55 protein-coding genes (1 of these 55 only partly in view) are annotated in these 57,671 nt (G+C 57.1%); 27 read left to right on the top strand and 28 right to left on the bottom strand.

All coding sequences use genetic code 11. The features are described 5' to 3' along the window. Positions 1-294: 294 nt before the first annotated feature. A complete protein-coding gene (gene uspA, locus SANT_RS01000; RefSeq protein WP_025420467.1) occupies positions 295-756 on the bottom strand; it encodes a universal stress protein UspA in 462 nt (153 codons plus the stop codon). 443 nt (positions 757-1,199) lie between these two features. On the opposite strand from uspA, the gene uspB reads away from it, so the two are divergent. Further along, positions 1,200-1,535, top strand: a complete 336-nt coding sequence (gene uspB, locus SANT_RS01005; RefSeq protein WP_025420468.1) for a universal stress protein UspB — start codon at positions 1,200-1,202, stop codon at positions 1,533-1,535. 54 nt (positions 1,536-1,589) lie between these two features. On the opposite strand, the gene pitA is transcribed toward uspB, so the two are convergent. Further along, positions 1,590-3,203, bottom strand: coding sequence for an inorganic phosphate transporter PitA (gene pitA, locus SANT_RS01010; protein ID WP_025420469.1), 1,614 nt, complete (start codon positions 3,201-3,203; stop codon positions 1,590-1,592). Between the two features lie 273 nt (positions 3,204-3,476). Here pitA and SANT_RS01015 point away from each other — a divergent pair, with 273 nt between their 5' ends. Next, positions 3,477-4,673 carry an NAD(P)/FAD-dependent oxidoreductase gene (locus SANT_RS01015; RefSeq protein ID WP_025420470.1) on the top strand — a complete coding sequence of 399 codons (1,197 nt, stop codon included), beginning with the start codon at positions 3,477-3,479 and terminating at the stop codon, positions 4,671-4,673. Here the strand turns inward: SANT_RS01015 and SANT_RS01020 are convergent. The 8 genes from SANT_RS01020 to SANT_RS01055 all read right to left on the bottom strand — a co-directional run bounded on the left by SANT_RS01020 (position 4,670) and on the right by SANT_RS01055 (position 13,481). Then, complete coding sequence (locus SANT_RS01020) at positions 4,670-5,836, bottom strand: FAD-dependent monooxygenase (RefSeq protein ID WP_025420471.1); 1,167 nt, start codon at positions 5,834-5,836, stop codon at positions 4,670-4,672. The genes SANT_RS01015 and SANT_RS01020 overlap by 4 nt on opposite strands. Positions 5,837-6,053: 217 nt before the next feature. After that, entirely contained in the window at positions 6,054-7,052 is a 999-nt protein-coding gene (locus SANT_RS01025) for a dioxygenase (RefSeq protein ID WP_025420472.1), read from the bottom strand. Positions 7,053-7,231: 179 nt separating this feature from the next. Then, a complete protein-coding gene (locus tag SANT_RS01030; RefSeq protein ID WP_025420473.1) occupies positions 7,232-8,116 on the bottom strand; it encodes a fumarylacetoacetate hydrolase family protein in 885 nt (294 codons plus the stop codon). Between the two features lie 26 nt (positions 8,117-8,142). Beyond that, positions 8,143-8,559: a RidA family protein gene (locus SANT_RS01035; protein WP_025420474.1), complete on the bottom strand. Its 417-nt coding sequence runs from the start codon at positions 8,557-8,559 to the stop codon at positions 8,143-8,145. 160 nt (positions 8,560-8,719) lie between these two features. Beyond that, positions 8,720-9,685: an ABC transporter permease gene (locus SANT_RS01040; protein ID WP_237234638.1), complete on the bottom strand. Its 966-nt coding sequence runs from the start codon at positions 9,683-9,685 to the stop codon at positions 8,720-8,722. Positions 9,686-9,759: 74 nt separating this feature from the next. Continuing rightward, the gene (locus SANT_RS01045) at positions 9,760-11,304 is read right to left on the bottom strand and encodes a sugar ABC transporter ATP-binding protein (RefSeq protein ID WP_025420476.1); all 1,545 of its coding nucleotides are present in this window, start codon (positions 11,302-11,304) and stop codon (positions 9,760-9,762) included. Positions 11,305-11,325: 21 nt separating this feature from the next. Further along, positions 11,326-12,414 (bottom strand): substrate-binding domain-containing protein, encoded by a 1,089-nt coding sequence (locus tag SANT_RS01050; protein ID WP_025420477.1) that lies wholly within the window; start codon positions 12,412-12,414, stop codon positions 11,326-11,328. A 251-nt stretch (positions 12,415-12,665) separates the two neighbouring features. Next, entirely contained in the window at positions 12,666-13,481 is an 816-nt protein-coding gene (locus SANT_RS01055; protein WP_025420478.1) for an alpha/beta fold hydrolase, read from the bottom strand. A 202-nt stretch (positions 13,482-13,683) separates the two neighbouring features. Here SANT_RS01055 and SANT_RS01060 point away from each other — a divergent pair, with 202 nt between their 5' ends. Then, on the top strand, positions 13,684-14,391 hold the full coding sequence (locus SANT_RS01060) for a GntR family transcriptional regulator (RefSeq protein WP_025420479.1): 708 nt from the start codon (positions 13,684-13,686) through the stop codon (positions 14,389-14,391). 190 nt (positions 14,392-14,581) lie between these two features. Here SANT_RS01060 and SANT_RS01065 read toward each other — a convergent pair whose 3' ends face one another. The 9 genes from SANT_RS01065 to SANT_RS01105 all read right to left on the bottom strand — a co-directional run bounded on the left by SANT_RS01065 (position 14,582) and on the right by SANT_RS01105 (position 23,270). After that, positions 14,582-15,064 carry an Lrp/AsnC family transcriptional regulator gene (locus tag SANT_RS01065; RefSeq protein WP_025420480.1) on the bottom strand — a complete coding sequence of 161 codons (483 nt, stop codon included), beginning with the start codon at positions 15,062-15,064 and terminating at the stop codon, positions 14,582-14,584. A 76-nt stretch (positions 15,065-15,140) separates the two neighbouring features. Next, positions 15,141-16,634 carry a class I adenylate-forming enzyme family protein gene (locus SANT_RS01070; protein WP_025420481.1) on the bottom strand — a complete coding sequence of 498 codons (1,494 nt, stop codon included), beginning with the start codon at positions 16,632-16,634 and terminating at the stop codon, positions 15,141-15,143. A 277-nt stretch (positions 16,635-16,911) separates the two neighbouring features. Continuing rightward, a complete protein-coding gene (locus SANT_RS01075) occupies positions 16,912-17,694 on the bottom strand; it encodes an ABC transporter permease (RefSeq protein ID WP_025420482.1) in 783 nt (260 codons plus the stop codon). Between the two features lie 9 nt (positions 17,695-17,703). Further along, a complete protein-coding gene (locus SANT_RS01080; protein WP_025420483.1) occupies positions 17,704-18,477 on the bottom strand; it encodes an ABC transporter ATP-binding protein in 774 nt (257 codons plus the stop codon). Between the two features lie 18 nt (positions 18,478-18,495). Beyond that, a complete protein-coding gene (locus SANT_RS01085; RefSeq protein ID WP_200867264.1) occupies positions 18,496-19,578 on the bottom strand; it encodes an ABC transporter substrate-binding protein in 1,083 nt (360 codons plus the stop codon). Positions 19,579-19,589: 11 nt separating this feature from the next. Then, on the bottom strand, positions 19,590-20,024 hold the full coding sequence (locus SANT_RS01090) for a PaaI family thioesterase (protein WP_025420485.1): 435 nt from the start codon (positions 20,022-20,024) through the stop codon (positions 19,590-19,592). Beyond that, positions 20,021-21,031: a zinc-binding dehydrogenase gene (locus tag SANT_RS01095; protein WP_025420486.1), complete on the bottom strand. Its 1,011-nt coding sequence runs from the start codon at positions 21,029-21,031 to the stop codon at positions 20,021-20,023. Before SANT_RS01095 ends, SANT_RS01090 begins: the two co-directional genes overlap by 4 nt. Before the next feature lie 14 nt (positions 21,032-21,045). Then, a complete protein-coding gene (locus SANT_RS01100) occupies positions 21,046-21,930 on the bottom strand; it encodes a VOC family protein (protein WP_025420487.1) in 885 nt (294 codons plus the stop codon). Positions 21,931-22,628: 698 nt separating this feature from the next. Next, complete coding sequence (locus SANT_RS01105; protein ID WP_025420488.1) at positions 22,629-23,270, bottom strand: glutathione S-transferase family protein; 642 nt, start codon at positions 23,268-23,270, stop codon at positions 22,629-22,631. A gap of 165 nt (positions 23,271-23,435) precedes the next feature. On the opposite strand from SANT_RS01105, the gene SANT_RS01110 reads away from it, so the two are divergent. After that, positions 23,436-24,413, top strand: coding sequence for an alpha/beta hydrolase (locus tag SANT_RS01110; RefSeq protein ID WP_025420489.1), 978 nt, complete (start codon positions 23,436-23,438; stop codon positions 24,411-24,413). A gap of 304 nt (positions 24,414-24,717) precedes the next feature. Beyond that, positions 24,718-25,926, top strand: coding sequence for an MFS transporter (locus SANT_RS01115; RefSeq protein WP_025420490.1), 1,209 nt, complete (start codon positions 24,718-24,720; stop codon positions 25,924-25,926). Between the two features lie 145 nt (positions 25,927-26,071). Here SANT_RS01115 and SANT_RS01120 read toward each other — a convergent pair whose 3' ends face one another. After that, entirely contained in the window at positions 26,072-26,632 is a 561-nt protein-coding gene (locus tag SANT_RS01120; RefSeq protein WP_025420491.1) for a DcrB family lipoprotein, read from the bottom strand. Between the two features lie 392 nt (positions 26,633-27,024). Next, the gene (locus SANT_RS01125; protein ID WP_025420492.1) at positions 27,025-27,690 is read right to left on the bottom strand and encodes a 7-cyano-7-deazaguanine/7-aminomethyl-7-deazaguanine transporter; all 666 of its coding nucleotides are present in this window, start codon (positions 27,688-27,690) and stop codon (positions 27,025-27,027) included. A 195-nt stretch (positions 27,691-27,885) separates the two neighbouring features. Here SANT_RS01125 and tusA point away from each other — a divergent pair, with 195 nt between their 5' ends. Next, the gene (gene tusA / locus SANT_RS01130) at positions 27,886-28,140 is read left to right on the top strand and encodes a sulfurtransferase TusA (protein ID WP_025420493.1); all 255 of its coding nucleotides are present in this window, start codon (positions 27,886-27,888) and stop codon (positions 28,138-28,140) included. A gap of 27 nt (positions 28,141-28,167) precedes the next feature. Here tusA and SANT_RS01135 read toward each other — a convergent pair whose 3' ends face one another. Continuing rightward, entirely contained in the window at positions 28,168-28,794 is a 627-nt protein-coding gene (locus SANT_RS01135; protein ID WP_025420494.1) for a lysoplasmalogenase, read from the bottom strand. 205 nt (positions 28,795-28,999) lie between these two features. Between SANT_RS01135 and SANT_RS01140 the strand changes: the two genes are divergently transcribed. Beyond that, positions 29,000-29,320 carry a DUF1820 family protein gene (locus tag SANT_RS01140; protein WP_025420495.1) on the top strand — a complete coding sequence of 107 codons (321 nt, stop codon included), beginning with the start codon at positions 29,000-29,002 and terminating at the stop codon, positions 29,318-29,320. Between the two features lie 75 nt (positions 29,321-29,395). On the opposite strand, the gene SANT_RS01145 is transcribed toward SANT_RS01140, so the two are convergent. After that, the gene (locus SANT_RS01145) at positions 29,396-29,683 is read right to left on the bottom strand and encodes a DUF1145 family protein (protein WP_025420496.1); all 288 of its coding nucleotides are present in this window, start codon (positions 29,681-29,683) and stop codon (positions 29,396-29,398) included. Next, entirely contained in the window at positions 29,673-30,278 is a 606-nt protein-coding gene (gene rsmD / locus SANT_RS01150; RefSeq protein ID WP_025420497.1) for a 16S rRNA (guanine(966)-N(2))-methyltransferase, read from the bottom strand. The genes SANT_RS01145 and rsmD overlap by 11 nt, the downstream gene beginning before the upstream one ends. A gap of 229 nt (positions 30,279-30,507) precedes the next feature. Here rsmD and ftsY point away from each other — a divergent pair, with 229 nt between their 5' ends. From ftsY to rpoH, 4 genes are all read left to right on the top strand, one after another. Next, complete coding sequence (gene ftsY / locus SANT_RS01155) at positions 30,508-32,130, top strand: signal recognition particle-docking protein FtsY (RefSeq protein ID WP_025420498.1); 1,623 nt, start codon at positions 30,508-30,510, stop codon at positions 32,128-32,130. Positions 32,131-32,136: 6 nt separating this feature from the next. Beyond that, complete coding sequence (ftsE, locus tag SANT_RS01160; protein ID WP_025420499.1) at positions 32,137-32,805, top strand: cell division ATP-binding protein FtsE; 669 nt, start codon at positions 32,137-32,139, stop codon at positions 32,803-32,805. After that, entirely contained in the window at positions 32,795-33,811 is a 1,017-nt protein-coding gene (gene ftsX, locus SANT_RS01165) for a permease-like cell division protein FtsX (protein WP_025420500.1), read from the top strand. Before ftsE ends, ftsX begins: the two co-directional genes overlap by 11 nt. Before the next feature lie 156 nt (positions 33,812-33,967). Further along, on the top strand, positions 33,968-34,825 hold the full coding sequence (gene rpoH, locus SANT_RS01170) for an RNA polymerase sigma factor RpoH (RefSeq protein ID WP_025420501.1): 858 nt from the start codon (positions 33,968-33,970) through the stop codon (positions 34,823-34,825). 343 nt (positions 34,826-35,168) lie between these two features. On the opposite strand, the gene panM is transcribed toward rpoH, so the two are convergent. Further along, complete coding sequence (panM, locus tag SANT_RS01175; protein ID WP_025420502.1) at positions 35,169-35,567, bottom strand: aspartate 1-decarboxylase autocleavage activator PanM; 399 nt, start codon at positions 35,565-35,567, stop codon at positions 35,169-35,171. A gap of 236 nt (positions 35,568-35,803) precedes the next feature. On the opposite strand from panM, the gene ugpB reads away from it, so the two are divergent. From ugpB to ugpQ, 5 genes are read left to right on the top strand one after another with little or no spacing between them, the layout of a single operon-like run. Next, positions 35,804-37,126: a sn-glycerol-3-phosphate ABC transporter substrate-binding protein UgpB gene (gene ugpB / locus SANT_RS01180; protein WP_025420503.1), complete on the top strand. Its 1,323-nt coding sequence runs from the start codon at positions 35,804-35,806 to the stop codon at positions 37,124-37,126. A gap of 57 nt (positions 37,127-37,183) precedes the next feature. After that, positions 37,184-38,071 (top strand): sn-glycerol-3-phosphate ABC transporter permease UgpA, encoded by an 888-nt coding sequence (gene ugpA, locus SANT_RS01185; protein ID WP_025420504.1) that lies wholly within the window; start codon positions 37,184-37,186, stop codon positions 38,069-38,071. After that, on the top strand, positions 38,068-38,913 hold the full coding sequence (ugpE, locus tag SANT_RS01190; protein ID WP_025420505.1) for a sn-glycerol-3-phosphate ABC transporter permease UgpE: 846 nt from the start codon (positions 38,068-38,070) through the stop codon (positions 38,911-38,913). The genes ugpA and ugpE overlap by 4 nt, the downstream gene beginning before the upstream one ends. 6 nt (positions 38,914-38,919) lie before the next feature. Continuing rightward, positions 38,920-40,143, top strand: a complete 1,224-nt coding sequence (locus SANT_RS01195; protein WP_025420506.1) for a sn-glycerol-3-phosphate import ATP-binding protein UgpC — start codon at positions 38,920-38,922, stop codon at positions 40,141-40,143. After that, positions 40,140-40,889 carry a glycerophosphodiester phosphodiesterase gene (ugpQ, locus tag SANT_RS01200; RefSeq protein ID WP_025420507.1) on the top strand — a complete coding sequence of 250 codons (750 nt, stop codon included), beginning with the start codon at positions 40,140-40,142 and terminating at the stop codon, positions 40,887-40,889. The genes SANT_RS01195 and ugpQ overlap by 4 nt, the downstream gene beginning before the upstream one ends. A 193-nt stretch (positions 40,890-41,082) precedes the next feature. Here the strand turns inward: ugpQ and SANT_RS01205 are convergent, their stop codons facing one another. After that, positions 41,083-41,349, bottom strand: a complete 267-nt coding sequence (locus SANT_RS01205) for a DUF2756 domain-containing protein (RefSeq protein WP_025420508.1) — start codon at positions 41,347-41,349, stop codon at positions 41,083-41,085. A gap of 181 nt (positions 41,350-41,530) precedes the next feature. On the opposite strand from SANT_RS01205, the gene ggt reads away from it, so the two are divergent. The 3 genes from ggt to SANT_RS22800 all read left to right on the top strand — a co-directional run bounded on the left by ggt (position 41,531) and on the right by SANT_RS22800 (position 46,415). Continuing rightward, positions 41,531-43,243, top strand: a complete 1,713-nt coding sequence (gene ggt / locus SANT_RS01210; protein ID WP_051440204.1) for a gamma-glutamyltransferase — start codon at positions 41,531-41,533, stop codon at positions 43,241-43,243. A gap of 181 nt (positions 43,244-43,424) precedes the next feature. Continuing rightward, the gene (locus tag SANT_RS01215; protein ID WP_025420510.1) at positions 43,425-44,306 is read left to right on the top strand and encodes a carboxylate/amino acid/amine transporter; all 882 of its coding nucleotides are present in this window, start codon (positions 43,425-43,427) and stop codon (positions 44,304-44,306) included. 1,110 nt (positions 44,307-45,416) lie between these two features. Then, positions 45,417-46,415, top strand: a complete 999-nt coding sequence (locus SANT_RS22800) for a pentapeptide repeat-containing protein (protein ID WP_025420512.1) — start codon at positions 45,417-45,419, stop codon at positions 46,413-46,415. 220 nt (positions 46,416-46,635) lie between these two features. Here the strand turns inward: SANT_RS22800 and metR are convergent, their stop codons facing one another. Further along, complete coding sequence (metR, locus tag SANT_RS01230; RefSeq protein ID WP_025420513.1) at positions 46,636-47,547, bottom strand: HTH-type transcriptional regulator MetR; 912 nt, start codon at positions 47,545-47,547, stop codon at positions 46,636-46,638. Positions 47,548-47,649: 102 nt separating this feature from the next. Between metR and metE the strand changes: the two genes are divergently transcribed. Then, positions 47,650-49,926: a 5-methyltetrahydropteroyltriglutamate--homocysteine S-methyltransferase gene (gene metE, locus SANT_RS01235; RefSeq protein ID WP_025420514.1), complete on the top strand. Its 2,277-nt coding sequence runs from the start codon at positions 47,650-47,652 to the stop codon at positions 49,924-49,926. 363 nt (positions 49,927-50,289) lie between these two features. On the opposite strand, the gene SANT_RS01245 is transcribed toward metE, so the two are convergent. Beyond that, positions 50,290-51,117 (bottom strand): dienelactone hydrolase family protein, encoded by an 828-nt coding sequence (locus SANT_RS01245; protein ID WP_025420516.1) that lies wholly within the window; start codon positions 51,115-51,117, stop codon positions 50,290-50,292. Positions 51,118-51,365: 248 nt separating this feature from the next. On the opposite strand from SANT_RS01245, the gene udp reads away from it, so the two are divergent. From udp to tatE, 7 genes are all read left to right on the top strand, one after another. After that, the gene (gene udp, locus SANT_RS01250; RefSeq protein ID WP_025420517.1) at positions 51,366-52,133 is read left to right on the top strand and encodes a uridine phosphorylase; all 768 of its coding nucleotides are present in this window, start codon (positions 51,366-51,368) and stop codon (positions 52,131-52,133) included. A 197-nt stretch (positions 52,134-52,330) separates the two neighbouring features. Then, positions 52,331-52,858: a DedA family protein gene (locus SANT_RS01255; protein WP_025420518.1), complete on the top strand. Its 528-nt coding sequence runs from the start codon at positions 52,331-52,333 to the stop codon at positions 52,856-52,858. 66 nt (positions 52,859-52,924) lie between these two features. Then, positions 52,925-54,535, top strand: a complete 1,611-nt coding sequence (rmuC, locus tag SANT_RS01260; protein WP_025420519.1) for a DNA recombination protein RmuC — start codon at positions 52,925-52,927, stop codon at positions 54,533-54,535. Positions 54,536-54,606: 71 nt separating this feature from the next. Beyond that, positions 54,607-55,365, top strand: a complete 759-nt coding sequence (gene ubiE, locus SANT_RS01265; RefSeq protein WP_025420520.1) for a bifunctional demethylmenaquinone methyltransferase/2-methoxy-6-polyprenyl-1,4-benzoquinol methylase UbiE — start codon at positions 54,607-54,609, stop codon at positions 55,363-55,365. A 12-nt stretch (positions 55,366-55,377) separates the two neighbouring features. After that, positions 55,378-55,986, top strand: a complete 609-nt coding sequence (gene ubiJ / locus SANT_RS01270; protein WP_025420521.1) for a ubiquinone biosynthesis protein UbiJ — start codon at positions 55,378-55,380, stop codon at positions 55,984-55,986. Continuing rightward, the gene (gene ubiB, locus SANT_RS01275) at positions 55,983-57,617 is read left to right on the top strand and encodes a ubiquinone biosynthesis regulatory protein kinase UbiB (protein ID WP_025420522.1); all 1,635 of its coding nucleotides are present in this window, start codon (positions 55,983-55,985) and stop codon (positions 57,615-57,617) included. Before ubiJ ends, ubiB begins: the two co-directional genes overlap by 4 nt. 50 nt (positions 57,618-57,667) lie before the next feature. Then, positions 57,668-57,671, top strand: the start of a protein-coding gene (gene tatE / locus SANT_RS01280) for a twin-arginine translocase subunit TatE (RefSeq protein ID WP_025420523.1). Its footprint extends 263 nt past the window's final position; the window shows 4 of its 267 coding nt (coding positions 1-4); its start codon is at positions 57,668-57,670; its stop codon lies off the right edge, out of view.

The following is a 57,671-nucleotide window of genomic DNA, read 5'->3' on the forward strand; positions in this document are numbered from 1 at the left end:
GCGGGCAGCGAATGGGCTTGAACGGCTTTGAGGGAGGGCATGATTAACGGGCTAGCGCTGCATCGATCAAACGGTCTGGGGTGTGGCTGTGGCGATAAGATCATGACGCCGATAAGGCGCCGGCAGACAGTAAGGCCTTCGGCCAAGACGCTGACCGAGACCACGGCCTTTAGCCGGCGCTCCGCGGGCCAGCGCTTCGCGCGGCCTTGAGGTAGCGCCGCGCGCGGCATTACGCATTTCACCCTCTGCCTTCAGCGCGTCACCAGGCCGGCGTGGGGTGCCGTTGCGCGCCTATCAGGCGATATCATCCATATCTTCTTCATCGTCGCCGTCATCGCTGAGCGGCACGATTAACATGTCCACATGGACCGTGTTAATAAGCTGGCGCGCCGAGGACATCAATTTACTCCAGAAATCCTGGTGATGTCCGCACAGGACCAGGTCCACGTCGTATTTATTGATGGCGTCCACCAGCACCTGCCCCAAATCGCCGCTGCCGCTCAGCGTTTCGGTAATCGGATAGCCGGCGTTTTGCGACAGCTGGGTCATGGCGTGCTGCGTTTCTTCGGAGATGCGCTTTTGCATATCGCCGAGATTGACATCGATAAGACCGGTGTACAGGTCGGAGTAGTTGACGTCAACGTGAATCAGGGAAACTTTGGCATTATATGGTCTGGCCATCGATACGGCTTTTTCGACAAGCACGTTACTTTCCGGTGAAAGGTCGACGGCTATTAGGATGTGTTTGTAAGCCATAATCAGACTCCTTGCAAAATGTCACTCGTCTATTCTCGTCGCAATTTGCGACCCCGGCGACAGCGGACGCACTATCTCCAGTCTTTATGTCCCTCTTTCAGTATAGCCGCACTCGACCGGGTAACGAAGCGGCTAACCCACGCAACTGCGAGAGGGGTCACGATATCTCCCCCCGATGAGGCCGGCAGCCCTCAGCTGATGCCACGGTAAAACTTTTTTTGCGAAAATGCATAATTTCTATCGCTTCGGTTGGCGGCTTTTGTCAAAATTTTTCTACACTGAACAGTATGCCATCTCACAGTTCTCATCCGCGCCGCTCCCCTGCGCATAGCAACAAACTTCAGATGGTCTGTCAGTCGTAAGCTTACATATATCGGTTATAACCGCTGTCTACCCCGCGGTAGGCGGGCTTCGCTGCGGTTTTGGATGTTGCCGGGAGGATCATAATGAACACTGTTGCGCTGTTCTGGGCTTTATGTGTCGTATGCATTGTTAATATGGCTCGATATTATTCTTCGTTGCGAGCGTTGCTGGTCGTGCTGCGCGGCTGCGATCCGCTGCTGTATCAGTATGTCGACGGCAGTGGTTTTTTTACCGCTCATGGACAGCCCAGCAAGCAGTTGCGTCTGGTGCGCTACATTTTCGCCCAGCGCTATCTGGATCACCACGACCCGGAATTCATTCGCCGCTGTGAGCGCGTGCGGGGGCAGTTTATGTTGACCAGCGCATTGTGCGGTCTCATTGTGGTCAGCCTCATCGCCCTGGCAATCTGGCACTGAATCGCAGGCAAAAAAAAGACGGCCGATTGGCCGTCCTGCCCTATGCGGCGGCGGTTAGATAAGCTTTAGCGCCAGCCAGTAGAGGCTGCCGGCCAAAATGATCGCCACCGGTAGCGTCAGCACCCAGGCCAATAGGATGTTTTTCACGGTCTTGCCCTGCACGCCACCGCCGTCCACCACCATGGTGCCGGTCACCGCGGACGACAGCACGTGGGTGGTCGACACCGGCATGCCGGTATAGCTGGCGACGCCGATGGACACCGCCGCGGTCATTTGCGCCGATAGCCCCTGGGCATAGGTCATGCCTTTTTTACCGATTTTCTCGCCAATGGTCGTAGCGACCCGGCGCCAGCCAACCATGGTGCCCAACGATAACGCCAGCGCCACGGCGATGATGATCCACATCGGCGCGTATTCCACGGTATACAGCAGATCCTGACGCAGGTTCGACAGGAAACGTTTATCCGCGGCGGAGGTTTCCGGCAGCTTCGCCACTTTATCGGCGGTATCGGCGATGCACATCAGCAGGCGCCGTACGTGGGAGCGCTGATCCGCATTGAGCGTTTCGTAGCTGTCCAGATTGCCCAGCAGCAGCGAGGCGCGATTAATGGCGAACAACGCCCGCGACAGGTCGCAATGGAATTCCTGCGTTTGCGGGGCGATGCTTGGATCCAGCATTTGACCATTCGCCATCGGCGCGCCGCTGGCGGCGGGGGGAACGGCGGGGCCGCCAGGAGATGCGGCGCCGGGCAAAGGCGCGGCGGGGGCGGGGATTGCCGCGGCCGGCGGCGGCACAGGCGCCTCGTCCGGGCCGACGACGTGGGTGAACGCGCCGGGGTGCTGCGTATAATACTGCTGCAAATGATTAACCGCATCGCGGGTGCGGCTGATGTCGTAGCCGCTGGCGTTCATATTGACCACAAAACCCGCCGGCGCAACCCCTATCAGCACCAGCATGATAAGCCCGATGCCTTTCTGGCCGTCATTAGCGCCGTGGGAAAAACTCACGCCGGCGGCGGAGAAGATCAAGGCGATACGGGTCCAGAACGGCGGCTTACGCTTACCGTCCTTTTTCTCCCGCTCCGCCGGGGTCAGATGGATCCGGCGGCGTTTTTTGGTGCTGCTCCAGTAGCGGCGCAGAACGAAAACCATCGCGCCCGCCAGCACCAACCCCACCAGTGGAGAGATAATGAGCGACAGGAAGATCTCAATCAGTTTGGGGATATTCAGCGCCTGCACCACCGAACTATCGCTCACCAGAGCGTTGGTCAGACCGATGCCGATAATTGCGCCGATGAGGGTGTGCGAGCTGGAGGCCGGCAGGCCGAAATACCAGGTGCCGAGATTCCACAAAATAGCCGCCAGCAGCATGGAGAACATCATTGCCAGACCGTGGGCGGAACTGACGTTAAGCAAGAGATCGGTCGGCAAGAGATGAACGATAGCATAGGCCACGCTCAACCCGCCCATCAGGACCCCGAGGAAATTAAACACCCCGGACATGGCGACCGCCAGCTGAGAGCGCAGCGCGCGGGTGTAGATAACGGTGGCTACGGCATTGGCCGTATCATGAAAGCCATTGATGGCCTCATAAACCAGAACAAAGATTAATGCGAGCACCAACATTAGACCGGTATGGAATTCCAGGCCGGTGAATAGATGTAGCATAGAGAGTTACGCCATTGTTTGGACATGAACGGGCCGCATTATCTGCGACAAGAGGGCCAGGGGAAAAGGAAAATATGACCTTTTTTTAATAAACTTGCCGCCGACAAGCATGTACTACCCCCTATAAACTATCAAATTCAGCAAGATACGCTTTTTTACCCAATCTAGCATTTTGTTACCATAGCAATGTGCCGCCGGGCCCATTACAATCGGGCCGCAGTCTTGGCGCCTGCGGGTCAGGTCGCCCATTAAGAGTATAGGCAGAGTGAGATAATGGCAGAACAGTTTGAAGTGGTGGTGATCGGCGCCGGCGCGGCGGGCATGTTTTGCGCCGCCCAGGCGGGCCAATTGGGTCGCCGCGTGCTGTTGCTGGATAACGGCAAAAAACCGGGCCGCAAGATCCTGATGTCGGGCGGCGGCCGCTGCAATTTTACCAACCTGTACATCGAACCGGCCGCCTACTTGTCGCAAAATCCCCATTTCTGCAAATCGGCGCTGGCACGCTATACGCAATGGGATTTTATCGATCTGGTGCAGCGCCACGGCATCGCCTGGCATGAAAAGACGCTCGGGCAGCTGTTTTGCGATGACTCGGCGCAGCAGATCGTGGATCTCCTGCTGGCGGAGTGCCGGCTTGGGCAGGTCACGCTACGTTTGCGCAGCGAAGTGCTGTCGGTCACCCGGCACAACGGCGGTTTTCTGCTGACGCTGCCCCAGGGGGACATTTTCACCCCCGCGCTGGTGGTCGCCACAGGCGGGCTGTCGATGCCCGGTCTGGGCGCGACGCCGTTTGGCTACCGTCTTGCCCAACAGTTTGGTCTGGACGTCATACCGACGCGGGCGGCGCTGGTGCCGGTTACACTGCATAAACCGCTGCTGGACCCGCTGGCGGCGCTGGCGGGCGTCGCGGTGCCGGCGATCGTCAGCGCCGAGGAGGGTACCCGGTTTCGCGAAAATGTCCTCTTCACCCACCGCGGTCTGTCTGGACCGGCCATCTTGCAGATTTCCAGCTTCTGGCAAACGGGCGAGTTTTTGACGATTGATTTACTGCCGGATGTGGCGCTGCCGGACGTGCTGCGCGAGGAAACCGCCGCCCATCCCAACCAGAGTCTGAAAAATACCCTGGCGAAACTGCTGCCGCGCCGGCTGGTTGAATGCTGGTACCAGTTGCACGACATCCCGGATATCAGCCTGAAACAGCTGACCCCGCGCCATATCGCGCAGTGGGTATCGCCGCTGCAGCAGTGGCGAGTTCAGCCCAACGGCACCGAAGGCTACCGCACCGCCGAAGTGACTCAGGGCGGTGTGGATACTCGTGGGCTGTCCTCCAAAACGCTGGCGTGCAACGCTGTGCCGGGGCTGTATTTTATCGGCGAAGTGGTCGATGTTATCGGTTGGCTGGGCGGCTATAACTTTCAGTGGGCCTGGAGCTCCGCCTGGGCCTGCGCGCAGGCGCTGGCCCGAGGTTAAACGCCGATTTTGTAGCTATGAAGCCATGAAAAATGCTTGCCGAGCGCATTCAGTATCAGGTTACGTTCCATGCGCGCGGCCCCCTCAGGCAGATGCAGGCAATCATTGACGCTGCGCGATGATTTTTGAATGCGCTCAGCGCGAGCTTTACGCTCCAGCTCAAAGGCGTCAAGCTTCGCGTGCACGGATGAGAGTGCGTCGTTGTTGATAACATGAGCGAGGGCGACGGCGTCTTCAAACGAAGAAATCGCCCCCTGACCGTGATGCGGCATCATACCGTGTGCGGCATCACCGATTAACACCGCGCGCCCGCGATGCCATGAGGTCATGGGACTGACCTGGAACATGCCCCAGCGTTCAGCCAGGTTGACGTGCTCAAGCAGTTGCCCGACCGCGGGGTGCCAATGGGCAAACTTTTTGCCGATGGCCGCGGCGTCGGCAGGGACCCGCCAGGCGTCATGCTCCCATTTTTCCGGGCCATCCATGAACACCACGATCGTCTGATAGGCGAAGTCTTTCCCTACGGGAAAATTGAGCACGTGCATCCCGTCGCCCATCCAGTCCGTAAAGGAATGCGGCTCGGGAAGGCGGTCCAGGACGGCGGTCTTGGCCAGGCCGCGAAACGCGCTATTCCCGGTAAATACCGGCCGACCGTCATCGCTTACCGTTTGTCGCACTACGGATCGGATGCCGTCAGCCCCCACCACCAAATCGGCGCTAGCCAGGGTACCGTCAGCCCAGTACAGCGTGACTTCATCACCGGTATCATCCAGTCGGGTCAGCTGTTTACCGAGCCGGATAGTCTCGCGGCCGACGACATCCAGCAGCGCGGACTGAAGATCGGTTCTGAAAGCGCCATAATAGGGATAGCCGTACTCATTTCGGTACCAGTTATCACGCGCCAGCCGCTGGCAGGCCGCCACGCTGCCGTCTTCATTGCGAAAATAGGCCGCTTCCGTTTCGCATGACCGTTCGGCCATTGGGAAGGCAATGCCCATTTCGTCGAACAGACGTGTCCCGTTCGCCCAAAGAGAAATGCCTGCGCCTAGCTCGGTCAGCTCATTTGCCTGTTCATAGACGGACACCTCATGCCTACTGTTTCTCATCGCGGCGGCAAAGGCCAATCCGCCCATACCCGCTCCGATTACTGCGATTCGTGCCATCGGGAGTATTCTCCAGTCATGTTCAACAAACGTGGGGCGCCGCGTCATTCGGCGCAAGAAAGCGACATAAGGATCCGAGGGAAAATGATCGCCAGGCGTACGCCAGTAACTATCGGCAACGTCCCGGATCAAGGCGCCCAGGGCAGGGAGCCTTATTGATCAGACGGTATTTGCTTGCATTTTTCCCTGGAGATAAATGTCTCTCAGACGATAAACATCAGCTTTGCCCGGGATAGGTTAAATAGCTCATACCTGTAATCCATTCCGGCACGGATTCATAAGCAACATAATCAGGACGGGCCCCTTTCATTGCGCCCATCAGCGCTACCCAGTTCAGCGCCTCATGCCCACCGTGGCCGCCACGCTCCTCTACTTCCTCATAGGTAAGGGCGCGCATGTAGTCGATATCGCCAGCCTCGAAACGCTCCAGCATTTCGCGATCCCACTCTTCGTTGACCAGCGGATGGCTGTGGCCCAGGGGCCATTCCATCCTGCTCATCATGTCAATTTCATATTGGGCAAAATCGGAGTAAAGCGTAGGATCGTCGATAAGGGCGCTCTTGCCGACGGTCTGATAGACTTTCATGCGCTGCAGCAATTCGTCATTTTCCGGCGCGCCCTCGACCCAGACCGGCGGCCAATGAGAAAGCCCCCCCGTTGCCAGGAAGTGAACGCGATAATCATCCGGCAGTGAATCGATAATCTCCCGTACTTTTAAGCCCAAATCGTACGCTCGGGAATACGGCATAAGAGGGGGGGAGAAGACGTTGATATAAACGGGTACCACGGGAATAGTGAACTCGGGATTAATAAAGAAAAGCGGCATCATCAGGTTATTACCATATTCGATAGCCCCCATTCGCGTCGCATCAAAACCGCCGTGGACCAATTTCTCCAGCAGCATCTGCGCAATTTCCGCGTTACTGGCAATGCTGTGCTGTTTATCAAACTTCAGCGCTTTCATCATATATTCCGCCGGTCCGATATTCGCATCGCTCACCGGTACGCCTAACGTCGGCATCAAATTGCGAAAGTTGTTTTCAAAATGGTCATCTAAAAAGGCAATAATGAGATTGGGTTTTGTCTCATCAATACACCGCTTGAGTTTGGCATGGATCATCGCCAGGCGCTCACGCTGCTGTGCCGAAGGCGCATCGGCCCAGCCCAGGGCGCCGGGAACATGGGACATACTGATTGCACTTACAATCTTGGCCATAATAGTACCTCATTAAATCATTAATTTCTGATTATTGAAAAGATAACAGCGCTGTAATTGCCCCTGGTCTTTCGATTAATATTAAAGACAAAATACAGGGCAGAGCTAATCCGTATCGATACAGCTAGGTTATCCGATGTAATACCGAGCCCGATGGGCAAAAGCATGACTTGCGATGGTCAGATAATGCTATTGGTTAATTCACCTATTTCAGCCATGGCTACCACCACCTTGTCGCCCCGGCGTAAATATTTTGGCGGAGAGAAACCTAACCCAACGCCGGCAGGCGTACCGGTGGCGATAATATCTCCAGGCAGTAACGTGATATTTTGACCTATGGTTTTAATCAGAGTAGGAATATCAAAGATCAAATCACGAATGGCGGCTTGTTGTCTTGTTTCACCGTTGACGGTGCAGGAAAGGATTTGCGAACCGAGCGTCCCAAATTCATCCGCGGTGACCAGCAGGGGCCCCATGGGGCAAAATCCATCGCAGCCTTTACCCAATAGCCATTGGCTATGCTGTTTCTGCAGGTGACGTGAAGTCAGGTCGTTTACCAAGGTGAAACCAAAAATATACGACAGGGGATCGTCACTTTCCGCGACGCGCCCTTTTTTACCCAGGACCACCGCCAGCTCGGCTTCGTAATCGAGGGTGTCATAGGGGTCGAGCGTGCTGTCAACCCCATCATCCGGGCCGCTTACGGACGTACAAGGCTTGCTGAAAATTATCGGGTGGGTCGGTATGTTGCCCGCGGCGGCGCTGGAGTCATAGCCACTGTTACCGAACTCGTGCGCATGCGCATAATAGTTCTTGCCGACGCAGAAGATATTTCGGCGGGGAGAGGGGATGGGCGCCAGCAAACGAACGTGCCCGAGCGGGATCCCACCCTCATCAGGGCCGTCACTACACATTTTTAGCGAACCCTCATAGCATGCATAATTCTCGATAAGCACATTCATATCGTTGGTATTGACAATATCAGTCACATCGACAATGTTTCCAGATGTGCTAATCACACCGATTTTTTTCTCGCCAGAGAGCAGATACGTAACCAGCTTCATATTAACACCTACAGTCTAAAGAATTATTAATCACGCGCACGGGCAACGGCTTCAACTTCAATGAGAAAATCTTCTTTTACCAGTCTGTCCACCACCAGGAGCGTATTTGGTGCATAATCAGACGTGGAAAACAGTGCGGGAAACAGCGCTTGCCGGTTTTTCATGAAGTTATCAATATGCTGAGAGGCCACCAGATAGGTATTGAATTTCACCACGTCGTTATAATCGCAGCCGACCGCGGCCAGGACATCCCCCAAATTTTTAAACACCTGTGAAAACTGCGCATCAAAATCTCCCTTTCCCACCACTGCGCCGTCAGCGCCTACCGACAGCTGCCCGGAAATATAATAAAGATCGCCAGCTTTCACTTTCGTCAGGTTGGAATAAAGCCCCTGCGCCGGACTGGCGTTATCGGGGTTAATATATTGAACGTTGTCAGACACGCTAATTCTCCTGTATGGCTAAATGTGAAATTAATAATCATCTGCTGCATTTGACCGCATTCGCGATACGCGTAGCGAATGAATAAGCGGCTGCCGGTGTGCTGTAACGCGTCCCGCGATGCCATATCACCCCGCTGGTCGGCGAAACGCAACCAGGTAATTAATGTGATTCGCGACGACGAAAGCGGTCGAGAATAACGGCTAAAATAATTACAATACCTACCGCGAGCGTTTGGTAATAGGCGGAGACACCGACCATGTTCATGACATTGGACAATAGCGTTAAAACGACCACGCCCGTAATGACCTGCCGGAGATTGCCAGCGCCGCCCGTCAGCGCCACGCCGCCGAGAACGACCGCGGCAAGAGATTGCAGCGTCAAATTCGCCGCGGCGATAGGTTGGGCCGAGCTCGTCCACGCGGTTAATATGATAGCTCCCGTGCCGGCGCAAAAACCGCTTACCATATACACCAGAACCGTGTTGAACTTTACGTTAATGCCTGACTTTGACGCAGCAGACACATTCGAGCCCATCGCATAGACATAACGACCGAATAGGGTGTATTTAAGCAATACCCCGATAAAAAGAGTCAATGCGACGGCAATCCATACCATCACGGGTAAACCGAGCCAGGTGCCGTAGCCCACCGTGTCAATATAGCGGGCCGGCACATCATAAATAGGCACGCCGCCTGAAAGAATAAGTGCCACCGCCTGGGCGACAGAGAGCATCCCTAAAGTAATCACCAGCGGTGAGGTATTAAATATGGCAATCAGTATCCCGGACGCCGCGCCGGTTAACGTGCCAACGAGAAGCATAGCAATCAGCCCCGCTGGGATACCCAATTGATTCATTACCATCACACCCGCAACGCCCGCCAGGGACATCGAGGATGAGAGAGATAAATCCAGGCCGCCTCGTATTACGGCAACCGCCTGCCCCAACGAGATAATAAGAAGCGGCGCCAACTGGCAGGCGAGGTTAATACCGTTACTGACCGAGAGGAATCTGGGCTGAACAATGCCCGCGCCGATTGCGGTTAATACAATCAGCAGAGGAAGCATCCAATCTGACAGTGAATGCTTTCTATTTTTTGCGCCTTTTCCCGAGGGAAATATCCCCATTTCTCTGCTTGTACTCATGATACAAACTCCTGCTCCGGCATTGCCAGCGTTTAAATAATCTACAGGGACCGGACTTAGCCCACGACGTCTGCGATAATAGAGGCTTTATCGTTCTCATCAGGATTGCGATAAGTGGAAACCATGCGTCCATGAAACATTGTCCAGACCGTATCGCACAGGCTCATCGTTTCCCCCAGGTCGCTGGATAACATAATCACCGCGACGCCGGAGGAAGCCAGAGCGCGAATTCTCTGATGTATTTCATGTTTCGCATCAATATCGACCCCTGCGGTGGGCTCCTCCAGAACCAGTAGTTTGCGGGCGCTGGCCATGGCGCGGGCGAGCACGACTTTTTGTTGATTACCGCCGCTCAGACTCGTCAGAAGATCATGTTTATCGCCAAATTTTACGCCGCACGCCCGCAATAATTTATCCGCCACCGCATCCATTCGTCGGGTACTGATAAATCCGATGCGGCTGACGCTTGTTAACTGTGTCATCATCAGGTTTTCAGCGATGGTCAAGGTCGGATAAACGCAATGGCTCGCTCTTCCCGCCGGTAGCCACGCCACGCCTTTTCTCAGCGCCTCGGTGACGTTCTTTGGCCGCCATTCATGGCCTTCTAAACGGAATCGGGTGGAGGCCCCGCTGGGGGTGGGCAAAAAGCCCACCAAATTGCGCAGCAGATCTTCACCGCCACACCCGACGACCCCGTAAATGCCTACCACTTCGCCGCGCCCAACGGTAAAGACGCGGTAGCCCCCGCTGCTCACCGGCAGGTGCTCAAAGTCGAGCAGTGGCGCAAACTTTTGCTTTCCTTTATCGTTAATGCTGTGGCTGCCGGGCGGCTTACCCGTCAGCCGCGCGACGATAAAGTCAGCGTCGACATCGTTAGTGACCGCAAAGGCATCAACCACGGCGCCATTGCGCATAATGGTCACTCTGTCGCTGACGGCAAGGACATCTTCAATATGGTGGGTGACCAGAACCGAGGCCATCCCCGTGGCGCGCAGCCTTCGTAATACGGCGAAGAACCGATCTTTTTCAACCGCGCTGAGCATGGCCGTGGGTTCATCAAAAACGATCACCCTGGGCTGCGACATGAGCGATTTGCCAATCTCGATAAGCTGCTGTACGGCTATCGGAAAGCTCGCTACCGCCTGCTCCATGTCAATATCAACCAGGCCGAGCTGATGCAGAACTTCCCGCACGCGCGTGACCTCTTGCGATTTACGCGTGAGAGACAGCACCGTTTTGCCTTTCTCCGCGCCCAGCCACAGGTTGGCGCGCACGGATAGGCTCGGCGCAAGGGAAAGTTCCTGATACACCATCACCACCCCAGCGTGACGGGCTTCACGGGAACTGCCGAAGGAGACCTGTAAATCGTCATACCAAATGGTGCCTTCATCAGCCTGATATAACCCGCTCACAATTTTTCCAATGGTCGACTTACCCGCGCCGTTCTCACCGAGCACGCAATGGATCTCGCCCGCCTGGAACTGGATCGAAACCTTGTTCAGCGCCTGCGTCGCGCCGAAGCGCTTTGATAAGCCCTCGATCCGCAGCAGCGGCGAGCGCTGAACATCCATCGGCTTTTCCATGACCCGTTCTGATTGCATCGTTATCTCCTCATACCTGACTTACTGCATGGCGGGGACTTTCCAGTCAGCAGGAGCGATTTCATAAGTTTCAAAGGGGTGGGTTGCCACATTGTCCTTATCCAGAACCTTATTTGGCACGTTCAAGTGGGCATAATTAAGCCCATCGGTGCCTGCGGCGGCCAAGTTGGGAAGCGGTTTTCCTTCCATGGAACGAATAGCGTACTGCACAATCAGACGGCCCATAATGATGCCGGGTTCGGATACCACGGCCAGCATTTTCCCTTCTTCGATCATCGGCACGACCCGTTTCACCATGGCCGAGCTCACGACCGAAGCCTGGCGATGTTGCTGGCGTATAGCCTGCACCGCCCCCATGCCCAAGGTGATTTGCGGGGTATAGATAAAGTTTACCTCGGGATTACGTAACATAAGATCGGCGGCTTTAGTGAGCCCTTCCTGCAGATCAATACCGCCGCCGAAGCCCGTTTCAACAACCGAGATCGGGGTGGGGCATTTCTTGGCTTCTTCCTTGAAACCGACATAACGAAGACGCACCCATTCTGCGCCCGCGGGACCAGGGATCATCGCCACGTTCTTAGGCTTAACCGCAGAATGACAAACGGCCTCTGCCATCAATTTACCAATATAGGTATCATCCTGTAGCACGCCAAAATCGATATTATTGCTGTCCACCGGGATCCCGACCGAGGCGACCTTCATGCCGCTCGCCTTCAATGATTTGATGATGGGATCGAAACCGTTATAAGCGGCGGGCGCCAGAACCGCCACATCGGCGCCTATGCTTTTAAACGCTTCCAGTTGCGCAAATTGCTCACGGACATTGCCATAAGCGCCCGCCACGGAGACCTGAACCACATTTACTCCTGAGCGTTTCGCTTCATCGGTAATGCCGTAGATAATCCCTTTATAAAAATCATCATTGAGATGAACAACGGTGACGGCCAGTTTAAAGGGCTTCTCCGCCTTAAGCGGTGCAATTAATCCCGCAAATCGATCTTCCTCTGCGTTCGCGGTGGAGGGAGTTAACATGGATAACGAGATTGCGGCCAGGAAATAGGTTAAAAATAACGATGAAGATTTTCTCTTAACAGCAGATTGCCAATTCATTATCATTTCCTCGATTTGATAAAACCTAAGAGCAGAAAACATCTTTCCGAAAAGGGATGCGTCTAGCGTTAAAATGATGTATTTCAGCACACTCGTTATTTGACAGAATGAACGGCATCCTCTCCTGTTCTACGGTTATAACCTAACGTCATTACGGCAATACGCCCTCAGCCAATATTGACGCCAGCGCTAACGGCAGGCGAAAATGTCCTTGACCTCAACGAAATAAGCGATGAACTTTTCATCCGTTTCTATTTGAACAGCTGATGCGCGGCATTGAGAAAAGCATGACTCCGTTCAAATGCTACCGAGTGTGAGCACTCACTCAATATCTGCAAGTCAGCATGCCGTATCTGTTTTGCAACTATTTCAGAGCTGCTCGCTGGAAATGGAATATCGTTGCGGCCATGCAGCATAATGACCGGACAGTGAATGCGAGAAAGCAATTCCCGACTCAGCGTGGTCTTTTCGACATAGTGTTGAGGCTCTTCTGCAAACATGTCGTTAAAATAGTCCGCATATCCCGGGGCGAAGACTACCGGTTCTCTGGCACTAATATAATCATCATCAATAATCGACTTGTCATATATAAGCGTCCCCAATGTCTCTATTAATTCTTCCCGGTCTCGCGGGCAGCGCCAAATACGTTGAGTGGCCTGAGTGGCGGTAAAAGGCGCGCCTATAGCACCCGTCGTCAATACGCTTGAGATTCGCTGCTCGGTAGCGGCGAGCGACAGGGCAATGACCGCAGAAAGCGAATGTCCAATGACACCTATCGCGGGTGCTGCGATATGATCCAGCATCGCTTTGGCCTGACGGACCCATAAGGGCAAATCAAAGTAAGGTTTTTCAGGCTTGCGCTCGCTGATGCCAAAGCCAATCAGGTCCATAGCAAAAACCTGATAGTGGTCGCTCAGCGGCGCTATCACACGACCCCAGTTGCCTAGGCTTGAGGCGCCAGGACCAGAACCATGGATCAGCAATAATGGCTTTCCGCTCCCTGCGGTGTAATACCCAACCCGCATCCCCTCGAATTCAAATGATGATGTGTTCAACGCTAAGGACATATTGGCTCCCGGCACACGCATACGGCGTTAAAAGTGATAATACGCAACAAAAACCTTTTTTAAAGTAAAAAATCTATTTTTTGTATGATTATAGGTTTTTCATATGAATGTCCTTTTATGCGCCTTCTATGCTATTATGTGATACACCTCCGAGAGATAAGTTTTAAATTACTGATAAATAAGATTTTACTGGAGAAGCACAATGAAAGCTGTTAAAGAGGGCAGATCGTTAAACGAGACGATCTATTCTCGCGTACGGGGATTGATTCTGACGGGGCAGCTTATTCCTGGGCATAAGCTTAAGATCTCAGAGCTCGCACAGCGATTTGGTGTAAGCCTGAATGTGGTTCGCGAAGCGCTTAGCCGGCTGGCGGGAGAGCTCTTGGTTGATGTTGCGCCGCAGCAGGGCTTTAGCGTACGCAGCCTGAATCCTGAAGAGCTGATTGATTTGACCGAGCAGCGCATCACATTTGAAAGCATTGCGGTGCGTAAGTCGATTGAAACTCGCGATGTTGAATGGCAAGCGCGGCTTTTGGCCGCGCATCACCGCCTGGTCCACACCCCGCAGACATTACCTGAATCACCGGACAGGCTTAATCCTGAATGGCATAGCCGCCATGAAGATTTTAACTTCATCATGATGGAAAATTGCGGCAGCAATTGGCTCTATTTGATGGTGAAGCAGCTGGCAGAGGCGTTTTCCATCTATCAACGCGTGCTATTGCCTGTTGCCGCGGAGCAGGGTGAGCACAACAACGATCATAATGAATTGCTTCAGGCGATACTCGATGGTCACGCGGATGTCGCTATCGTTATTCTGTCGGAACATTTGATCCACACGCGGGATGTGATGCTGAAAGCATTGAACAACGTATCGACACCGCATCAGGTGAGCTATTTGGTTAATTGAAAGGCTATTGGGGATAAGCAACCCTTGCGCCGGTCTGACACGTCGTTCGGCTCCAGGGCATAAAGAGAAGGCTGACCCGCCTTATTTATCCTAAATCGCTCTGTCATTATGCCCCGCGCCCCGTCGCCGGGGGAAGGCTCTTAGTCGCAACGCGCAACATAACGAAGGACTAAAAGCGGGTCGGCATCTATCACGTCGCCTCTTTGTCGACGGATAAATCCAGCGGTAATTCGGTAGTGTTTTTAATATTTTCCATGGCGAAGGTTGATGTCACGTCCAGCAGGCCCGGCACCCCCGCGACCAAGCGTTTGTAGAAAAGATCGTAATTTTTCATATCGGAAACCAGCACCTGCAGTAAATAGTCATATTCACCGGCCAAGCGGTAGAAAGACATGACTTCCGGCATCGATTCCACATGGCTGACGAAGCGGCTGTACCATTCCTGGGTATGCTGCTGCGTTTTCACCATCATAAACGCGGTCAGGTTAAGGCCGAGCTTTTCATTATTCAAAAGCGCAACCTTGCTCTTGATAATCCCTTCATCCTCCAATCTTTTTAAACGCTTCCAGCACGGCGTGGACGTTAGATGGATTGCGTCGGCCAAATTCTGTAATGACAGTGTGCAATCTCTCTGTAGTAGAGATAAAATCTTACGATCGGTTTTATCAAGCATTGATGTTGCACCCCTTAATCTGTCGTGCGCCAAAGCGTTTTTGGCTCGGGTGCGCCAACGCACCCGGACTACCCGATTATTTCACGTTGGCTTCCGCTCTCTGTATTAGCTGCTTACGGTCAATTTTATTGGTTGCCGCCAGCGGCAACGCATCCAGAAAGAAAACGCGACGAGGATGTTGATAAGCCGGCGCATGCGCGAGCACAAAGCGTTTAATTTCCTCTTCGGTTATCTGTTTACCCTGATGCCGTACCACAAAAGCAACGGGTTTTTGCCCTTTAACGTCGTCATTAATCGGTACAACACAGGCCTGCATCACCTCGGGAATGTGTTCTATCACCTGTTCAACCTCGCCAGGCCAGATATTTTCGCCCCCGCAATTGAACATATCATCTGCACGGCCAATAAAATAATAACATCCGCTTTCATCGCGGCGGAATAAATCACCGGAAATATACCAGCCGTCGTTGGTGAGCACCTGGGCGGTTTTTTCCGGCAAATTCAAATACCCCAACATATTGGCGGGGGTACGCATCCACAGCACGCCCTCGCTCGCATCGGCCCCGTTTTCATCCACCAGGCGGACTTCCACCTCAGGCAGTGGCCAGCCTAAACCGCCGTCGTTAGGTAATTTGCGCCCGCCGGTCGGTCCAAAAACGATGGGGCCGGCCTCGGTGGTGCCGTAACCGCCCGCCAGCGTGGCATTGGGAAACGCCGCTTGCACCGAGCGGTAGAGCTGCTGCGTTGCGGGGGCCGATCCCATGCGTATAAATTTCACCTGCGCGGTCTTTATTTGCGATAGAGCCTCGGTTTCGCTCACCACCATGGCCATCATCGTCGGGACCGAGGTAATCCAGGTCACCCGGTGGCGATCGATCGCGGCGATAAACTGCCGAGTCTGGAAATTGGGCAGCAGGACGATACAGGCATGGCCCGCCAGCGCAAATTTGCAGTTGCCCAACGCATTCATATGAAACATGGGCGCCGCGATAATCATGCGTTCGCCGCTTAAATCGCGCCGATGCAGGAGCCGCGAGGTCAATGTCCAGATATGCCCCCGATGGGAAAGTTTTACCCCTTTGGGACGTCCCGTTGAACCGGAGGTATACAGAATCATGGCGCAGGTGTCATCGGCCGGGGCAACGGTGTCAAAGGCGCCTGGGTCGAGAAACGCTTTCCATTCAGCCGAATCCAGCCTGACGGACGGCGTAGCCGGGGGCAATTCCTGCTGGCGCGGGCCGTCAACCAAAGCGAATTTGGCGTTACAATCTTGCAGAATGAAATGTAAGGTTTCCGTGGCCAGTTTATAATTGAGCGGCACCGCCACCATTCCGGCGCGCATAATGCCCAAATAGGCAATAAGGTATTCCGCGCGATTAATGCTGAGAATCGCCACGCAGTCGCCTTTCGCTAATCCTCGCTTCACCAGGCCCCGCGCGCAGGCATCGGCTTGATTATCGATATCGCTAAAGGTATAGGTCCGTGGATTATCAAAATCGACGCAGTCAATCAGCGCCGGATCGTTGTTCGATAGGTCTGACCCTATGATTTTACCCAAGTTTTGCCACATTGAAGAACCCTCTAAATCACCTTTCTCATCACTAAAACGTGCGCAAGGCATTCGTTTTACCCCGCCTCGCGGCGGTCGTCTCTCTACATGACGGCTGTTGCCGCTGGCCAGACCCGGCTTCACCGCCGTAAGGGTGGATGGCCGCAGAGAGAGGGTAGCAAATGTGTCCTAAATGCTTTATCGCCAGCCCGGGCCGGCGGGCGGCTCTCGCGCGAGTCCGGCGTTGGGGAGGCCGCCCCGCCGGTGCGCGAGGCGATATGGCTGCGCACCAACGCGTTTATTCCGACAGGGAGGGGTTGCCCGCCTGTTGATCCCAGAACACCAATTTCTTATGTAAAAAACGAATAATCTGGCTGGCGACAATCCCTAAAAAGGCCAGGCTAATGAGCGACGCAAACATGGTGCTGGTGTCAAGCGTCGTTGTCGCCGCGTTAATCAGATAGCCGAGGCCCTGAGACGAGGAGACGAATTCGGCGACCACCGCGCCAATCAGCCCCAAAACCACTGAAATTTGCAAAGCGGCAAAAATATGGCCGGCGGCGGAAGGAATTTTTATACGCAGCAGGATGTGCCAACGGCTAGCGGAAAAGGCACGCATTAAATCGATGAGCGCCGGGTCGGTTGCCTTCAAGCCTATTGCGGTATTAATGAACATCGGGAAAAAGCACACCATGCCGACCATGACCGCTTTCGATCCCAAGCCAAAACCAAACCACACTAATATCAGCGGCGCGAGCGCGACTTTGGGCATGGATTGCAGGCCGAGCACAAAAGGATACAGCAGACGTTCTACCCAGCGCACCTCGGCAAATAGCGCGCCGATGAAAAAAGCCAGGGCGCAGCCTACCGTATAGCCGATTAACATGGACGACAGGGTATAGGTGAAATCGCCCCAATAGGCCCCGTCGATATATCCCCGCTTCAGCGCCGCCAGGACGCCTTCGACCGGCGGCAGAATATAGTTTGGTACGCCGCCATAGGTCACCGCAACATGCCATAATGCTATCAGGACAATCAGCAGTAATAGAGGATACAGCACCGATTTAATACGTTCGCTCATAAGGCACGCCTAGTGTTGCTGTTTAAAAAATAGATGGCGAAGTTCCGTGCACAATTCATTGAACCGTGCGCTGGCCATGGTCTCTTCATTGCGCGGCAGCGGTAAATCGACTTCAATCTCACGAATAATTTTTGCCGGGCGCGGCGACAGGACGATAATTTTGGTGGAAAGAAACACCGCTTCCGGGATGGAGTGGGTAATAAAAATGACGCTTTTCCGGTTCTCCATCCAGATACGCTGGAGTTCTACCATCATATGTTCACGGGATAACGCATCCAGCGCGGCAAAGGGTTCATCCATCAGCAGCAAGCTTGGATCGTGAATCAAACCGCGGGCGATGCCTACGCGCTGTTGCATCCCACCTGAAAGCTCATGGGGATAGTGATGCTCGAATTTTTCCAGCCCCACTAGCCGCAGCAGCGCCCTGGCCCGGATTTCCCCTTGCTTGATATCCATGCCGAGCGTGCGTATCGGCAACATGACATTTTGCAGCACGGTTTGCCACGGCAGCAATGTCGCCTGTTGAAACACAATGCCGACATCACGGCGCGGACCCGTGATGGGCGTACCGTCTAGTTCGGCAATCCCGGCCGAGGGGGTTAACAGACCCGCGGCGACCTTCATCAGGGTGGACTTGCCACAACCCGACGGTCCGAGAATGGATAAAAATTCGCCCTGCGCCAGCGTGGTATTAAAATTATCCAGCGCCGGCGTCGCGCCACGGGACGACTGGTAGGTAACCTGTAAATTTTCAGCGCGAAAAACGGTACGAGACGCAGACATGCAGGGCCCCTAATTCACTTATTCAACTTTGTAGGCTTTCGCCTGGGCGACGATCGCGGCGGCATCGAAATCAGACATCGCCGGCACTAATGCATTGGTATAACAATCGGCGAGGTTAATCTCTTTGCTTTGTAACTGCCCGCCGTCATAAAGCGCATCGACGAAGTTCTGCCAGGTTTTCTCGTCGTATTGCCCCCATTGGCGCGGTTGACCCGCAGGGAAATCCAGCATTTTATTGAAGCGGGAATTAAACACCTGGACATTGTCGGCGAGAACTTTTTGCGCATCGCCGCCAGGACGGGTGTTAGGGTATTTTTTCCAGAACAGCTCGACGCACGCTTCGCGATTGGCTTCACAAAATACCGTCGCCTTGGCCACGGCGCGGCCGAAGCCCGTCAGAACTTGTGGTTTTTCTTTGATCATCTCATCGCTGGCGATAAAACCATTGCTGAACAGATTGGAATAGCGCGGCAGCTGCGGCAGCCGGCGAATTTTGGTGCCCTGAACTTCAAGCGTGGCGTGCTGGGTATCAAACAGGTTCAGCGCGTCGATTTTTTTACTGGTCAACGCAAGGAACGCGGCGCTGCCGATGCCGACCGGCACCATGGTGGCATTAATTCCCAACTCCTTGAATTCCGCTTTGGTAATCGGCACGTTACCGAAACTCATGGCGCCTACGCCCAGGGTTTTGCCGTCCAGATCTTTCAGGGTCTTTATGGGGGAATCCGCGGGAACGATAAACTCCCAGCCGGAGCTGCGGGTAGAGTTGTAGAAGAACTTCAACGGCAGGCGCTTTTGGCCGGGGGCGTTGGAAAGAATAATGGTATCCGGGTTGGGGTAACCGATATCGACCCGTTTCGCCAGCATTTGCGGGATAAGCGTACCGGTTCCTTTAAAGCCCATAACTTCTACGTCCAGCCCTTCGTCTTTAAAATACCCCAGCTCCTGCGCGACAATAACGGGCGCCTGGGAGAGGGTAATGTCGGTGACATTGGCATAGCGGACTTTGGTCAATTCCGCATGGGCCGAAGTCGACATGATTCCCAAAACGACGGCGGCTAATGCCGCGATTTTTGCAGAAGAAAATACGGTTGGCATCATCAACTCCTGAGTTATCCTTTCGCGGGAACATAGGTTCCGCGGCCAATAGCGACTAATTTGCCGGTGGGGGCGGTAATCTCTATATCGATTATGGCGAATGACCGGCCCTGTTTGCGTACGGTCGCGGTGGCATCAACATAAGCGCCTACCGCGGGACGTAAATAATCAATATGCAGGTTGACGGTAGGGACGCCGCCGCCCAGGAGCATGCCGAGCGCAAAATCGCCCGCCACATCAATGAGTGCGGCCAACGCCCCGCCGTGGAACTGAAGCGATCCCACCGCACCACGTTCAATTTCCGGCCGCAGCGGCATGCGCACCGCCAGACGTGACTGGTCGTAGTCCATGTCCAGGATCTCAAGCTGCATGGCATGGATGAAACGTGACTGCTGAAAAATCTGCGCTAGCCCGTCGCGGGTAAGCCTTTGGGGAGTGTCGTTGCTCATGGTTTCACCACCACCTTGCCAAATACCAGACGATCTTCCAACTGACGAAACGCTTCATTGACATCGGCAAGGGCATAGGTGTTATCAATGACGGGGGTCAGTTTGCCGGCGCGCACCAGTTCCAGCAAACTGGATAGGTCATCACGCGCCCAGCCGTTGGAGCCCAATATCTGCAGCTCGTAGCTCCAGACGAAGCGCAGGTCTTCTTTGGGATCATAGCCGGCCGTTGCGCCGCAGGTCAGCAGACGTCCGCCGCGATGCAGCGTGCGCAGCGATTTCACCCAGGTATCGCCACCGGTGAAATTTACCGCCACATCCATACCGGCTTCGTAAAGACGCCGATGAGGCTTGCCAAAGTGAGTGAATACCCACTTCATGAAATCATCCTGCTTGTAATTCAGCAAATGATCCGCGCCCAGCGCTCTTAGGCGTTCGAGTTTGTCCGCGGTCGACGCGGCGGCAACTACTTCCGCGCCCGCCAGTTTGGCCAACTGCACGCAACAGGTGCCGACGCCGCCCGATGCGCCCAGAATCAGAACCTTTTCGCCGGCTTTGATTTTGCCGATGGTCATCATCATGCGCCAGGCCGTGCCGTAGGCCACCGGCAGGCAGGCGGCGGTGTCATAACTGACGTCGTCTGGGAGCGCCACCAGATGATGGGCCGGCACCGCGCAATATTCCGCCAGACCGCCATGGCGGGCCTCGCCAATCACGCCGCCAAAGGTTTTGCGATCGGAGGGATCGATCATGACCCGGTCGCCCACGCGCCATTCGGTGACCTCGCGGCCGACTTCGACAATCTCGCCGGCAAAATCCAGGCCCATAATGACGGGCATCGGGACGGTAATGCCGGGCATGCCGTTACGGGTGAAAATGTCATGATAATTCAGCGTGGCCGCGTGGACTTTAACCACCACTTCGTCGGGCGCCGCCACGGGATCGGCGAAGTGCGTTTCATATTGAATACTGCCCGCGCCACCATGTTGATAAATTACCGCTGCTTTCATTTCAGCTCCGTTGGCTATTCTTTAAATTGTAGGGCCGCATGGCTTGAGACCTCTGGCCCGACCCAAAGCGTTTTCGTCACGCCATCGAGATCGTCGGCTAGCGTATAAGGCACTTCTTGCCGTTGGAAATACGCCTCAAGCGACGCCAGGGATTTCACCTTAATGCAGGCTGCCGCCACCCGGTGAAGGGGATGTGGTTGAAGTACCGGGGAATAGCGCCGCATCTCCTCTTCCGCCATGACCCAAAGTTTGCCTGTCGCGAGGGTGAACTCCCAGGCAGGGCCCTGCCGCCGCGGTTCGCCGGCGAGTTTGGTAAAACGCGCGATCGTATCGGCAAGCGTCGCGGTGGCAAAATAAACGCCGGATAACGCTTCGGCGCCATTGGGATGCGTCAGGAGGTGAGGCTGCCATAACACCTCGGGCGTACCGTGCTCGATAACGATAAATCGCGCTTCTCGATAGATATCGGTATCCAGATAGATATTGCGGAAACGGGCCCGGCGCACGAGATCATTATTAACGCCAAAGGGGGCATCCCTTTCCAGCGCCATAGGCTTTAAGGCGGCTACGCCGGCATCGGTTAATAGCGGATAGGCGTCGTCAGCGCGGGAGCATTGCATGGCGACGATATGTAATCCTTCATAGCGCGTCACCATTTTCTTCACATTGCTGGGCATGTCGGCGTCCATCAGGCCGATTATCTCGAAATAACCTTGTGCGAACATGGCGCAATGATTACCGGATCCCCAGGGTACGATCTTGCCATCGGCTTCGCTCGCGCCTGCATGCATGCTGAGGGCCGTCAGGGTAAAGCCTAATTTTTGGTAAGCGTCTTTTGCTTTGGCGAGATCTTTTACCGCTAGACCGACATGGTCCAGGGACAATGTGAGAGCATCCATTTTTTGACCGCTTTGCCTTTATTTACGCGAGTTGATTATCAGTACTGCTTAATATCATCGTCCGGGAATAAATTTCTTATCAATTCGCCGACGGGAGAAGAAATTGATTCTTTTTTAGGCTTTAGAAGCATGATAGTGTTTTGAATTCTAAAACTCGTAATATTTTTTTCTTATATCTTATGCCAAAAACTGCCCTAAAAAAAAGCCCTGCTGTTCCAGCATGAACGGCATAATCCTTGCCGTTATCCATCCCAGGTTGAAAAAGGGTTATATATAAGCGCGTTGCAGAATACACGTTTTTAGCGTGACATGCCTAGGCCGCCGTTAAGTGGATTATTCCGGCAGACGGCAAACAACAGAGCGATAGGGTTTTCTAATATTATGATAATTAAGAGAAAATGATTCTCTCTCCTAAGGCTATCATTCTGTAAAAAGGAAATTCTTTTTTACAGTACGGGATACCAATAACAATTCTATTCCCGATGAAGTGTTTTACCTTTTGCCGATTAAAGAGAATACCCTGCCAATAATGTCCTGTAATCCAGCACAAGTGATGATAATTATACTTTGGTCACGGCGGGAAAAGGCCGGCGCGGTGGTTCCGAAGGACGCAGGTGCATGGGCAATATTCAGCGCGTTGTTTTCAGCTAATTGACCACACCGGCCCGCCAGGCAAAACCGGCGCCGCGCGCCAGAGTTTAAGGTATGCGTAATTCGTCGTAAGACACCATCACATGCTCCGCAAAAGCCGGACGTTGGGTCAAGCGTTGATAATATTGCGCAATCGCCGGAAAAACCGGACGATCGATGGCGATGGTAAAATAGCGGTACAGCAAATGGCCAAACTGGATATCCGCCAAAGTAAAAGCGCGGCCGGCCAAATAACCCTCGTGCGCAATTTGTGCGTCCGCTAGGGCCAGATAGTGATGAAGCCTTACCAGCGCCTGGTCGATAGCCTGGGCATCCCGCTCGCCGGCAGCGGTTCTGACCACCCGCCAGAATACGGGGGCGGTGAAATTGAGCGCGACGTTGATTTTGGCCCACTCGGCCCATTTATCCACCTGCGCCCGCGCCTGATGTTCCGCTGGCCAAAAATCCAACGCGCCGTAGCGGCCAGCCAGATACCGCAGAATCGCTCCGGTTTCCCATAGGGGGGCGCCCTTATCGTCACGGATAACGGGCACGGTGCCGTTGGGGTTCATGGCTAAAAACGCCGCCGTATCGTTGCCGCCATAGCGATGGCCGATATCGTAGCGGACAAACGGTAGCCCGATCTCCCCTATGCACCACATCAATGCCTGCACATTGGAGGACGTCTTTCTGCCCCAAATCTCAATCATGCCTGTTCCCCGTGTTAAAGGTACCGTCAGTGCATTATAAAGGGCTTTCGTCGGGCCGTCTTGGCGTAAGCACAGGTTGCGCGCCGCGCCCAACGCGTATCGGCAGGCAATCTTGGGCCGCCGTACTACGCTTTAAAAGACACATCCCTCTGCCAGGAGACGATAATGAATCAATCCCCGATAAAACCGGAACAGGCCCGCACCGATCGTCACGTTGAAGCCTTTCTGCGAGCCTTGAACGCTGCCGATGCCCCCCCGGTGGAAAGTCTGCCGCCGGCGCAAGCCCGTCAAGTGCTCACTGACGCACAAAAGTCGGTCGCCATTGATATGAGCGGCGTTGAGGAATCGGAGCAGATTATCACCGTTGACGGTCAGCCGCTGAGCCTGAATATCGTTCGTCCGGCCAACACCGCCGGCGCGCTACCGGCTTTCGTTTTTTTCCACGGCGGCGGCTGGGTACTCGGCGATTATTTTACCCACAAGCGTTTGGTACGCGATCTGGTGGTCGCCAGCGGCGCCGTGGGGGTGTTTGTCAATTATACCCCCTCGCCGGAGGCGCGTTATCCGGTCGCGATTAATCAGGCCTATGCCGCGACGCGCTGGGTGGCCGAGCACGGTAACGCTATTGATGTCGACGGCACGCGTCTGGCCGTGGCGGGAAACAGCGTCGGCGGTAACATGGCCACCGTTGTCAGCCTGATGGCGAAAGAGCACGGTACGCCCTCCCTCGCCTGTCAAATCCTGCTGTGGCCTGTAACGGACGCGAATTTTGCCACCGATTCGTATCAGCGCTACCCGGAAGGGTATTTCCTGACCAAAGGCATGATGGAATGGTTCTGGGACAACTACACCACCGATCCGGCCCAGCGCCAGGAAATCACCGCCTCGCCGCTGCGTGCGCTGCCGGAACAGCTAGCCGGTTTGCCGCCGGCACTGGTGCAGGTGGCGGAGTATGACGTCTTGCACGATGAAGGGGTGGCCTATGCGCGCAAACTGAATGAGGCGGGCGTTGCCACGACCCTGGTGACCTACGGCGGGCTTATACATGATTATGGGTTGCTCAATCCTCTCGCACCGGTTCCCGGCGTACAAAGCGCACTTTTGCAGGCGGCCGCCGTGCTCAAGGCCTATCTGGCCCGCTGAGCGGCCCGCGCGTGAGCGGTGGGGAATGTTGCCTGCCCCCGGTAACATCCGAGCCCGCCCTTAGCGCGTTCGTCAACGCCGCGTTTGCCCGCCAAAATCGGCATTCTTCCGCGCCGGGGCGCGCGCGGTCCAAGCAGTGCGTCAGCGGCGTCAAAGCCGCTGGCGCCTGATAAAGCTGCGTCAAAACGACCACAATTTGGTCAGATGTACCATGATCCAAACCACACTTTTTGTTATACTTGTCAACCATGTGTCGGGTGGGGTATGTCTCCGCCGTTAATTTGTCCTTTGCCGCGAGTTTTCGATGCCCTCACCAGGATCTTCTCCCCAACCGGTTACCCGCGGGTGGCGTCTTACCCTGCGTATTCTCTCTGTGGTGGTGTTCAACTTCGTTAACTATCTCACCATCGGCTTGCCTCTCGCCGTTTTACCGGGTTATGTGCATGATCATATGGGCTATAGCGCCTTTTGGGCTGGGCTGGTCGTCAGTTTGCAATACCTGGCGACGCTGCTTAGCCGCCCTTACGCCGGGCGCTATGCCGACCGGGTCGGCCCTAAGCGCATTGTTGTACTCGGGCTGGGCGGCTGCCTGCTGAGCGGCGTGTGTTATCTTTTGTCGCTGTGGAGCGAGTCCCTGCCGGTAATGGCGCTGACGCTTTTGTGTGCGGGGCGGGTGATTCTTGGGCTCGGCCAAAGTTTTGTCGGCACCGGTGCGACGCTTTGGGGCGTGGGCGCGGTGGGGTCCAGCCATATCGGCCGGGTCATCTCGTGGAACGGCGTCGCCAGCTATGGCGCCCTGGCCGTTGGCGCGCCGCTTGGGGTGTGGTTGCATCATCTGGGCGGGCTAGGGCTGCTCTCCGCGGTCATTATCTTGATTGCGGGGGTCGCTATCGGCTTCGCGTTGCCGCGGCCGACGGTTAAAACCCTTGCCGGCAAGAAAATTCCCTTTAGCGCCGTAGTGGGCAAAATCTGGCGCTATGGGCTGGTGCTGGGGTTCGCTTCCTGTGGCTTCGGCGTGATAGCGACATTTATCACGCTGTTCTACGCCGCCCACGGCTGGGACGGCGCGGCATTTGCCTTGACGCTGTTTAGCGCCGCTTTTGTCGGCACTCGGCTGCTGTTTCCCAACAGCATTAACCGCTACGGCGGTTTACTGGTCTCGTTGGTGTGCTATACGGTCGAGATTATCGGCCTGTTGCTGGTCTGGCTGGCGCCGTCGCCGTTCACCGCTCAACTCGGCGCGCTGCTAACCGGAGCCGGTTTCTCGCTGGTGTTCCCGGCGCTGGGCGTCGTGGCCATGAAACAGGTCCCGGCGCAGAACCAGGGCAGCGCGCTGGCGACGTTCACCGCCTTTATGGATTTGGCGTTGGGTATAGTCGGCCCGCTGGCGGGGATGCTGATGGCGCGCGCCGGGGCCGCTTCCATTTACCTCGCCGCCGCCCTGCTGGTGTTTGCGGGGCTGCTCATGACCTTGTCCCTGCGCCGGCGCCAACTGCGCGACGCCGACGTGTAGGAGCCCTCTTAAGGTTGTCGTACCGGTAACGCGGAGGCTTAAAACGGCATGCGGGCGGCGCGCGCTGGCGCCCATGGGTCCATGGGCAAGGCGTTAACTCACGCGGGCCGCGTTATCATGCCGTACAAACGCGGTGTTGCCGGCGTTATTCAAACTTAAGCGTATGAATAATGTTCTCCGCCGCGCTTTGCGCTTTCTGTTGATCGTCCGCCGGCAGGGTAACCTGCATCGTCAGCAGATGATTGTCCACTTTACCCAACACGACCGCCGAATAGGCCTGCTTGCCGCCGCTGGCGATAATGCTGTCCAGCTGCTGCAGCGGTTTGCCGTCGACGGTGATCGCTTTATTGGTGACCACTTGTAAATCCGGATCGCGGGCGCGCTGCTCGTCTTCCAGCCGCTTCGCCAGCGTATCCAGCCCCTGCGGCGTGTCGTCGCTCAAGATGATGATCACCGCTTTACGGCCCGTCGAATCCGCGTAGACATGCATGTTGTTCGCTTGCGTCCCGACTTTACCGCTTTGATCGCTCATATCCCCCGGCAATGTAAACGCCAATTTACCCTCCAACAGGCTGATTTTATTTTCCGCCTGGGCCTGCGCTGCGCCTGCAGGTGCGCCGGATGTCTCCTGATCTTTGCTGTTATCACAGGCCGACAGGCCGAGGACCAGCATCCCAATGCCCAAATACTTCGCTACTTTACGCATAAATTTACCTTCTAACTCCATATTATCCCGCCGTCTAGGCGGTGGATCCCATGAGCAGATGACGCTGCCTGCCAGCGGCAGCGGGGGTATTCGCCGTTGGGGCGCTGTCTGCCCGTTATTCCTGCGCCTTGATATGCACTGACCGGCGGGATTAACTCTAGAAAACATAGCATTCCCTGCCGGCGGTTGCGTCTTTTTAAGCGAAGCTTGTGATAGCGTCGCGCAAGCGGGGGGCGTTAACCGCTGCGCAGACGGGGAAGCGTACCCCGAGCCGCAGGCGTTTAGGCGTTGACCGATCCGCAAGCAGGTAAGCGTTCACCAACCCGTAAACGGTTAGGCGTTCACCGCCCGCCAGCGGTTTAGCATGCGCAGATTTTAGCGCAAAGGCAGGATTAACTCAGCCGGAGTAATCCGGGATTGGTCTGGCGAGCGAAGCGTTTAAGCAGCAAGTTGAGCAGTACGCCATACATCGGCAGGAAGAAAATCATGCTTATCAGTAGCTTAAAGCTGTAATCCACCGTGGCTATTTCGACCCAGTGCGCGGCCATAAACGGATCCGGGCTTTGATAGAAGGCGATGAAGAAAAATGCCGCGGTGTCGGAAGCGTTGCCAAATAGCGTGGAAACGGTTGGCGCGATCCACCAGCTGCCGCGCTGGCGCAGGCGGTTAAAAACGTGTACATCCAGAATCTGGCCGAGAGCATAAGCCATGAAACTGGCGCAGGCGATACGGGCCACAAACAGGTTGAACGTTCCCAGTGCGGCAAAGCCCTGCCACTCCCCTTGATAAAACAGCGACGAGACGCAGTAAGATATCAGCAGCGCCGGCACCATCACCGTGAGGATGATTCTGCGCGCCAGCGGGGCGCCAAAAATCCGTACCGTCAAGTCGGTGGCGAGAAAGATGAAAGGAAAGCTAAACGCGCCCCAGGTGGTGGTGAAGCCAAAAATCGATACCGGCAGCTGCACCAGGTAATTACTTGATGTAATAATCAACAAATGAAACAGCGCCAGCCCTATCAAGGCGTGTAGCCGCTGCCGTGGCGAAAATCGGAACATGATGTCACCTTTTTAAACAATGGGGTGAGGGAACCCAGAATGTCCAGCGCATTTTTTCAGCGCGCGGCGCGCATGATACCGTTTTGCACCGTCAATGCAACGGGAGAATCGTTTAACCGCTGCGCCGCTTGCAGCTGCCGTTTACCGGCGTAAACTAGCGGCCCGATGCTTTAAAGATTAATGTGGAATTCATGTATGTCTGATGCTTTTGCCGCCGCGGATCAAACCCTGGACGCTCGCGGCCTGCGATGCCCCGAACCCGTGATGATGGTGCGTAAAGCCGTGCGCCATATGGCCGACGGGCAGACCTTGCTTATTATCGCTGACGATCCGGCCACCACCCGCGATATTCCCGGCTTTTGCCGGTTCATGGAGCATACTCTGCTGGCGCAAGCCACGGAACAGCTGCCTTACCGCTACCTATTGCGCAAGGGGTTGACGGCGGCCTGACGGCCTACGGCCGCGCACCGGGGCGCGTCAAAGATACAGCGAGCGCACGATCAGAAAATGGCCGGCGAAGTAGCACGCGGCGATAAGCGCGCGGGCGGCATCGAACGGGAAGCGGTAATGACTGATTAACCACACGCTCGCCGCCACCAGCAGCAACGCGGTTCCCGTCAGCAGTGAGAAGGTGTAATCGTTGCCGAGCTGGAAATATTGTTCGCCCGCGACCCATACCATCAAAAGCGTGACGCCAATATAGGTGCACACGGGCCAGCGCAACTCGTCAAGCCGGGACCAGAGCAACATAATCAGCACCGCGCCGAGGATCAGCAGCGTCAGCGGCAACGGCCAGAATATCGCCAGCGTCATATGGCTGGCGAAACCAATGGTGTACAGTACATGGCAGAGAAAAAACGCGCCGACGGCGTAAAGTAGCCGTTCGCTCGACAGCATCAGCAGCGCGCTGCCGGCCAGCGTGGCCAACAGGCCAAGGATGATCAAATAGCCGGTGGCGGTGAGACCTGGCGCCTGCCAGGCGAGCGCCAGCAGCAGCAGCAGCGTGATGGGCTGAAACAGCCAGCGCTGCCAGACCGGTCCACGGTAAGAGGCGTCCACGTACAGCCATCCCGAGAAGACTACTGCCATAAAAGACCAAAGCATTGGCGTTCCTTTTGGTGCGTGGTGAGTAAATGTCGGCGATCTGGCCCGCGATGGCGGCCGTCTGGAGCATCGCGCAGCGGCGCTGGCGTGTCCTGACTTTGACATCCTTGTCGAGGCAGATGCGCGTTGTTGGTCATCATGCTATGTTAGCGCCACTTTTTTCCTGCGCAATTCATGCGTACACATTGCGGGAGACAGCAGGCTTATGAGCAGCGAGCAGCCTATTTATCGTATTCAGTTTATTAATAATGGCAAAAATTATCAGTTATTTGTACGTGAGCTGAGTCAAAGCCCCCTGTTCGGCTTTATCGAAATCGGCGATTTTGTGTTCAGCAGCCACGGCAGCCTGGTGGTCGACCCCTCCGAAGAAAAACTGAAGACGGAGTTCAGCGGCGTTAGCCGCAGTTACATTCCGCTGCAGGCGGTCATTCGTATCGACGTCGTGACGGAAAAGGGCAGCGCCCGCATTTCCGATCTGGGCGATAACGTGACGATGTTTCCCTATTTGCCCGGGAAGAAGCCGTAATCCTTCGGCAAGATACCGTTAAACCGTCGTTGCCCCGTCCGCGGGGCGTTGCTGTTTCGGCGTAGTCTTGAGGCGTTAGCGACCGCGGCCGGCGGGGCGTTGTGCCCGCTGCTTTTTCTGCCAGGCGACCATTTCAAACACGCCGAAAAGAAACACCCGCGTCTGAAAAGCGGCGCTGGGTTTGGCCTCATCTTTGGTCAGCGTGGCTTTCAGCAGCGTCAGTTGCAGCGCATGCATTACCACCATGAAAAAAAGACCAATATCAAGGAAATATTTCAGCGGTTTAGGGAAAGGTTGGATCAGGTTGAACAACAAAAATCCCCATACCATCAGCATTAACAGACGGCCCAGATTAATCAGTATCATAGTGCTTCTCCGGCGTAGCGTGACGGATATAGAGCCGGTACGCTACTTGCCCGGCGATTTTTTCCCGATGTAGCTGCCAGTGGGGCGGCACTTCGGGCGAGGGGCCTTCCGTTTCGGTTTCAATGTAAATCCAGGCGTCGTCGGCCAGACGCCGGTGCCGCTCCAGAATGGCCACGGTGTTGGTTATCATGCCTTGCCGGAAGGGGGGATCGATAAAGACCACATTGAACGCACCACCCGGCTGCGCAAGCCAGCGCAGGCTGTCGGCGGTGATGACCTGACCCTGCTGCGCCTGCAATACCTGCAGATTCTTGGCGAGCTGCGCGCTGACCGCGCGATCCTGCTCCAGCAGCGTGACGCTGGCGGCACCGCGCGAAAGCGCCTCCAGACCCAACGCGCCGCTGCCGGCGAAACAATCCAGGCAGCGCGCCTCCTGTATAACGGGCGCCAGCCAGTTGAACAGCGTTTCACGTACGCGATCGGTGGTCGGCCTCAGACCCGGGCTGTTGGGCACCGGCAGCTTACGACCGCGCCAGCGGCCGCCGATGATACGAATTTGTCCGGCGGAGCGGGCGGTATTGTTATTTGCCATAGATATCTTGTTACGAGTCAAAGCGCGTAAAGACCACAACGAATGTCAACGATGGTCTATTCTAGCGGGGCAAAGAGGCGGGGGAAATGGTAATTCGCATTTGATTTGTCCCGTAAGACAAAACCCCGCCGCGACGCATGTTGCCTGCCGGGGTAAAGTGGTAAACTCTGAGTATTATCAGACAGGTTATTTATCCGCCCTCTATCGTGGGCGAGGAGTGTAGTCGCAAATGGCAAAAGAGAAAAAACGCGGTTTCCTTTCCTGGTTAGGCTTTAACCGTCAGGACGATGACGCGGTCGGCGAGCCGGAAGCCGGACGGGAGACCGACGCCACCGGTGCCGGGGGCGAAACCGACGCGCCAGTTGCTACCACCGCGGCGCGCGGGGAGGCGGCGGATGCCGCCGAAGAAGCGTCACCGGAGGCGAAGGCGCAAACGCCCGCCGCTGAGCGGACCTCGTCACCGGAGGCGAAGGCGCAAACGTCCGCCGCTGAGCGGACCTCGTCACCGGATGTCCCCGTCCGCGAGCGTGACGCACAGCGCATCGCCGCTGAAATTGTCTCTCTTACCGAACAGGTGGCGACGCGGCGGAGCCTCGCCGGCGCCGGCGATAAAACGCCGATGGCCGCTGCTTCTGCCGCCGAGAACGACGCCGTCGCTCCGCCATCCAGCGATAACGGTATTGCCCCGCTAGCCAAAAAAATAGACGCTGTCGCTCCGCCATCCAAAGATGACGCTGTCGCCGCGCCATTTGACGATGACGCGGCGCCCTCCGAAGACGACGCCGTCGCCTCGTCGATCGTAATTGCCGATGCCGCGGCGCCGGAAAACCGTCAGGACGCCAGCGCGGCGCTAACGCTGGCCGCAGATGTCATCCCCGATGAGGATACCGTACCGCGGCCGGCGGAAAACGGCGCGCCTCCGGCGCCCGAGCGCGCCGGATTCTTTGCCCGACTGAAAAACAGTCTGGTGAAGACGCGACAGAACCTGGGATCCGGATTTATCGGATTGTTCCGCGGCAAGAAAATCGATGATGATTTGTTCGAGGAATTGGAAGAGCAATTGCTGGTCGCCGACGTGGGCGTCGAGACCACGCGCAAAATAATCGAGGGTTTGACTGCCCATGCCGAACGCCGCCATCTCAAGGACGCCGAAGCGCTGTACAGCCAATTGCGCGTGGATATGGCGGCCATCCTCGCTAATGTCGAGCGACCGCTGGAGGTGACGGGCAAGACGCCGTTCGTTATCCTGATGGTCGGCGTTAACGGCGTGGGGAAAACCACCACCATTGGCAAACTCGCCCGGCAATATCAGGCCGAAGGCAAAAGCGTCATGCTGGCGGCGGGGGATACCTTCCGCGCCGCGGCGGTGGAGCAGCTTCAGGTTTGGGGCGAGCGCAACCGTATCCCGGTGGTGGCGCAACAGACCGGCGCCGACTCCGCGTCGGTTATCTTCGACGCAATCCAGGCGGCCAAAGCGCGCGGTATTGATGTGCTGATAGCGGATACCGCGGGGCGGTTGCAGAATAAAGCGCACCTGATGGACGAGCTGAAGAAAATCGTTCGGGTAATGAAAAAGCTGGACGTTGAGGCCCCCCATGAGGTTATGCTGACCCTCGATGCCAGCACCGGGCAGAATGCTGTCAGCCAAGCCAACTTATTCAATGATGCGGTGGGACTGACCGGCATCGCGCTGACCAAATTGGACGGCACCGCCAAAGGCGGGGTCATTTTTGCCGTGGCGGACCGCTTCGGTATCCCGATTCGCTATATTGGCGTCGGGGAGGGTATTGAGGATTTGCGGCCGTTTAAAGCCGACGATTTTATTGAGGCACTTTTTGCCCGAGAGGATTAAAAAAGGATGATTCGCTTTGAACAAGTCAGCAAAGCCTATCTTGGCGGACGACAGGCGCTGCAAGGGGTGGATTTTCACCTCCGTCCGGCTGAGATGGCGTTTCTGACCGGCCATTCCGGGGCGGGGAAAAGTACCCTGCTGAAACTGATATGCGGCATTGAGCGCCCGAGCGCGGGGCATATTTTATTTGGCGGTCACGATATCAGCCGGCTGAAAAACAGCGAAATCCCGTTTCTGCGCCGTCAGATCGGGATGATCTTTCAAGATCATCATCTGCTCATGGACCGGACCGTTTATGACAATGTGGCGATGCCGCTGGTGATCGCCGGCGCCAGCCTTGAGGATATCCGCCGCCGGGTCTCGGCGGCGCTGGATAAAGTCGGCCTGCTGGATAAAGCGCGCAATTTCCCGGTGCAATTATCGGGCGGCGAACAGCAGCGCATCGGCATTGCCCGCGCCGTGGTCAACAAGCCGGCGGTGTTGCTAGCGGACGAGCCGACGGGCAACTTGGACGACGCGCTGTCCGAGGGCATATTGCGTCTGTTTGAAGAATTTAACCGCGTCGGCGTGACGGTGCTGATGGCGACTCACGATACCGGGCTGATTGCGCGCCGGAATTACCGTATCTTTACGCTCAATCAGGGAAGAATGTCCGGGGGCGTCCATGGCGAATAAATTCAACCGGCCCACGCGCGCGAATAAGCCGGCAAAAGCGCCGCGCTCGCAGACGGCGGGGGAGGCGAAAGCGGCGAAATCCAAGGCGCTGCGCGGCGGCTGGAAGCAGCAGTGGCGCTATGCCTGGCTGAATACGCTGGCGGATATGGGGCGTCAGCCGCTGGCTACGCTGTTAACCGTGATGGTGATTGCCATTTCATTGACGTTGCCCAGTTTATGTTATCTGGTATGGAAAAACGTCAGCCAGGCGGCGGAGCAGTGGTACCCCACGCCGCAGCTGACGGTGTACCTGGATAAAGTGCTGGATGACGATGCCGCCTTGAAAGTGATTGGCGCCCTCAAGCAGGAGGACGGCGTCGCCAAGGTCAACTACCTTTCGCGCGAAGAGGCGATGGGCGAGTTCCGCAACTGGTCGGGCTTTGGCGGCGCGATGGACATGCTGGAGGAAAATCCGCTGCCGGCGGTGGCCATTATCACGCCAAAGGTCAATTTCCAGAGCGCCGACACGCTTAAGACGCTGCGCGACCGTGTCGCCGCCACCCAAGGGGTGGACGAGGTGCGCATGGACGACAGCTGGTTCGCCCGTCTGGCGGCGTTGACCGGCCTGGTCGGCAAGGTCTCCGCCATGATAGGTATCCTGATGGTCATCGCGGTTTTCCTGGTTATCGGCAACAGCATCCGTCTGAGTATTTTCAGCCGGCGCGATACCATCAACGTCATGAAATTGATCGGCGCCACCGATGGGTTTATCCTAAGGCCCTTTTTAAACGGCGGGGCGCTGCTGGGGCTGGGCGGCGCGGTGCTGTCGCTGATTTTGTCAGGCACACTGGTCTGGCAGCTCGAATCGGTGGTAGCGAATGTGGCAGCGGTGTTTGGCACCACGTTCGTGCTGCACGGCTTGAGCTGGGATGAAGCCATCCTCTTGCTGCTGATTTCGGCCATGATCGGCTGGCTTGCGGCCTGGCTGGCGACGGTACAACATTTACGCCGGTTTACACCTGACTAACATTTTTTTGGTATAATGAGATCGGGATAAAGGCCGCGGTGGCTGAACTCACCGACGGGATCGCGGTCTTATTATCGGCCGTTCAATAACGGGAAGTCGCGTCCTGGTGCGGGCTTTCTGTAGAACGGCGTCCAAGTTTCTAGCGAGAGGTCATGAATGATCAAAGATATGCAAGTTTTAGCCTATGTTCCCCAGGGCAGTCTGGAAGCCTATGTCAGGGCCGCCAATGCCTATCCGATGCTGACGGCGGAGGAAGAGCGGGCGCTGGCTGAACGGCTGCATTACCAGGGCGATTTGGAGGCGGCCAAGCAGCTGATCCTGTCTCACCTGCGCTTTGTTGTTCATATTGCGCGTAACTATTCCGGTTACGGCCTGCCTCAGGCTGACCTGATTCAGGAAGGCAACATCGGCCTGATGAAAGCCGTTCGCCGTTTCAACCCGGAAGTGGGCGTGCGGCTGGTGTCGTTTGCGGTCCACTGGATTAAAGCGGAAATCCACGAATACGTGCTGCGCAACTGGCGTATTGTGAAAGTGGCGACCACCAAGGCGCAGCGCAAGCTGTTCTTTAACCTGCGTAAAACCAAGCAGCGCCTGGGCTGGTTTAACCAGGACGAAGTGGAAATGGTGGCTAAAGAGCTGGGCGTGACCAGCAAGGATGTCCGTGAAATGGAGTCCCGCATGGCCGCGCAGGATATGACCTTCGATCCCACGCCGGAAGATGACACCCGCGAAGGGCAGCCGATGGCGCCCATGCTTTACCTACAGGACAAATCGTCCGATTTCGCCGACGGCATTGAAGAGGACAATTGGGACGATCACGCCGCCGACAAGCTGAGCGCGGCGCTGGAGGGTCTCGATGAGCGCAGCCAGGACATCATCCGCGCGCGCTGGCTGGATGACGACAACAAAAGTACCTTGCAGGAGCTGGCCGATCGGTACGGGGTTTCCGCGGAGCGCGTGCGCCAGCTTGAAAAAAATGCCATGAAGAAAATGCGTCTGGCGATTGAGGCCTGACGACAGCACGGCGATTTCCCGCTGCATGCGTAGCGTAACGCGCGCATTGCCTACAGCCATACGCGACGCCCACAGCCGATGAATTTTCATCGGCTGTTTTGTTTTCTGCGTGGTGCCAGGGGGCGTAAAGCGGCGAGGTGGCATCACCCCCTGCGCCCTGCTGCTAGGCGGTGCCAAGGCGGCCCGGCGGGCGCGGATGTGTGGTGGTGAGGAAAACGGGCGCAGCTGGCGGTCGGGCATTCAGTGCCGCGCAGACGATCGCGGTCGGCGGCGGGGGCTTTGCGGTCATGGGAGGGGGTATAGACCGCCAGTTCGGTGTCCAGCGATCGATCGCGGCGGGCGGTTAGCGCTGATGCCAGCCGTCGGGCTCTTCGTGAAAGCCGCAGGAGGTCATGAATTTCCCCATTAGGGCGGCATCCTCCAGCGGTTGTTGATTGCTAAGCCACCAATAGATGATACCGGGCATCTGGCGACGGGTTTCATCCAATAGATAAAGGCCGACGCCGCGCCGACGGGTTTCCGGCCGCACGCGCAGCCCCACCAGCCGGCCCTCACCCCAGGCGGCATCTATCTCGACCCGCACCGCCCCTAACAGCCGATCGTTGAACCGCGCGACGAACAGCGCGTTGGAGCCGGTAAGCTGGTGGTGTAGTGCGTCGACATCCACGGCAGGCCAAATCTTCGCCAGATCAAGCTTATCCTGGGGGCTTATTACCGTCAGCCGTTCAATTGTCAGTTTCATGGGTTCCTTACAGCCGTTACCGTTATCCCGATTCGCATGTAGAGGCGAAGATCGTCGGCGACAGTATAGCGCACTTACCGCCGTTTACCGCGCGATATCCTGCCGCTGGCGCCTTCGCCATCATCAATCCCCCCATCCTCTGACCGTCACGGCGCTGTCACGCCGACGTTATTTTTCTGTCATCTTGGCATGTCATGTTACAGGCCGTTAATGACTTCAGGTTTCAGGAGAACGGCATGGTAAACCCCTTGGTCCGCACCGCGTCGCTTTGCGCCGCGCTTATGTTGGTCGTCAGTCAAAGCGCCTGGGCGGTAACGGAAATTCCGTTCTGGCATGCCATGGAAGGTGAACTGGGAAAAGAGGTGGAGAGCCTGGCCACCCGTTTCAACCAGACACACCCGGATTATCGCATCGTGCCGGTTTATAAGGGCGCTTACCCGCAAGAGCTGGCTGCCGGCATCGCCGCCTGGCGCACCGGCAATGCGCCGGCTATTTTGCAAGTGTACGAAGTGGGTACCGCCACAATGATGGCGAGCCACGCCATCAAACCGGTTTATCAGGTGTTCAGCGACGCCGGCATCAATAATGACGAATCCGCCTTTGTGCCGGCGGTGCTGGGCTATTACAGCGACAGTAAAACCGGCCATCTTATCTCCCAGCCGTTCAACAGCTCCACGCCGGTGCTGTATTACAACAAAGACGCCTTTAAGCGAGCAGGGCTTGACCCCGAGCAGCCGCCGCAAACCTGGCAGCAATTGGCGGCGGACGCGGTCAAATTGCGCGAAGCCGGCCTGACCTGCGGTTATGCCAACGGCGGCTATCAGGGCTGGATCCAAATTGAAAACTTCAGCGCCTGGCACGGTTTACCGGTTGCGACCCAGGATAACGGTTTTGCCGGCGCCGATGCCCGGCTGGTGTTCAACGGTCCGCTACAGGTCAAACACATCCAGCGGCTGGCGGATATGCTCAAGAACGGCAGCGGCGGCTATTTCGGCCGCGATGACGCCTATATGGCGAAATTTTACGGCGGCGACTGCGGTATGGCCATTGGCTCCTCGGGCTCGCTGTCGACCGTGCGGCAGTACGCCAAATTCAATTATGGCGTCGGCATGATGCCCTATGATGCCGATGTGAAGGGCGCGCCGCAGAACGCGATGATTGGCGGCGCCAGCCTGTGGGTTATGGCCGGTAAGAGCCCGGAAACCTACCAGGGCGTAGCGCAATTCCTGCAATTCCTGGCCAAACCGGAAATCGTGGCCGAATGGCATCAGCAAACCGGTTATCTGCCGGTGACCACCGCCGGTTATACGCTGAGCAAGCAACAGGGCTATTACGACCACAACCCCGGTGCCGATATCGCCATCCGCCAAATGATGAACAAACCGCCGCTGCCGTTCACCAAAGGGATGCGCCTGGGCAATATGCCGCAGATCCGAACGGTGGTTGATGAGGAACTGGAGCGCGTTTGGAGCGGCAAGGCCACCCCTAAGCAGGCTCTGGATAATGCGGTGGCGCGCGGCGATCAATTGCTGCGTCGTTTTGAACAATCCACACGGTAAACGCCGCCGCCCGCGCCATTGCCGCGCGGGCGTGACGACGCCATACGAGGGGGCATGATGACCGCCAGCCATCGCGGCTTTCGCCACCGTGCTTTGCCCTGGCTGCTGGTCCTGCCGCAGCTGGCGGTAACCGCGGTGTTTTTCCTTTGGCCGGCCGGTAAGGCGCTGTGGTATTCACTGCAGGATGTCGATCCGTTCGGTCTGGTCGGCGGGTTTGCCGGCCTGGAAAATTTCCGCCGCTTGTTTGCCGACCCCGGCTATCTGGCGTCCTTTGGCACCACGCTAGGGTTTAGCGGGCTGGTGACCGCCTGTGGGCTGCTATTGGCGCTGCTGTTTGCCGCGCTGGTCGATTATGTGCTGCGCGCCAAGCGGTTTTACCAAACGCTGCTGCTGCTGCCCTACGCGGTGGCGCCGGCCGTAGCGGCGGTGCTGTGGCTATTTCTCTTCAGCCCCGGCTTCGGGCTTATCAGCTATTGGCTGAACGGTCTCGGTTACGAGTGGAATCATGCCCGCAACGCCGGACAGGCGATGTTGTTGGTGGTGGTCATCTCGGTGTGGAAGCAGATCAGTTATAACTTCTTGTTTTTCTTGGCCGCGCTGCAATCCATCCCCCGTTCGCTGGTGGAAGCGGCGGCCATTGACGGTGCCGGGCCGGTGCGTCGTTTCTTTCAATTGGCGCTGCCGCTGATATCGCCGGTCAGCTTTTTTTTGCTGGTGGTTAATCTGGTTTATGCCTTTTTCGATACGTTTCCAGCCATTGATGCCGCAACCGCCGGCGGTCCGGTTCAGGCCACGACCACGCTGATTTACAAGATCTATCGCGAAGGTTTCACCGGGCTGGATCTGGCCAGTTCGGCAGCGCAGTCGGTGGTGTTAATGGCGTTGGTCATCGTGTTGACGATTGTTCAATTTCGCTTTGTCGAGCGTAAGGTGCGCTATCAATGATAGAACAGCGGCGCGGTCTGGATATCTTCAGCCATTGTCTCTTGCTGGCGGGCGTCGCGGTGATCCTGTTTCCGTTATATGTCGCGCTGGTTGCGGCATCGCTGGACACGCATCAGGTGTTTCAGGTTCCGCTGCGCCTGCTGCCCGGCGGACACCTATGGGAGAACCTGCGTCACGTATGGTCGCAGGGCGTCAGCGGTCAAGCCGCGCCGTTCAGCCGCCTGTTGTTGAACAGCCTGATTATGGCGCTTGGCATCACCATTGGAAAAATCGGCGTGTCGCTATTGTCGGCCTACGCTATCGTTTATTTCCGTTTTCCGCTGCGTAATTTGGTGTTTTGGCTCATTTTCATGACGCTAATGCTGCCGGTGGAGGTGCGAATATTCCCCACGGTAGATGTCATTGCCCATTTGCATTTGCTGGACAGCTATACCGGGCTGACGCTGCCGCTGATGGCGTCCGCCACCGCGACATTTTTGTTCCGACAGTTCTTTATGACCGTGCCCCATGAGCTGCTTGAGGCGGCGCGCATCGACGGCGCCGGCCCGCTGCGCTTTTTGTGGGATATCCTACTGCCGTTGTCAAAAACCAACCTGGCGGCGCTGTTTGTGATCACCTTTATCTACGGCTGGAACCAATATCTCTGGCCGCTGCTGATTATTAACGACGCCTCGCTGGGCACGGCGGTGGCGGGCATACAGAGCATGATTGCCAGCGGGGACGGTACCACGCAATGGAATCAGGTGATGGCGGCGATGCTGTTAACCCTCATTGCGCCGGTGGCGATTGTGTTAGTCATGCAGCGTGCGTTTGTGCGCGGCCTGGTCGACAGCGAGAAATAGCGCACTATGGCGAGTTTACGATTACAACATGTCGTTAAAAGCTACGACGGCAAAAACACCATCATCGAACCGCTGGACCTGACGGTGGCGGACGGAGAATTCATCGTGCTGGTCGGACCGTCCGGCTGCGGCAAGTCAACCTTATTACGCTTGGTCGCGGGTCTGGAGAGTGTGACGGCCGGCGATATCTATATCGGCGACAAGCGCATCACCCATTGCGAACCGCGGGATCGCGGCATTGCCATGGTGTTCCAGAATTATGCGTTGTATCCGCACATGAGCGTTTTCGACAATATGGCTTACGGACTCAAGATCCGCGGTTTCGGCAAACAGCAGATTCGCCACGCGGTGGAGCAAGTGGCCAACATACTGGAGTTGGCGCCGCTTTTATACCGCAAGCCGCGTGAATTGTCCGGCGGCCAGCGACAGCGCGTCGCGATGGGGCGTGCCCTGGTGCGTGAACCGGCCGTCTTTCTGTTTGACGAACCGCTGTCCAATCTGGATGCCAAGTTACGCACGCAAATGCGCCTGGAGCTACTGCAATTGCACCGCCGACTCAAAACAACCAGTCTGTATGTGACCCACGATCAGGTCGAAGCCATGACGCTGGCCGAGCGGGTGGTGGTGCTCAATCAGGGCCGGGTAGAGCAAATCGGCACGCCGACGGAAATCTACCGCCGGCCGGCAACGCTTTTTGTCGCCGGCTTTATGGGCTCGCCGGCCATGAATTTGCTGCCGGGACGCGTCAGCGCCGACGGGTGCTGGCTACGGCTGGATAACGGGCCCGCATTGGCATTGCCCGTCGTGCGCGCTGATTTAGCCGGTCGCGCGCTGACCGCCGGCATTCGTCCCGAGCAGATCCAGCGCGCGAGCCGCAACCCACGGACGCCACCGGCGATAGCCGCAGGCGTGATCTCCCCTGACGGCCCCTGGCCCGGCGCGGCCGAAGAGAGGGGCGCGTCTATCTCAACGGCGGTCGTCGTTAACGGCCTGGCGCCCTCTGCCGCTGCGCCGGCGCCACAGGCGGGGGAGATGTGCCGCCTGGAAGTGGCCACGCTTGAGCGGCTGGGCGCCGATAATTTGGCCCATGGGCATTGGGAAGGCTGTGCGCTGGTGGTACGTCTGGCCCATGACGATCTTCCCGCTCCCGGCGCGACGCTGCATTTGCATTGTCCCGCCGACGCATGGCACTATTTCGACTCGCAAAACGGAACCCGGGTGGAAATATGACCAGAGAATGGCTTTATCCGACCATCGTGGCTCACCGTGGCGGCGGATCGCTGGCGCCGGAGAACACGCTTGCCGCCATTGATACCGGCGTCCGTTATGGTCAGCAGATGATAGAAGTGGATGCCAAACTGTCCGCCGATGGTCAAATCTTTCTTTTGCACGACGATACGCTGGAACGAACCAGCCAAGGCAGCGGCATTGCCGGTCTGCTGGATTGGCAAACCCTGTCGCAAATCGAGGCCGGGGAGTGGTTCGACGAGGCGTTTCGCGGCGAGCGGCTGCCGCTGCTGTCGTCGGTGGCGGAGCGTTGCCGGCAGCACGGGTTGGCGATTAATATCGAAATCAAACCCACCACCGGCACTGACGAGGAGACCGGCCGCGCCGTGGCGCTGGCCGCGCGTCAGCTGTGGCAGGGAATGACGCCGCCGCCGCTGTTGTCCTCGTTTTCCCCGTCGGCGCTGGCGGCCGCGCAACGGGCGGCGCCGGAGCTGCCGCGCGGGCTGCTGCTGGAAGAATGGCGGGAAGACTGGGAGACGCTGGCAGGCCAATTCGCCTGCCGGGCTTTGCACTTGCAGCATGAGGCGCTGACGGAGGATAGGGTCGAAGTCATTAAAGCCAGCGGGCTGCATATTATGGCCTGGACCGTTAACAGTCCCTACCGCGCCCGCGCGCTGCTGGGGTGGGGCGTCGATACCCTTTGCACCGATCGCATTGACCTGATTGACGCTGATTTCGCCAATTCCTGAGGCTGAGACGCCGGCGGTCAGCGGCGCTCAGCCTCCGCGCCTTTACGCCGTCCCTCCCGCTCTCCGCCGGCTAAGCGACGCTGGCAACGCTACCCCCGTATCGACCTGCTAACATGTTGATGGCATCGCCTATTGCGGTTGCAACGATGCCCGTCCACGCCCCGCGCGGGCGCCGGTGACGCTTCATCGCTGGCTAGGGTTGATTCTGCCGCGTGCGCTGCTGGTTGGCTTCCAACTGTTGCTGCAATTGCTGACGCTGCTGTTGGGTTTGCTGCTGCTGTTGCTGCTGAAAGCGGGTTTTCTGCTGTTGAGCGCTATTGTCCATATGATTTTGCAATTGTTGCTGCGCCCGGTTGGGGGGATTCTCCACCGGCGGCCGCGGTTTTGTCGCCGCCAGCGCCAGCGGTGCGAGCAAAAATAGCGGTGCTGCCCAACTCAGCTTTACCAGGTATTTTTTCATGATGCTCTCCTGCCGTAATTCAACCCTTATTTTACACCTTAAACGCGCAATATGCCGGTGTTCGGCCAATCATTGATGGAAAAGAGAGGGGATATTGGTAACGTATCAATGATTAGCCCATCATTCATCGACAGGAGTCATTATGAAGTTACTTCCCCCGCCGCGCGTTAACGTCTGGATCATGGCGCTGACGTTGCTGGTGACGGCTGCGCCATTGGTTCAGGCGCAGACGGCGGCACCGCTTAGCTACGGCGTTGAAAACGACATCTTTCATCCCGTTACCGCGCCTCACGGCATGGTGGCGAGCGTGGATAAAACGGCGACCGAGGTAGGGGTAGCTATCCTGCGCCAGGGCGGGAACGCGGTAGATGCCGCGGTGGCGGTGGGATTCGCGTTGGCGGTTACCCATCCCCAGGCCGGTAATCTGGGCGGTGGCGGCTTCATGCTGTTGCGTACGCCGGCAGGGCAGACCGTGGCGATCGATTTTCGCGAGATGGCGCCGCAGGGTGCCACGCGCACGATGTTTATTGGTGCGGATGGTAACGCCGACAGTCGGCTCTCCCTGACCAGCCCGCTGGCCTCAGGTACGCCAGGAACCGTAGCGGGTCTGACCCTGGCGCTTAGCCGCTACGGCTCAATGGATTTGGCGCGGGTAATGCAGCCGGCGATTCGCCTGGCGGAACAGGGTTTCATCGTCAACCAGGCGCTGGCGGGCGATTTGGCCCATTATGGTCGGGAAAATCTGGTTCATTATGCCAACAGCCGCGCCGTTTTTTTTAAAGCGAACGGGCAACCCTACGCCGCGGGGGAGAGGCTGCGGCAGCCGCAGCTGGCCCGCAGTTTAACGCTTATTGCCCATCAGGGAGCGCGGGCGTTTTATCACGGGGCTATCGCCCGCCAGATTGTCGCGGAGATGCGCCGGCGCGGCGGCCTGATTAACCGCCAGGATTTGGCCAATTATCAAGCGCTGGAGCGCCGGCCGGTGATGGGCAGCTATCGAGGCTATGAAATCTATTCCATGCCGCCGCCGTCCTCCGGCGGCGTGCATATCATTCAGATCCTGAACATCCTGGAGAATTTCGACCTGGCAAAAATGGGGGCCGGCAGCGCCGACGCGATACAGGTGATGTCGGAAGCGATGAAATATGCCTACGCCGATCGTTCGCAGTATCTGGGCGACCCGGATTTTGTCTCGGTCCCCGTGCAGGCCCTGACTAGCAAGGTCTATGCTAAAACGCTGGCGCAGCGTATCGACCTGAACCATGCGCGGCCCTCTTCCACCATTCGACCTGGGCAGTTGCAGCCTTATGAGAGCGATCAAACCACCCATTACTCGGTGGTCGATAAAAACGGTTACGCGGTAGCGGTCACCTATACGCTTAATACTTACTTCGGTAGTGGCATTATGGCTGGCAACAGCGGTATTTTGCTGAATAATGAAATGGATGATTTTTCCGCTAAACCCGGTTCGCCCAATCTATTTGGCCTGGTAGGCGCAGATGCCAACGCCATTGCCCCGCGCAAGCGTCCGCTCTCCTCCATGTCGCCGACGCTGGTGGTTAAGGACGGTAAAATTTGGCTGGTGACGGGCAGCCCGGGCGGAAGCCATATCATCACCACCGTGCTGCAAATGGTGGTCAACACCATTGATTTTGGGATGAATATCGCCGAAGCCACGGCGGCGCCGCGATTTCATCAACAGTGGACGCCCGATGAGCTACGCCTGGAAAAGGGGTTTAGCCCCGACACGCTGCGCTTGCTGCAGAAAAAAGGTCAGACGCTAGCGATAAAACCGGTAATGGGCAGTGTCCAGAGTATCATGCGCCTGCCGGATGGTACGCTGGCCGGCGCCTCGGATCCGCGTACCCAGGATGATCTGACCGCCGGCTACTAAATCTGAACAAGGCAGTCGATAGGTGAAAGCGGTTACGCGCGCAACGGAATACCCGCGCGTTGCCGCGGAACCGGCAGGTGCCAAAGGTGTTCAATTTATGATCAGATGTCAACCCGATGGCCATATTCTCCGTCACCGCTTTCAGTTACACTGGCGTTTTCCATTGGCGAGATTGCACAACGTGCTGCTGTTGATCATCACCACCATTTTGTGGGCTTTTTCCTTTAGTTTGATTGGCGTATACCTCGCCGGCCAAGTGGACAGTACCTTTTCGGTATTGGTGCGGTTGGCGCTGGCGGCGCTGGTCTTTCTGCCGTTTGTCCGCTGGCGAGGTTATCGCGCGCGGCAACTGCTGGCGTATATGGCGGCGGGCGCCTGCCAGCTCGGCATCATGTATTTGTTCAGCTACCAGGCCTATCTTTATTTGACCGTGCAGGAATTCTTGCTGTTTACGGTACTGACGCCGCTGTATGTCACGCTCATCTACGATCTGTTGCGCGGCCAGCGTTTGCGCTGGGGTTATTTGGGCAGTGCACTGCTGGCGGTCGCCGGCGCGGCAATAATCCGTTACGACCACTTGAGCCAGCATTTCTGGTGGGGATTAATGCTGGTGCAGGCGGCCAACATTTGTTTCGCCGTCGGCATGGTCGGTTATAAACGACTGATGGAGGTTTGGCCCATGCCGCAGCATACGGCGTTCTCCTGGTTTTATCTCGGCGCGTTTTTGGTGGCCGCTATCGCATGGTGCCTGTTCGGTAACGCGACTCAACTGCCCACCACTACGCTGCAATGGGGGATCCTTATTTGGCTGGGCGTTGGCGCGTCCGCCCTGGGCTATTTCATGTGGAACTATGGCGCCACTCAGGTGGACGCCGGTACGCTTGGTATCATGAATAATGTCCACGTTCCGGCGGGCCTGCTGGTTAATTTGGCTATCTGGCAGGAGCAACCGCGCTGGCCGAGTTTTATCGTTGGCGGAGCGGTCATTATGGCCTCGCTGTGGGTCCATCGGCGCTGGGTGGTGTCAACGGCAACACGTCAGGGGGAAACGCGCGGTGCGTGAACCTATCGCGGTGTTAACGCGCGGCTCCGTTAGCTAACGCCCGCTGGCGATGCAGCCGCCGGTACCGATACCGCGATCCCGGATGCGCTTTCACCCCCCAGGCTCATACCTAAGGCCTGCGCCTTAGGTTCTAAGTCAGGTATTTAACGGATAGAAGGGATAACATATACCGTTAAAATAAAATGCTTATACTGATTCTTACCAGGGTGGGGATAATGGCGCCTGCATTGACAATTTTCGTGAAAAGTAAGCATTTCTCATTGAATAACCCGTACGAGTCCCCTTTGATATCCTGAAGATGCTTTGTTCAGGCTGCTGAATAAAATGACGACCATCGTTGAGGAATTAACCCCGTGGTAAGCAAGTTATTCGAGCTTTATTTGAAATAAGCTTGGGTGTGACTTTGATGAAGTCAACACGCAGCGTTAACGGTGCTGATGAAGTAATGTTAAGTCCAGCCACCCTCGGTGGCAATGTCACCCTGCGCGCGATGGAATGAAATAGAGGGGTGCCAATGTCATTAAGGGCGCTGGCACAGGCGTTGTGAATGAAATATCCGTAAAATAACTCTATGCGGCTAGGCTTTATGCTATGCCCTTTTGTTAAAAGAGGGGGGGAAGGTGATTATTTTTTAACGTCACTGGCAGGTAATAGCGCGACACGCTGTCAGCCAGTCTGAAGCTATCAATTATTGTTCTGCGAACGGTGGAATGATAGGAGATGGCGCAGTGGCTGGGCGGTCTATATTACTCTATCGATGGGCGTCGTTACCCAGTGACGGGGTATTGCCAATCGACATGAAAAAATGCGCCGCCATAAGCTGACATAGATAGCCAGCGGTTCGTTGTTTTAACATGATGCTATTGCTATTGCTATTGCTATTGCTATTGCTATTGCTATTGCTATTGCTATTGCTATTGCTATTGCTATTGCTATTGCGAGCGCGGGAAAGGTTTGGCCCCGGCTCGCCTGCTTTCATGGCGCAACGAAGGCAAAATAAGCCATAGTCCACAATGCGTTTAAATAAGCCATAGGCCTCATTGCGTTTCAATGAGGCATTAAATAATGCAATTACGACAGTAGGGTCGTTTTATAATAATAGGAGTTTGAATGGCCGGTTATGCTCTTAGCGCAACGCGCTGCGCTTTATTTTCCAAACATGCGGTACAAGATTACAGCGAGAGCAATAGGCAATCTGCTATATCACCCAAAGGATGGCTGGAATATCTCATCAATTTATTCATTCCCGGTAGCGTGCGAAAGGCGTATTCACTGCAATACGATAAGTTTACCCAAGCGCTCATCGATGCAGTGGAGAAAAAGATTGCCGATCCTGACGATTACGCTATTCCGCAAACGTTGGAATTCACTGTCGGCGCTAATAAAGTCTCCTACTCCCCTACGCCTTCCAGTTGGTATAACGGTGAGGTGAGGGTAGAGGTAAAAATTACTGAGCCGGATAATCACACCCTCATTGAAACCGTGGATCAAGATCTCTTTACCCGTACCTTAACGCTGCTACTGTTACAAAAACGGACCCCCTATTCCTCCAACCAATATTCACTGACCGAGGAGGGGAAACTGAATTTGCGCCGCGCCGATTTAAACGGTTACGTTTTGCGTAATATCAATTTGCGCGAGGCGGACCTGGAGGGCGCCAGTTTTACCTATGCTAACTTGTCGAGGGCGGATCTGCGCGGCGCGAACCTGGAGGAGGCGGATATGCGCCGTGCCCTTCTCGAGGGGGCCTGCCTGACGGAGGCGAACCTGAGGTTCGCATGGCTGTCTGAAGCCCGTTTGCAACAGGCGACGCTGACGGGCGCGGATTGTTACAAAACTAAATTGCGGCAAGCTTGCCTGGCCGGTGCCGATCTCAGACACGCCGATCTGTCGTATGCCGATCTTTCTCGCGCCGATCTTAACGATGCCGACTTGAGCCATGCGAATCTCAGCAAGGCCAGCCTGAGGCAAACCACGCAGTGCGGTACCCGCTTGGCGCACGCGAATCTTAATGGGGCCTTTGTTGACGGCTGGCATTTCGACGGCGCCAATCTGAGTGAGGCCCCATCGCGGCCTTTTGCCGCCGAGATTCCCGTCACCGAGTTATGAGTCGCGCTTTCGGATCGGCACCGCTCCCTCGTTGCCTCAGCGAGAGGGAAAAATCTGCTGCCTCCGACTGCCAAGGGCTGCGGGCCTTAAGGTTGATGGCGTGAATCGGCAACGGGTAAACACAGGGCGATGCGTATTGTCCTGGCTGAGCCTCACCTATTACGCTGAAACCTGGCGTTAAATGAGGCTTCGGTGCCGGTTGCCGCGTCGGGCCAGCAGACTACAGGTTTGCTTCGGCGCAGCGGACATAGGGCAAATGGGCGCAGGCGTGTTGCTGCGCCGAGCGGATGAACGCTTCGGTTGCCGGCTGGCGCTGTTCGCCGTCGCGTACGGCGGCATAGAGACGGCTCCACAGCCCTTCGCCAAGCGTCCGGGTGGCGATAAGCCCCTGGCGTTCAAAGCTTTCCACAACCCAATGCGGTAGCGCGGCGATACCCATGCGCGCCGACACCATTTGAATCAACAGCAATGTGTTATCAACGGTTTTAAGCATCGGGCTAATGCCCGCCGGCTGCAGGAAATGGCGCCAGATATCCATGCGGTTGCGCTGTACCGGATAGATTAACAGCGTTTCCTGGTCCAAATCCTGCGGCGCAATGATCTCCTTGGCCGCCAGCGGATGGTCCGGCGACACCACTAGCCGGACCTCGAAGTCGAACATGGGCGCATAAAAAAGCCCGCTGCGCGGCAAGATATCCGAGGTGAGCACCAGATCCAGTTCGCCCTGTTGCAGCGCCGGTTGCGGATCGAAGGTAACGCCGGAACGAAAATCCATCAGTACCTGCGGCCACTGTTGGTGAAATTCCGCCAGCGCCGGCGTCAGCCACTGGATGCAGCTATGGCATTCGATAGCTAAACGTAGCGTAGCTTGATGCGGTTGCTGGCAGGTTTGCAGCGCCTGCTGCACCTGCGGCAGGATTTGTTCCGCCAGTTGCAGCAGAATCTCCCCCTGCGGCGTGAAACGCAGCGGCTGGCTTTTGCGCACGAACAGGCGAAAGCCCAGCCGCTGTTCCAAGTCGCTGAACTGATGGGACAGCGCCGATTGGGTCTGGTGTAGCTGCGACGCCGCCGCCGCCAGCGAGCCGCTATTCCGCAACGCCTGCAGCGTTCGCAGATGTTTGAGTTCGATCATGAGAGTGTTTCACCTGGAAGTGAATAATTTGCGCTTGTGAACTGTACACTACATGGTGATTATGGATGTGTAAACATCTGGACGTCTAAATGGGAGAGGGTAATGGCAATTCTGAGTCACACACTGGGTTTTCCCCGCGTCGGTCTGCACCGGGAATTAAAGAAAGCGCAAGAAAGTTACTGGGCCGGGAATATCAGCCAGCAGCAACTGCTGGAAACCGGCCGCGAACTGCGGGCGCGTCATTGGCAACAGCAGAAAGACGCCGGGGTCGACCTTCTGCCGGTGGGTGATTTTGCCTGGTACGATCATGTTCTCACCACCAGTTTGATGCTGGATAACGTCCCGGCCCGCCACCGCAGCGGCGCGAACGCCAGCGATATCGACACGCTGTTTCGCATCGGCCGCGGTCGCGCCCCGACCGGTGAGCCCGCCGCCGCCGCCGAAATGACCAAGTGGTTTAACACCAATTACCACTACATGGTCCCCGAATTTACGTTAGGACAGCAGTTCCGCCTGGGCTGGACTCAACTGCTCGACGAAGTGGACGAAGCGCTGGCGCTAGGCCACCGCGTCAAGCCGGTGCTGCTTGGGCCTGTCAGCTATCTGTGGCTGGGCAAGGTGAAAGGGGAGGCGTTTGATCGCCTATCCTTGCTGCCGGCGCTGCTGCCGGTGTACCGGCAGGTGCTGGACGAACTGGCGAAACGCGGCGTGGACTGGGTGCAGATCGACGAACCGGCCCTGGTGCTGGAGTTGCCGCAGGCGTGGCGTGAAGCCTACCGCGATGCCTATCAAGCGCTGGCGGGACAGGCGAAACTGCTGCTGACCACCTATTTCGATAGCATCCGGCATCAACTGGATATTATCACCGCGCTGCCGGTACAGGGGCTGCATGTGGATCTGGTGGCGGGCGACGACGACCTGACCGATCTGCACCGGCAACTGCCGGCGGAGTGGGTGTTGTCCGCCGGCGTCATCAACGGGCGTAACGTTTGGCGCGCCGATTTGCAGAGCTGGTTTGAACAACTGCGTCCTCTGGTGGGTAACCGCGAGCTGTGGCTCGGATCCTCTTGTTCGCTGCTGCACAGCCCCATTGATTTGAGCACCGAAACGCGGCTGGACGAAGAAGTGAAGAGCTGGTTTGCTTTTGCGCTGCAAAAATGCGCCGAGCTGGGTCTGCTGCGTGCCGCGCTAAATGCGCCGAATGAGACGCATCAGGGCAAGCTGGCCGAGTACAGCGCGCCAATCCGCGCCCGCCGCCACTCCAGCCGGGTGCACAATCCAGAGGTCAAAGCGCGACTGGAGAAGATTACCGCCGCCGATAGCCAGCGCCAGCAGCCGTACGCCGCCCGCGCCGCCGTGCAGCGCGCACGCTTTAATCTGCCTGCTTGGCCAACCACCACCATTGGATCTTTCCCGCAAACCACGGAAATCCGCGGTCTGCGCCTCGATTTCAAACGCGGGCGTCTGGATGGCGGCCGCTATCGCACCGGCATCAGCGAGCATATCAAGCAAGCCATTGTCGAGCAGGAGCGCCTGGGGCTGGATGTGTTGGTACACGGCGAAGCCGAACGCAACGACATGGTGGAGTATTTTGGCGAGCATCTGGACGGGTTTGTCTTTACCCAGAATGGTTGGGTGCAAAGCTACGGTTCGCGCTGCGTAAAGCCGCCCATCATCATCGGTGATATCAGCCGTCCTGAGGCGATTACCGTCGAATGGGCGCGTTATGCCCAATCGCTGACAAACAAGCCCGTGAAAGGCATGCTGACCGGTCCGGTTACCATTTTGTGCTGGTCTTTCCCCCGTGAGGACGTGAGCCGTAAAACCATTGCCCGGCAGATTGCCCTGGCGTTGCGTGATGAAGTGGCGGATTTGGAACAGGCCGGTATCGGCATCATTCAAATCGACGAGCCGGCGCTGCGCGAGGGTTTGCCGCTGAAACATTCGGCCTGGCACGACTATTTGACCTGGGCGGTGGAAGCTTTCCGGCTGAACGCGGCGGTGGCGCAGGACGACACCCAGATCCATACCCATATGTGCTATTGCGAGTTCAACGACATTATGGATTCCATTGCGGCGCTGGATGCTGATGTCATCACCATCGAAACGTCCCGGTCGGATATGGAGCTGCTGGAAACCTTTAAGGAGTTCGATTATCCCAACGAAATCGGGCCTGGCGTGTATGACATTCACTCGCCGAACGTGCCGAGCGAGGAGTGGATCGTTGCGCTGCTGCGTAAAGCGGCCCAGCGTATTCCGGCGGAACGCCTGTGGGTGAACCCCGACTGCGGATTAAAAACCCGCGCCTGGCCGGAAACGCGTCAATCGCTGGCCAATATGGTGACCGCCGCCAAAAAATTGCGCGAGGAGCAGCGGTAAACGAGAGCGCCGGTTCGCCGGCGCTCTTTTATTGGTAGGGAAGCGGGGCGCGGTGTGACGACGCCAAGGATATGGCCAGGCAGGGAGGGCGATTGCACGGCGCCATCAGCAGTTTAATGGAATAATAAGCCACAGTCGGGAAAGGTTGCTCCACACCAGGGAAATCCCCGTCAGGGCAGAACGTACCGGCGTTTGTACCAGCGCGGCAGCCATCAGCAATCCGGTTAAGGTGGCGCCGCATTCTCCCGGGGCGCTTGCGCCCCTTTTTTTGTTGGCCCGAGCGCGCATGCGCTGCGCGGGCTACCATGCCTTGCGCTGCTGTTCGTCGTGGACGTCGCGACTCTCCCCGCCCCGCGCTTGACTTCACTTCACCCCGAAGCGGGCAAACCAGGCGAGCATGCGTTGCCAGCCATCCTGCGCCGATGGCGCATGATAGCTTGGACGATAATCGGCGTTGAACGCATGGCCGGCCTCGGGATACACCACAATCTCCGCGTCCGCATTAGCGGCGCGCAGCGCCTGGCGCATCGTTTCAATGGTTTCCAGCGGAATACTCTTGTCCTGTGCGCCATATAAACCGAGCACCGGCGCAGTGAGCTGGGTGGCCACATCCACCGGGTGCTTGGGCATGGTCAACGTTTTATCGCCGGTCAATTTGCCATACCAGGCGGCGGCGGCTCTCAACTGGGGGTTATGCGCCGCATACAGCCAGCTGATACGGCCGCCCCAGCAAAACCCGGTGATTGCCAGACGGCGCAGATCGCCGCCCTGGGTTGCCGCAAAGTGCGCGGTATGGTCCAAATCCGACAGCACCTGGCTGTCGGGGACCTTACTAACCAATTCCGTCAACAGCGTACCTACGTCATCATAGTGCGCCGGATCCCCCTGGCGGAAATAAAGCTCGGGGGCGATAGCCAGATAGCCGACTTTAGCCAGACGGCGGCAAAGATCCTGGATGTGCTCATGGACGCCAAAAATTTCCTGCACCACGATGACCACCGGCAAAGCGTCATGCTGGCCGGCGGGCCGGGCCATCCACGCGGGCATGGCATCACCCTGGCTGGGAACGGTGGTAGGGCCGGAAAGCAGGTTTTCACCGTCGGTCACGATCGCGGTGGCGGACGGCGCGCCCGCGGCGCGGGCAAAACCGCTAGCCGGCGCGGAAGGGGTAAGGGTTTCGTTAGGGCTCATTGGCATTAACCTTTTGTCATTATCACCAGTGGGACAGCTACACCTGTCAACTTAGGCCGCCGAAGCCGGTTCCGTCAATGTCGCCGCGATGTGATTCTGGACCGCGCTCGCCGCGCCGTTGCCATTTGCGGCGCGCGGACCTGGCTCTAGGCGCTGTGAAACATTAAAAATGGGGTTTTATCACGGTAAATCCGGGGCATTAATGATATTATCGGCGAGATAAGCCATTCTTTGTAGAGGTATATGCCGTGGAGCAGTCCGACGTTTTCCATCTTGGCCTGACATTTTCTGATCTTGCAGGCGCAACCCTTGCCATCGTTCCGGGCGACCCCCAGCGGGTGGAAAAAATCGCCCGGCTGATGGCGAACCCGGTACATCTGGCGACCCATCGCGAATTTACCACCTGGCGCGCGGAGCTGGCGGGCAAGGCAGTGGTCGTGTGCTCCACCGGTATCGGCGGTCCCTCTACCTCTATCGCGGTGGAGGAGCTGTCCCAGCTCGGCATCCGGACCTTTTTGCGGGTGGGCACCACCGGCGCTATCCAGAACGCCATCAATGTCGGCGATGTGCTGGTGACCACCGCCGCCGTGCGTCTGGACGGCGCCAGCCAGCACTTCGCGCCGCTGGCATTTCCAGCGGTGGCGGATTTTGCCTGCACCACCGCGCTGGTGCAGGCGGCGAAAAAGAGCGGCGCCCGGCTGCATGTGGGCGTGACGGCTTCCTCTGATACCTTCTATCCCGGGCAAGAGCGCTACGACACCTACTCTGGTCGGGTAGTGAGGCAGTTCAAAGGGTCGATGCAGGAGTGGCAGGGTATGGGGGTGATGAATTACGAGATGGAATCCGCTACCTTATTAACGATGTGCGCGACGCAGGGACTGCGTGCGGGTATGGTGGCGGGGGTTATCGTCAACCGGCTGCAGCAAGAAACCCCCGATGTGGCGGTGTTGCAACAAACGGAAAGCGATGCCGTGACTATCGTCGTGGAGGCCGCCCGTCTGCTGTTGACCGCCTGACGACGCGCTAGAGCCGCGGGTGGCGCTCGCTGCGCCAGGGTGGCGGCCCTGCCGTAACGCCTGGCGTTGTTTGCCTGCGGGCGGCGGTCACCGCGTCCAGGCGGTAGCGCTTTCGCACCGTTTTCGTCCCTTTGACCGCAGGTGAAGCGCCACGCTCCGGTGTTCCGCTCGCGGCATGCGTCAGGAATTATGCATTAGTGGAAGACTGGATTTCCTATATTGTCGATTTTGTACGCCAGCATCAGGTGTGGGCCATACCGATAGTTTTTTTGCTGGCCTTCGGCGAATCGTTGGCGTTTTTGTCATTATTGCTGCCGGCGACGATAATCTTGCTCGGGCTGGGCGCGTTAATAGGCGAGGCCGGCATCCCTTTTTGGCCGGTCTTTATTGCCGCCGCCGCCGGCGGTTTCTTCGGCGACTGGCTCTCTTATTGGCTAGGCGACCACTACCAGCTGCGGGTCTATCACCTGTGGCCGTTCACCCGCCATCCCGCCATGCTAGAGCGCGGCCACGCATTTTTCATGCGCTGGGGGATAGCCGGCGTCTTTCTCGGCCGCTTTTTCGGCCCGCTGCGGGCGGTCGTGCCGCTCGTTGCAGGGCTGTGCGGTATGCCGCGGCTAGGGTTTCAGCTCGCCAATCTGCTGTCCGCGGCGCTATGGGCGTTCGGCCTGCTGGCGCCCGGCGCATTCGGCTTGCGCTGGCTGGCGCATTTCGTCGGTCAATAAAAGGATCTGGACATCTATACAGTTCCCCCTTAACGTGACTGTCAGCAGGGGTTAGGCGGAGGCAATATGGATTACGGCCTGTTTTACGGTATAGGCGGCGCACTGATTGGCGCATTGCTAGGCTGGCTCATCGCCGGCGTCCGGCAGCATCAACGGCATTTGGCGCAGGAAGCGGAACGGATAAGCCTCGAGCAGGGGGTGCAGGCAGCCCGCCAGGCGTTGGCCGACGAACAACATGCCCGACGCCAGGCCGAGCTCGCGCTGCGCGACGGCGAACGGGAGCAGCGCGAACAGTACGGCCGGCTGGCCGCCGCCGAGGAGCGTTTGACCTCCCTCGCGCATTTCCGCCAGGAGTGCGAGCAGCTTAATCAAGAGCTGCGGGCGCAGCGGGAAATCAACAGCAGCCAGGAAGCGGAGCTGCGTGAGGTGGCCATTCGTTTGGAGGAAACCCGGCTGGCGGCGGAAGAAAAGCAGCGTCTGTTAATCAATAGCGAGCAGCGGTTGTCGGCGCAGTTTGAAAATCTGGCCAACCGCATCTTTGAACACAGCGGACGTAAGGTGGATGAGCAAAACCGCCAAAGTCTTGACCGGTTGCTGATGCCGCTGCGCGAGCAACTGGACGGCTTTCGCCGCCAGGTGCAAGACAGCTTCGGCCAAGAGGCGCGCGAACGTCACACGCTGGCTCATGAAATCCGGAATTTGCAGCAGCTCAATGTGCAGATGGCGCAAGAGGCCGTCAACCTGACCCGCGCGCTCAAGGGCGATAACAAGGCGCAGGGCAATTGGGGCGAAGTGGTGCTCAGCAGGGTACTTGAAGCATCAGGTCTGCGCGAAGGCCATGAATTTGAAACCCAGATCAGCATTCCGCAAGGGGATGGCCGGCGGCTGCAGCCTGATGTGGTGGTGCGTCTGCCGCAGGGGAAAGATGTGGTCATCGACGCGAAAATGTCGCTGGTGGCCTATGAACGTTATTTCAACAGCGAGAATGAGGCGGAACGCCAACTGGCGCTAACCGAGCATGTGAATTCACTGCGCGCCCATATGAAATTGCTGGGCCGAAAAGATTATCAGCAACTTAAAGGGTTGCGCTCGCTGGATTACGTCTTGATGTTTGTCCCGATCGAGCCGGCCTTTATGGTGGCGGTCGGCCGTCAGCCGGAGCTGATTAGCGAAGCGTTGGCGCACAATATTATGCTGGTCAGCCCCACCACGCTGCTGGTTGCGCTACGCACGATAAATAATCTTTGGCGCTACGAGCATCAAAGCCGCAACGCCCAGCATATTGCCGATCGCGCGGCGCGCCTCTACGATAAATTGCGGCTGTTTGTCGACGATATCAACGCTATTGGCCAAAGCCTTGATAAAGCGCAAGCCAGCTATCGGCTGGCGAAGAATAAATTGTCCGACGGGCGTGGTAATATTATCGGCCAGGCGGAAGGGTTCCGCGCCCTGGGCGTGGAAATCAAGCGGCCCATCGCCTCCGCGCCAGGCGCCCATGTTCCTTTTGCCGATCGCCCCGGCGAGGATGCGGCGGGACCGGCGCCAGCATCGGTAACCGGTTCGCCGGCCGCCGACGCGCCAGCGCGTGACGGGAACCGCGAGCCGCCGGAGGACGAGGCACAAGACGGGGCTGACCCGTCACGGCAGGCGCGCGAGGAGTGTCCGCTGCGGGAGTGACGCGCCGCGGTGGGGCTTTCACCACGCATCTGTTACACTTCTCTGAAAACTGATTGAGCAGGACGACGAACATGGCAGATGAAGACAAGCGTGAAACAACCCATTTTGGTTTCCGCACCGTGGCGAAGGATCAGAAAGCGTTGATGGTGGCGGATGTCTTTCACTCCGTCGCGGCAAAATACGATCTGATGAATGATCTGATGTCCTTCGGCATTCACCGCATTTGGAAACGTTTCGCTATCCAGTGCAGCGGCGTGCGCCGCGGGCAAAAGGTGCTGGATCTGGCGGGCGGCACCGGCGATCTGACCGCCAAGTTTTCGCGGCTGGTGGGTGAAGAAGGGGAAGTGGTGCTGGCGGATATCAACGACTCCATGCTCAAGGTGGGGCGTGAGAAGCTGCGCAACCGCGGGATTCTGGGCAACGTCAGCTATGTCCAGGCCAACGCAGAAGCCCTGCCGTTCCCGGACGATACCTTCGACTGCATCACCATTTCGTTCGGCCTGCGCAACGTGACCGAAAAAGAGCAGGCGCTGAAGTCGATGTACCGGGTGCTGAAACCCGGCGGGCGACTGCTGATCCTCGAGTTTTCCACCCCGCGCTTCAAGCCGCTGAACAAAGCGTATGATCTCTATTCTTTCCACGTTCTGCCGCGCATTGGTGAAATGGTGGCCCGCGATGCCGGCAGCTATCGCTATCTGGCGGAATCCATCCGCATGCATCCGGATCAAGAAACGCTGAAGTCGATGATGCTGGACGCCGGGTTCGACAGCGCCGAATATTTCAATATGACCGGTGGCATCGTGGCCCTGCACCGCGGTTATAAATTCTGATCGGGATATGACATGTTGCTGATGCCGCTGATAAGCGCAACGCTGGAAGCCGTGCTTAAACGCCTGCTTTATCAAGATCGCGCCATGTCCGCCGCCCGTGAGCGTCTGAAAGGTAAAGTTTTGCGGTTTGAATTGGCCGAATGGGAGACGCCGGTTATTCTGGTATTCGGCGAGCGCCAGGTGGATGTGCTAAACGCGTGGGATGACGTCGCGGATTGTACGGTGCGCACCCGTCTCGCCACGCTGCCGGCGCTGCTGGAACGCCAGCGGCTGACGCAGCTCATCAAGCAGGGCTTTCTCGATGTGGAAGGCGATCCGCAGTGCATACAGCAGTTCGCCGCGCTGCTGGATATGGCTGAATTTGACGCGGCGGAGCTGCTGGCGCCCTGGGTCGGCGATATTGCCGCTGAAGGCGTCACCCAAGCGGTCGCGCGCCGGCTGACCGAGGCGCGGCGGCTGTTGCGCACCGGCCAGGGGCGGGTGGCGCAGGCGATGACCGACGAATGGCGCCTGGCGCCTTCGGCTCTGGAACTGGCGTGGTTTTGCGACGAAGTGGATGATGTCACCCGGGCCGGTGAAAATCTGGCGGCCCGCTTGGATAAACTGGAGGCCAGCAGATGATATTCGGGGAGATCCGCCGCCTCTATCTGATTATTCGCGTCATGCTCAGCTACGGACTGGATGAGCTTATCCCGAAAACGCGGTTGACGCTGCCGCTGCGGCTGGGACGCAATTTGCTGTTTTGGATGCCGAACAACCATGGGCAGCGCATGCTGGGCGAACGTTTGCGCCTGGCGTTGCAAGAGCTGGGACCGGTATGGATTAAGTTCGGCCAAATGCTCTCGACCCGCCGCGATCTGTTCCCGCCGGCCATCGCCGATCAATTGGCGATGCTGCAAGATAGGGTGCAGCCTTTTGACGGTGCCCTCGCGCGCGCGCATATCGAACGCTCGATGGGGCAGCCGCTGGAAAACTGGTTCGACGATTTCCAGCAGGAGCCGCTGGCTTCCGCCTCCATCGCGCAAGTGCATACCGCCCGGCTGAAAAACGGCAAAGAGGTGGTTATCAAGGTGATCCGCCCGGATATTTTACCGATGATCAAGGCCGATATGCGGCTGATGTACCGGCTGGCCAGCTGGGTGCCGCATTTGCTACCGGACGGTCGGCGGTTGCGGCCGGTGGAGGTCGTGCTGGAGTATGAAAAAACCCTGCTCGATGAGCTCAATCTGCTGCGCGAGGCGGCCAACGCCATCCAGCTGCGACGAAATTTCGAGGGTAGCCCGATGCTCTATATTCCGGAGGTCTATCCGGATTATTGCAGCGAAACCATGATGGTGATGGAGCGCATCTATGGCGTGCCGGTCAACGATGTGGCCGCGCTGGAGAAGCAGGGCACCAACATGAAGCTGCTGGCGGAGCGCGGGGTACAGGTCTTTTTTACCCAGGTTTTTCGTGATAGTTTTTTCCATGGCGATATGCATCCGGGCAACATTTTCGTCAGTTTTGAACACCCGGAGAATCCCCAATATATCGGTATCGACTGCGGCATCGTCGGGTCGCTGAACAAAGAAGATAAGCGCTATTTGGCGGAAAATTTTATCGCCTTTTTCAACCGCGATTATCGCAAGGTGGCGGAGCTGCACGTGGATTCCGGCTGGGTGCCGCCGGATACCAATGTCGAAGATTTCGAGTTTGCTATTCGTACCGTCTGCGAGCCTATTTTTGAAAAGCCGCTGGCGGAGATTTCATTTGGTCACGTGCTGCTGAATCTGTTTAACACCGCGCGTCGCTTTAATATGGAAGTGCAACCGCAGCTGGTTTTGCTGCAAAAAACGCTACTGTATATTGAAGGCGTCGGGCGACAGCTTTATCCCCAGTTGGATTTGTGGAAAACGGCCAAGCCCTTTCTGGAAGAGTGGATCAAGGATCAGGTTGGTCTGCCGGCTATTCTGCGCGCGCTGAAGGAGAAGGCGCCCTATTGGGCGGAGAAATTGCCCGAATTGCCCGAACTCGTCTATGACGGTTTCAAGCAACATCGCCTGTTGCAGAAAAGTGTCGATCGCCTGTCGGTGGAAATGCGGGTTCATCATGTGCGACAAAGCCAATCCCGTTTTTTGTTTGGCATTGGCGCCACGCTGCTGCTCAGCGGCACGTTTTTAATGACGCAAAGCGCTGACGAAGGCTCTCTGCCGGCCTGGCTTATGGCCGCCGGTATCGTCAGTTGGATTATCGGCTGGAGACGCACCGCGTAGCCGTCGGTGGAACTATAACCGGGTTTTACCCCCTTTACAGAGGTAAATTTATGG

The sequence above is a fragment of the Sodalis praecaptivus genome, assembly GCF_000517425.1.
Classification (GTDB): Bacteria; Pseudomonadota; Gammaproteobacteria; order Enterobacterales; family Enterobacteriaceae; genus Sodalis_A; species Sodalis_A praecaptivus.

Coding starts and splice junctions, on each gene's coding strand:
- SANT_RS01245 (WP_025420516.1), bottom strand. CDS start 51,117: ATGAGCCCTAACGAAACCCTTACCCCTTCCGCGCCGGCTAGCGGTTTT.
- tusA (WP_025420493.1), top strand. CDS start 27,886: ATGTCTGATGCTTTTGCCGCCGCGGATCAAACCCTGGACGCTCGCGGC.
- SANT_RS01110 (WP_025420489.1), top strand. CDS start 23,436: ATGAATCAATCCCCGATAAAACCGGAACAGGCCCGCACCGATCGTCAC.
- SANT_RS01070 (WP_025420481.1), bottom strand. CDS start 16,634: ATGTGGCAAAACTTGGGTAAAATCATAGGGTCAGACCTATCGAACAAC.
- ubiE (WP_025420520.1), top strand. CDS start 54,607: ATGGCAGATGAAGACAAGCGTGAAACAACCCATTTTGGTTTCCGCACC.
- ftsX (WP_025420500.1), top strand. CDS start 32,795: ATGGCGAATAAATTCAACCGGCCCACGCGCGCGAATAAGCCGGCAAAA.
- ugpE (WP_025420505.1), top strand. CDS start 38,068: ATGATAGAACAGCGGCGCGGTCTGGATATCTTCAGCCATTGTCTCTTG.
- ggt (WP_051440204.1), top strand. CDS start 41,531: ATGGCGCTGACGTTGCTGGTGACGGCTGCGCCATTGGTTCAGGCGCAG.
- SANT_RS01015 (WP_025420470.1), top strand. CDS start 3,477: ATGGCAGAACAGTTTGAAGTGGTGGTGATCGGCGCCGGCGCGGCGGGC.
- metE (WP_025420514.1), top strand. CDS start 47,650: ATGGCAATTCTGAGTCACACACTGGGTTTTCCCCGCGTCGGTCTGCAC.
- rsmD (WP_025420497.1), bottom strand. CDS start 30,278: ATGGCAAATAACAATACCGCCCGCTCCGCCGGACAAATTCGTATCATC.
- SANT_RS01050 (WP_025420477.1), bottom strand. CDS start 12,414: ATGAATTGGCAATCTGCTGTTAAGAGAAAATCTTCATCGTTATTTTTA.
- panM (WP_025420502.1), bottom strand. CDS start 35,567: ATGAAACTGACAATTGAACGGCTGACGGTAATAAGCCCCCAGGATAAG.
- ftsE (WP_025420499.1), top strand. CDS start 32,137: ATGATTCGCTTTGAACAAGTCAGCAAAGCCTATCTTGGCGGACGACAG.
- SANT_RS01045 (WP_025420476.1), bottom strand. CDS start 11,304: ATGCAATCAGAACGGGTCATGGAAAAGCCGATGGATGTTCAGCGCTCG.
- SANT_RS01055 (WP_025420478.1), bottom strand. CDS start 13,481: ATGTCCTTAGCGTTGAACACATCATCATTTGAATTCGAGGGGATGCGG.
- rmuC (WP_025420519.1), top strand. CDS start 52,925: ATGGATTACGGCCTGTTTTACGGTATAGGCGGCGCACTGATTGGCGCA.
- SANT_RS01100 (WP_025420487.1), bottom strand. CDS start 21,930: ATGGATGCTCTCACATTGTCCCTGGACCATGTCGGTCTAGCGGTAAAA.
- SANT_RS01075 (WP_025420482.1), bottom strand. CDS start 17,694: ATGAGCGAACGTATTAAATCGGTGCTGTATCCTCTATTACTGCTGATT.
- ftsY (WP_025420498.1), top strand. CDS start 30,508: ATGGCAAAAGAGAAAAAACGCGGTTTCCTTTCCTGGTTAGGCTTTAAC.
- SANT_RS01030 (WP_025420473.1), bottom strand. CDS start 8,116: ATGAAGCTGGTTACGTATCTGCTCTCTGGCGAGAAAAAAATCGGTGTG.
- SANT_RS01065 (WP_025420480.1), bottom strand. CDS start 15,064: ATGCTTGATAAAACCGATCGTAAGATTTTATCTCTACTACAGAGAGAT.
- SANT_RS01125 (WP_025420492.1), bottom strand. CDS start 27,690: ATGTTCCGATTTTCGCCACGGCAGCGGCTACACGCCTTGATAGGGCTG.
- SANT_RS01025 (WP_025420472.1), bottom strand. CDS start 7,052: ATGGCCAAGATTGTAAGTGCAATCAGTATGTCCCATGTTCCCGGCGCC.
- SANT_RS01135 (WP_025420494.1), bottom strand. CDS start 28,794: ATGCTTTGGTCTTTTATGGCAGTAGTCTTCTCGGGATGGCTGTACGTG.
- ugpB (WP_025420503.1), top strand. CDS start 35,804: ATGGTAAACCCCTTGGTCCGCACCGCGTCGCTTTGCGCCGCGCTTATG.
- ubiJ (WP_025420521.1), top strand. CDS start 55,378: ATGTTGCTGATGCCGCTGATAAGCGCAACGCTGGAAGCCGTGCTTAAA.
- ugpA (WP_025420504.1), top strand. CDS start 37,184: ATGACCGCCAGCCATCGCGGCTTTCGCCACCGTGCTTTGCCCTGGCTG.
- SANT_RS01105 (WP_025420488.1), bottom strand. CDS start 23,270: ATGATTGAGATTTGGGGCAGAAAGACGTCCTCCAATGTGCAGGCATTG.
- metR (WP_025420513.1), bottom strand. CDS start 47,547: ATGATCGAACTCAAACATCTGCGAACGCTGCAGGCGTTGCGGAATAGC.
- SANT_RS01080 (WP_025420483.1), bottom strand. CDS start 18,477: ATGTCTGCGTCTCGTACCGTTTTTCGCGCTGAAAATTTACAGGTTACC.
- SANT_RS22800 (WP_025420512.1), top strand. CDS start 45,417: ATGGCCGGTTATGCTCTTAGCGCAACGCGCTGCGCTTTATTTTCCAAA.
- SANT_RS01205 (WP_025420508.1), bottom strand. CDS start 41,349: ATGAAAAAATACCTGGTAAAGCTGAGTTGGGCAGCACCGCTATTTTTG.
- SANT_RS01020 (WP_025420471.1), bottom strand. CDS start 5,836: ATGGCACGAATCGCAGTAATCGGAGCGGGTATGGGCGGATTGGCCTTT.
- SANT_RS01090 (WP_025420485.1), bottom strand. CDS start 20,024: ATGAGCAACGACACTCCCCAAAGGCTTACCCGCGACGGGCTAGCGCAG.
- SANT_RS01115 (WP_025420490.1), top strand. CDS start 24,718: ATGCCCTCACCAGGATCTTCTCCCCAACCGGTTACCCGCGGGTGGCGT.
- SANT_RS01095 (WP_025420486.1), bottom strand. CDS start 21,031: ATGAAAGCAGCGGTAATTTATCAACATGGTGGCGCGGGCAGTATTCAA.
- ubiB (WP_025420522.1), top strand. CDS start 55,983: ATGATATTCGGGGAGATCCGCCGCCTCTATCTGATTATTCGCGTCATG.
- uspA (WP_025420467.1), bottom strand. CDS start 756: ATGGCTTACAAACACATCCTAATAGCCGTCGACCTTTCACCGGAAAGT.
- pitA (WP_025420469.1), bottom strand. CDS start 3,203: ATGCTACATCTATTCACCGGCCTGGAATTCCATACCGGTCTAATGTTG.
- SANT_RS01140 (WP_025420495.1), top strand. CDS start 29,000: ATGAGCAGCGAGCAGCCTATTTATCGTATTCAGTTTATTAATAATGGC.
- rpoH (WP_025420501.1), top strand. CDS start 33,968: ATGATCAAAGATATGCAAGTTTTAGCCTATGTTCCCCAGGGCAGTCTG.
- SANT_RS01195 (WP_025420506.1), top strand. CDS start 38,920: ATGGCGAGTTTACGATTACAACATGTCGTTAAAAGCTACGACGGCAAA.
- SANT_RS01120 (WP_025420491.1), bottom strand. CDS start 26,632: ATGCGTAAAGTAGCGAAGTATTTGGGCATTGGGATGCTGGTCCTCGGC.
- ugpQ (WP_025420507.1), top strand. CDS start 40,140: ATGACCAGAGAATGGCTTTATCCGACCATCGTGGCTCACCGTGGCGGC.
- SANT_RS01085 (WP_200867264.1), bottom strand. CDS start 19,578: ATGATGCCAACCGTATTTTCTTCTGCAAAAATCGCGGCATTAGCCGCC.
- SANT_RS01060 (WP_025420479.1), top strand. CDS start 13,684: ATGAAAGCTGTTAAAGAGGGCAGATCGTTAAACGAGACGATCTATTCT.
- SANT_RS01040 (WP_237234638.1), bottom strand. CDS start 9,685: ATGGGGATATTTCCCTCGGGAAAAGGCGCAAAAAATAGAAAGCATTCA.